Here is a 57,472-nt window from a genome sequence, read left to right as displayed (position 1 = left end):
GGCACCCTCATGCCGGTCCTGGATCGAGACCTCCTTCGGCAGCAGCTTCTTGCCCCAGGTCAGGATGCCGAAGCCGATGCCGAGCAGGGCCACGCCGAGGGTGACGCCGAGGAGCGGCGTGTACCACTTGTCGCCGCCGCTGCCCGGGGAGTACTCCCACGGCCACCAGATGTAGATGACCAGGAACGCGGTCGCCGCCAGGCCGGTCAGCAGGAAGAACGACGCGACCGTACGGGTCAGCCGGCGCTCGGCCTTGCTGCCCGGGGCGACCTGCGGCTCGTAGTGGACGATCTCGATGTCGTCCCGGCGCGCGCCCTCGCGGACGATGTCGAACTGGCTGAGCCCGGGGGTGTTCACGTCGAGCGGCTCCCGGCCCTGCTGGGCCTGGTGCTCGGTGTGCGTGGTCATGCCGTCACCTCGCTACGGGCGGTGCCGCGCTGCGGCACCACGGCACTGAATCGGATGAGCCGCCCGGTCACGACTTGCCCGCAATCCACAGGCTCGCGAAGACGAGCGCGACGATGCCCACCAGGAAGATCGCCAGGCCCTCGGTGGACGGCCCGTACCGACCGAGGTTGAAGCCGCCCGGGTCCTGGTCGTGCTTCAGGGTCTCCTGGATGTAGGCGATGAGGTCCGCCTTCTGGTCCGGGGAGATCTGGTTGTCGCCGAAGACCGGCATGTTCTGCGGGCCGCTCAGCATGGCGGCGTAGATCTGCCGGTCGGTGGCCGGGCGCAGGCTCGGCGCGTACTTGCCGGAGGACAGGGCGCCGCCACCACCGCCGAAGGCGTGGCACTGCGCGCAGTTGATCCGGAACAGCTCGCCGCCGGCGGCGACGTTCCCGTCGGCGTGCAGGTTGTCACCGTCGGGCACCACCGGGCCGCCGCCGAGTTCCTGGACGTACTGGGCGAGCTGGCGGGTCTCCTCGTCGGTGAAGAGCTCAGGCTTGCGCTGGGCCTGGGCCTCCTGCCGGGCCATCGGCATGCGGCCGGAGCCGACCTGGAACTCGACCGAGGCCGCGCCGACGCCGATCAGGCTCGGCCCGCGCCCCTCGACGCCCTGCGCGTTGCGACCGTGACAGGTCACACAGCTCACGTCGAACAGCGCCTTGCCCTCCGCGGCGGCACCGGTGAGCGGGGTGTCCTGCGCCTGCACGCCGGGGGCGAAGACGGTGTAGGCGCCGCCGGCCAGCATCAGCGCGGCGAACAGCCGGACCGCGGCACCCAGCCGGCGGCGGCCCCTGCTGCGCGCCGCGGGCCGCTCGCGCAGCCGCGCGAGCAGACCGCGTCGGCGGTCGTTGTCAGAAGTCATGACCTGTGTCCTTAACCGGTTGGACCTTGTCTCAGGGGACGGAGCAGCGGCGCGGTTCGTGACGCGCCAAGATCACTGAAGCCAGTAGATCATGGCGTAGAGCCCGATCCACACGACGTCGACGAAGTGCCAGTAGTAGGACACGACGATCGCCGACGTGGCCTGCGCCGGTGTGAACCGGCCCATGGTGGTGCGGATCATGAAGATGACGAAGGCGACCAGACCGCCGGCCACGTGCAGTCCGTGGAAGCCGGTGGTCAGGTAGAACATCGACCCGTAACCGTCTTCGTTGATCTTGATGCCCGCGTGCACCAGCTCGCGGTACTCGTTGAGCTGGCCGAGGACGAAGATCAGGCCCATCACGAAGGTGATCGTGAACCAGCGCCGCAGCGCGTGCACGTCACCCTTCTCCGCGGCGAAGACACCGAGCTGGCAGGTCACCGACGACAACACCAGGATCACCGTGAAGGTGGTCGCGTAGGGGATGTTGAGGTGCGTGGTGTGTTCCGCCCACTGCTCCGGCGCCGCCGCGCGGATGGAGAAGTACATCGCGAACAGCGCCGCGAAGAACATGAGTTCGCTGGAGAGCCACACGATCGTCCCGACACTGACCATGTTGGGTCGGGTCAGGGAGTGGATCCGGCTCTTGTCAATGGCTGGGGCCGCAGTCACGCGGTCATTATTGCCCTTGACCGGGGCCGCCGATCAGCGGGGGGCCAAACCCGTGGCATCCACAGCCCGATCGGGGCAGTCCGGTTCGCCTGACCTAGGCTGAAAAGCGTGCTGCACGCCGATCCGATCTCCGCCGCAGCCGCCGTCGCCGCGCCGGCGGCGAGCGCGGCCACCCCGCCACCGTTCACCGTGACCTCGGTGTTCACCGAGACGAAGCTGGACAGCTGGCTCGCCGTCGGCCTGGTGCTGGCCGCCGGCGTCTACCTCTACGGGGTGCACCGGCTGCGGATCCGGGGCGACCGGTGGCCGGTCGCCCGGACGGTCTTCTTCCTCGGCCCCGGCCTCGGCGGCATCGCGGCGGTCACCGTCAGCGGCCTGCACGCGTACGACACGGCACTGCTGTCGGTGCACATGGTCCAGCACATGGTGCTCTCCATGATCTCGCCGATCTTCCTCGCGCTGGGCGCGCCGGTGACGCTGGCCCTGCGCACCCTGCCGCCGCGACCGCGCAAGCGGCTGCTGGCGGTCGTGCACAGCCGGATCGCCCGGATCTACAGCTTCCCCCTGGTGGCGTTCGCCATCTTCGTGGTGAACCCGTTCGCGCTCTACTTCACCGACCTGTACCGCTACACCCTCGAACACGTGTGGGCGCACGAGGTCGTGCACGCGCACTTCATCATGACCGGCTGCGTGTTCTTCTGGCCGCTGCTCGGCCTCGACCCGCTGCCGGGCCGCTGGCCGTACCCGGCCCGGGCGCTGCTGATGCTGCTCTCCGTGCCGTTCCACACCGTGCTCGGCCTCACCATCATGCAGAGCAGCACGCTCTTCGGCGGCGACTGGTACCCGTCGCTCGGGCTCACCTGGTCCGACCCGTGGCAGGACCAGGTGGTCGCCGGCGGCATCCTCTGGGCCGGCGGCGAGTTCGTCAGCGTGACCATGCTGGCCGTGCTGGTCGTGCAGTGGATGCGGCACGCCGAGCGGGAGGCCCGCCGCGTCGACCGCGACCTGGACCGCCAGGAGGCCCGTCAGCGCGCCGCGGAGTCCACGGCCTGAGCCCGGCCGGCCGGTACGCCCCGGCGCCGCCGCCGGGCGGACGTCGCACACCGCACACCGACCGGTACGATCAGCGGGCGGCCACGAGGTGGGAGCCAGTCCGACCGACGAGCGCGCAGCGAACGAATCATCAAGCTCAGTGTGATGGTGCCGCACGACGGCACGGAGCGAAGCGGAGTGCCGGCATGAGCGATCGTCTTTGCACCGTCCTGCTCTACAGCGACGACCCGGAGGTCCGCGACCGGATGCGGCTCGCCGTCGGGCCGCGCCCCGCGCCCGGCCTGCGGGTCGAGTTCGTCGAGGCGTCCGACTACGCCGAGTGCGTCCGGCTCGTCGACGACTACGAGATCGACCTGCTGGTGCTCGACGGCGAGGCGAGCCCGGGCGGCGGCATCGGCATCGCCCGGCAGATCAAGGACGACCGGGCCGACGCCCCCCCGACCTGCGTGGTGATCGCCCGCGCCGCCGACCGGTGGCTCGCGGCGTACGCCGAGGTCGACGCCACCCTGGTGCACCCGCTCGACCCGGTGACCACCGGCACCACGGTGGCCGAGCTGCTGCGGACGCACGCACCCGCCTGACGTCCCCGCTCCGGCCCGCCACGGCGCCGGGCCGACCGGTGCCGGTTCCATCCCACCCGCATCTCGCACGCTCGGGAGGCCCGCCTTGGGCGATCGGACCTGGCCGCACCTGCTCAACGCGCTGCTGCGCGGCGAGGAACTCGCCACCGCCGACACCGCCTGGGCGATGGGCGAGATCATGGCCGGCTCGGCCGCCCCGGCGCAGATGGCGGGCTTCGTCGTCGCGCTGCGCGCCAAGGGTGAGACCTCGACCGAGCTGGCCGGTCTGGTGGAGGCGATGCTCGGCCGGGCGGTCCCGGTCGAGCTGCCCGACGAGCTGCGCGCCACCGCCCTCGACGTGGTCGGCACCGGCGGTGACCTCGCGCACACCGTCAACATCTCGACCATGGCCTCGCTGGTGGTGGCCGGCGCCGGTGTCCGGGTGGTCAAGCACGGCAACCGGGCGGCCTCCTCCTCCTGCGGCACCGCCGACGTGCTGGAGTTCCTCGGCGTGCCGCTCGACCTGGGCCCCGAGGGGGTGGCCCGGTGCGTCGCCGAGGCCGGCATGGGCTTCTGCTTCGCGGCCCGGTTCCACCCCGGGATGCGGCACACCGGCCCGGTACGCCGGGAGCTGGGTGTGCCCACGGTGTTCAACTTCCTCGGCCCGCTGACCAACCCGGCGCGGCCCCGCGCCGGAGCGGTCGGCTGCTTCGACGCCCGGATGGCCCCGGTGATGGCCGGCGTCTTCGCCGCCCGGGGCGACTCCGTGCTGGTGATGCGCGGCGAGGACGGGCTGGACGAGTTCACCACCGCCGCGCCGACCCGCGTCTGGGCGGCCCAGGGCGGCGTCGTCAGGGAGTCGCTGCTGGACGCCGCCGACCTCGGCGTACCCCGGGCCACCCTGGCCGACCTGCGCGGCGGTGACGCCGCCTTCAACGCGGACGTGGTCCGTCGGCTGCTGGCCGGCGAGACCGGCCCGGTGCGCGACGCGGTCCTGGTCAACGCGGCGGCGGCGCTGGCCACGCAGGGCCCGCTCGACGGCGACCTCACCGTGGCCCTGCGGGCCGGGATCGACCGGGCCGCCGAGTCCGTCGACTCCGGGGCCGCCGCCCGCGTCCTCGACCGCTGGATCGAGGTCGCGCGCGCCCTCTGAGCCCCGGGCCTCGCCGAAGGTTGTCGGACCCCCGTGGGAAACTACAGCTGAGTAGTTCCCACATCCGTCCTGCGCCGTCGAGCGCGGCGATCCCCGTCGGGCATGTGCGACGCACCCCGGGGGACCGGAGCGAGAGGAGACGCCCGTGTCGGAGCGCGAGCTCTACTGCGACACCTGTGAGGGCGTCGAGCCGTTCGAGGCGCCGCCGTGCGCCGACGGCCACGGCGCCGACTGCCCCGAACTGGTCTGCACTGGCTGCGGCGCGGCCGTGCTCGTCCCCACCTTCACACTCCGCCTGGCGCGCCCGAGCGGCCGGCACCGCCCGGCGAGCCGCCGCCGCGCCGCCTGAAACCACCGTCACCGCTGAGCGGGCGTCGATCCCCGCACGGTGACCGCTCAGCGCCGCCCCACACGTCCCGCGCCCGCGCCACCCGTTCCACGCCGAAGGCCCGCCTCCCCGGGAGGCGGGCCTTCGGGACGTTCGTGGGCGACCGACCGATCAGTGCTCGGCGGTGCGCCGGGTGCCGCTGTAGTACTCGAACAGCAGGCCGCAGACGGAGAACGTGACCGCCACCATGCCGAGGCCGAGCAGCCAGAACTGCCAGAACGCGAGGCCGAAGCCGGCCATCCCGACGGCGATCGCCAGGCCGAACGGCCAGTAGCTGCCCGGGCTGAAGAAGCCGATCTCGCCCGCGCCGTCGGCGATCTCGCCGTCCGGCCGGTCCTCCGGCCGAAGGTCGATCCGGCGGGAGACGAACCAGAAGAAGCCGCCGCACATCGTGCAGAGCAGGAAGCTCAGCAGCAGGGCGACCGTGCCGACCCACTCGACCTGGCCGCCGGAGTCGGCGGCGGTCCACCCGCCGTAGAGGAAGGTGGCGAAGAGCAGGAACCCGGCGATGACCAGGAAGATGCGCCACTCGGTCTTCATGCCCGATCCCTCAGCTTCCCGCGCCGGCCGGCGCGTCGTCCGGGTTGAAGTTGGCCTCGGTGCGACGGGTCTCGAACGGCTTCGTGGTCTTCGCGTACGGGTCCTCGCCGATGGCCGTCAGCGCCTCCTGCGTGGACCTGCCGTCCCGCTTGGCCGCCAGGAACTGCTCGTACTTCTCCGGGGAGACGACCCGCAGCTCGAAGTTCATGAAGGCGTGGTAACTGCCGCACAGCTCGGCGCAGCGGCCGACGTAGGCGCCCTCGGACTCCAGCTTCGAGACCTCGAAGACGTTGCGGATCTTGCCCGGCATGACGTCGCGCTTGAACAGCAGCTCTGGCACCCAGAACGAGTGGATGACGTCGCGGCTGGTCTCCTCGAACCGGATGGACCGGTCGGTCGGCAGCACCAGGATCGGGATGACCTCGCTGGTGCCGAGCACGGAGGCGACCGTGTTGGCGTCCTGGCCCTGACCGTCGCGGTAGTTGAACTGCCAGTTCCACTTGAACGCGACCACCTCGACCGTGACGTCGGGGTTCTTGGTCGTCCGCACCACGTCGGTCTGCACGACCGCCGTGTAGTAGAACAGCACGGAGACGATCAGGATCGGCGCGATGGTGTAGAGGAACTCCATCGGCATGTTGTAACGGGTCTGCACCGGCAGCTCGTTGCCCCGCTTGCGGTAGCGCACGACGCACCAGAAGATCAGGCCCCACACGAAGACGCCGACCGCGAGCGCCGCGATGCACGAGGCGATCCACAGGTCGTACATCCGGTGCGACTCGGGCGTGATGCCGCCCTGCGGCCAGCCGAAGCCGCCGAACGCCGCGCCGACGTCGCAGCCCGTGAGCAGGACCAGCAGCGCCGCTCCGCCGAGACCGAGCCCGGCGATCCGACCGGCACCACGTCCCCGGCGCCCACCGGCTCCTGGGGAAGCGCTGTGCCGTACGGCCGACGGCCGTACCTCCGAACTCCTTGCGACCACCTGGTCCTGCCTCCCTAGCGCGCCGCGGTGTCTTGTCCCTGCCCTCCGCCTGCGGAGCGACAGCACCAGCGGCAAAGGCGTCACCGACGGTCGCAGATTACTCGACCATGACGGGCTGGACCGTGTTGGGGTCGCTGTCGGCCCCCATCGGGGGGATCTTGGGCATACCGGCGCGATACGTTGGCGTGCGTGAGCGCATCCCCGGTCTACCTGGACGCGGCCACCGCCGCGCCGCTGCATCCGGTCGCCCGGCAGGCGCTGCTGGCCGCCCTCGACGACGGCTGGGCCGACCCCGGCCGGCTCTACACCCAGGCCCGCCGCGCCCGCCAACTCCTCGACGCCGCCCGCGAGGCCTGCGCGCAGACGCTCGGCGTCCGCGCCGACGAGCTGTCCTTCACCCCCAGCGGTACGACGGCCGCGCACTCCGCCGTGCTGGGGGGCCTGACCGGCCGGCGTCGGGTGGGCACCGACCTGGTGCACTCCGCGATCGAGCACTCGGCGGTGCTGCACGCCGCCGAGAAGCACGTCGCGGCGGGCGGCACGGCCACGTCCGTGCCGGTGGACCGGCTCGGCCGGCTCGACCTGGACCGCTGGGCGGCTGCGGTCCGGGCGCCGGGGGTGGCGCTGGCCGCGCTGATCGCCGCCAGCCACGAGGTCGGCACCTGCCAGCCGGTGGCCGGGGCCGCGCGGGAGTGCGCCGAGGCCGGGGTGCCGCTGTACGTGGACGCCGCCCAGGTGGTGGGCCGGGCCCCGGTGCCGGCGGGCTGGTCGGTGCTGACCGCCAGCGCGCACAAGTGGGGCGGGCCGCCCGGGGTGGGGCTGCTCGTCGTGCGCAAGGGCACCCGCTGGGAGTCGCCCTGGCCGGCCGACGAGCGGGAGGCCGGGCGTACGCCGGGCACGCTCAACCTGCCGGCGGTGGTGGCGGCGGCGGCGAGCCTGCGCGCGGCGGCGGCCGACGCGGCGGCCGAGGCGGCCCGGCTGGCGCCGCTGGTGGCCCGGATCCGGGACCGGGTGGCGGCGGAGGTGCCCGACGTGGAGGTGGTGGGTGATCCCGACCACCGCCTGCCGCACCTGGTGACCTTCTCCTGCCTCTACGTCGACGGCGAGGCCCTGCTGCACGCGCTCGACCGGCGCGGCTTCGCCGTCTCCTCGGGCTCCTCGTGCACGTCGTCGACGCTGCGGCCCTCGCACGTGCTGGAGGCGATGGGGGTGCTCTCGCACGGCAACGTCCGGGTCTCGCTGCACCGGGAGACGACGGAGGCCGACGTCGAGAGGTTCCTCGCCGAACTGCCCGGCGTCGTGGCGGGGCTGCGCGCCGAGGCCGGGGTGGTGGGGCTGTGACGGCGCCGGCGGAGATCCTCGACTGCCGCGGTCAGCGCTGCCCGCTGCCGGTGATCGCGGCGGCCCGGCGGCTGCCCGAGCTGCCCGTCGGCACGGTGGTGCGGGTGCTCGCCGACGACCCGGCCGCGGCGGTGGACATCCCGGCGTGGTGCCGGATGCGCGGCCACGAGTTCCTCGGCACGATCACCGGCCCGGACGGCCCCGCCTTCGACGTCCGCCGCCGCCACTGACCCCGCCTGCCGTGATGGATGGGAAGGGCACCTTGTTGACGGCTGAGGTATAGGAAGGGGCCCTTCCTGACAACCGAGGCGGCTGAGCACGGTCGGGCCGCCGGGGGTGGTCTCCCACTCCCGGCGGCCCGGCCGACGCGACCCGTGCCGGCGTCACGGCACGAGGTGCGGGCGGACGTCCTCGGCGGCGGCGTCGCCGTACGACTCGGCCAGGCGCTTGACGAACAGGTCGCGGCGGACCTCGTACTCCTGGGTGCCGACGGTCTCCAGCACCAGCGTGGCGAGCAGGGAGCCGACCTGGGCGGCCCGCTCCAGCCCGAGCCCCCACGAGAGAGCGGTGAAGAAGCCGGCCCGGAACCCGTCGCCGACGCCGGTCGGGTCGACCGCCTGGGTCTCCCGCGCGATCGGCACGTGGATCGGGTCGAAGTCCCGCCCGGCGATCTCCACCCCGTCCTTGCCCAGCGTCGTGACCCGCACCTTGACCCGGTCGAGCAGCTGCGCGTCGGTCAGCCCGGCCTTGCTCTGCAGCAGCGACTTCTCGTAGTCGTTGGTCATCAGGTACTCGGCGCCCTCGATCAGCCCGACGACGTCCTCGCCGTCCATGCGGGCGAGCTGCTGGGACGGGTCGGCGGCGAACCGGTAGCCGCGCTCCCGGCACTCGGCGGAGTGCCGCAGCATCGCCTCCGGGTCGTTCGCGCCGACCAGGACCAGGTCCAGCCCGTCGAGGCGGCGGGCCACCGGCGCCAGCTCGATGTTGCGCGCCTCGCTCATCGCCCCGGCGTAGAACGAGGCGATCTGGCACATGTCGGTGTCCGTGGTGCAGACGAACCGGGCGGTGTGCGCCACCTCGCTGACGTGCACCGAGTCGCAGTCGACGCCGTGGCGCTCCAGCCAGGAGCGGTAGTCGGCGAAGTCCGCGCCGACCGCGCCGACCAGGACGGGGCGCAGGCCGAGCTGCCCCATGCCGAAGGCGATGTTGGCCGCCACCCCGCCACGCCGCAGCACCAGGTCGTCCACCAGGAAGGAGAGCGAGACCTTGTGCAACTGATCGGCGATGAACTGGTCGGCGAAGCGACCGGGGAAGCTCATCAGATGGTCGGTGGCGATCGAGCCGGTCACGGCGATCTTCATGTCAACCCTCGGGGTCGGGAGCAGGGCGCCGGTCAGCCTACCGGCCCGGCCCCCTCAGGATGACCGGTCGGTCGGCCCCGGGTCATCTTCCCGACGGCTCGTTCCCGACCGGAAGACGACGGCGGGGCCGCCCCGGAGGACGGCCCCGCCGTGGTCAGCGGAGGTCTGGCTCAGCTGAACGAGTCACCGCAGGCGCAGGAGTTGCCCGCGTTGGGGTTGTCGATGGTGAAGCCCTGGGCGTCGATGCGGTCGGCGAAGTCGATGGTCGCGCCGGCCAGGTAGGGGGCGCTCATCCGGTCGACGACGACCTCGACACCGTCGTAGTCGGTGACGACGTCACCGTCGAGCGAGCGCTCGTCGAAGAAGAGCTGGTACCGCAGGCCGGAGCAGCCACCCGGCTGCACGGCGACCCGGAGCCGCAGGTCGTCGCGGCCCTCCTGCTCGATCAGGGCCTTGACCTTCTGCGCCGCGACGTCGGTGAGGACGACGGACGTGGGGGCCTTGGCCTCGGTCGACTCGGTCTGCGCTGGCGTGGTCACGTGAAATCTCCCTGCGCGGTTGGGTCCGGACGCACTGGCCAACATCTCCTGTCGCCCAGCCATTCCCGGTGTGGTCCAGATCCGATCGTACGCCGCCGCGGCCGGCCCCACCCGTCCGGCGTGACCAGGGCCGCCGCCCGGCGCGCTCCCGCACCGGCCGTGGTCAGCGGCTCCACTGCCGGGCGAGCCGGGTGCCGAGCGCCCGCAGCCCCTCGGCCGGGCGCTCCATCGCGGCGGCCAGCCCGCCGCGTTCCTCGCCCCCGAAGTGCTCCACCAGGCTGTACGCGTCGGTCACCCCGGCCGCCCCGGCCTCCCGCCGCCCGGTGCTCACCCGGCCCGCGACCACCACGCAGGGCACGCCCCGGTCCCGGGCGGCGCCGGCCACCCCGGCCACCACCTTGCCGCGCAGCGACTGGTGGTCGAACGAGCCCTCCCCGGTGATCACCAGGTCGACCTCGTCGAGGGTGACGTCCAGCCCGATCGCCCGGGTGACCAGGCCGATGCCCGACTCGCAGTGCCCGCCCAGCGCCAGAACGGCCGCGCCCAGCCCGCCGGCCGCGCCGCCGCCGGGCAGCGCGCCCAGCCGTTCGGGGCAGCCGGGCAGGTCCCGCTCCAGCACGGCGGCGAAGCGCTCCAGCGCGGCGTCGAGCAGCAGCACGTCGGCCCGGTCGGCGCCCTTCTGGGGGCCGAACACGCTGCTGGCCCCGTGCAGCCCGAGCAGCGGGTTGTCCACGTCGGTGGCGGCCACCAGGCGGGCGTCGCGCAGCCGGGGCGCGCCGTCGAGGGCGTCCGTCGCACCGAGCGCGCCCCCGCCGTACGGCAGTGCCTGGCCGGTGGCGTCCAGCGGGGTCACGCCGAGCGCGGTGAGCATGCCCGCGCCGCCGTCGTTGGTGCCGGAGCCGCCCAGCCCGATCACGACCGTCCGGGCGCCGGCCTCCACGGCGGCGGCCACCAGCACCCCCAGCCCGTACGAGGAGGTGGTCTTCGGGTCCCGTTCGGCCGCGTCGAGCAGGTGCAGCCCGCACGCCTGGGCGCTCTCCAGCCAGGCGGTCGCACCGTCGTCGGTGAGCAGGATCTCACCGGCCGTCGGGCGGCCCAGCGGGTCGACGGTCGGCACCGGGTGCCGGCGCCCGCCGAGGGCGTCGGAGAGCACGTCGATGAAGCCCGGCCCACCGTCCGACAGGGGCCGCACGAGCAGGTCGTCGCCGGGCGCGACCTCCCGCCAGCCGGTGGCCACGGCGTCGGCGACCTGCGGGGCCGGCAGGGTGCCGGCGAACTTGTCCGGACAGAGCAGCACGCGCATGTCGAGCAGTGTGGCAGCACACACCGCTGGAGGCTGCGCCGAGGCCGCACTGTGGGACCATGGGGCACGTGACTTCGACCTGGGTGGAACCCTCCAACACCGCGACGGCACTGCTGCTGCTCGGCCGGGGCAGCGACCCCGCCACGGAGCGCGGCGTCGAGTGTCCGGGTGACCTGCCGGCGCCCAGCGACCCGGACCTGGTGGCCCGGGCGACGGCGGCGAAGGCGGCGCTGGGCAGCAAGGTCTTCGTGTTGGGGCACCACTACCAGCGCGACGAGGTGATCCAGTTCGCCGACGTGACCGGTGACTCGTTCAAGCTGGCCCGCGAGGCGGCGGCCCGGCCCGACGCGGAGTACGTCGTCTTCTGCGGCGTGCACTTCATGGCCGAGAGCGCCGACATCCTCACCTCGGACGCGCAGAAGGTGATCCTGCCCGACCTGGCCGCCGGCTGCTCGATGGCGGACATGGCGGTGCTGTCGCAGGTCGAGACCGCCTGGGACGTGCTCACCGAACTGGGCATCGCGGCGGAGACCGTCCCGGTGACGTACATGAACTCCTCGGCGGACATCAAGGGCTTCGTCGGCCGCAACGGCGGCGTGGTCTGCACCTCGTCGAACGCGAAGCGGGCGCTGGAGTGGGCGTACGAGCAGGGGTCGAAGGTCTTCTTCTTCCCCGACCAGCACCTGGGCCGCAACACGGCGGTGCTGGAGATGGGCTTCTCGCTGGACGACTGCGTCCTCTACGACCCGCACAAGCCCAACGGCGGACTCACCCCGCAGCAGCTGCGTGACGCGCGAATGATCCTGTGGCGCGGGCACTGCTCGGTGCACGGTCGCTTCACGCTGGACAGCATCGACGACGTACGGGAGCGGGTGCCGGGGGTGAACGTGCTGGTCCACCCGGAGTGCCGGCACGAGGTGGTCACCGCCGCCGACCACGTCGGTTCGACGGAATACATCATCAAGGTCATCGAGGCGGCCCCGGCCGGCTCGGCCTGGGCGGTCGGCACCGAGCTGAACCTGGTCCGCCGGCTCGCGCTGGCCCACCCCGACAAGCAGATCATGTTCCTGGACAAGGCCGTCTGCTACTGCTCGACCATGAACCGGATCGACCTGCCCCACCTGGTCTGGGCGCTGGAGGAGCTGGTGGCCGGCCGGCTGGTCAACCAGATCACCGTCGACCCGGACACCGCGCACCACGCCCGGGTGGCGCTGGAGAAGATGCTGGCCCTGCCCGCGGCCGACACCCCGCCGTCCGCAGCGAGCTGATCACCCTCCGTAGCGGTATTGGCACGGAAAAGGGTCGGATCACCGATTAGTACCCTCAGGGACGATGTGACCGGGTCCATGATCGTCACCGAGGGCTATGCTGCCGGTGCGACGACTCACGCGGGCCGTTTCGACATGGCCGCATTCTGGGTAGCGATGACTATCGCGTGCCCCACCATCAACACGGCAGCACCGACGCGCTGGAGGTTGCGTTGACCGACGACGTCCTGGTCGTACACGGAGGTACTCCGCTCGAAGGGCGGATCCGCGTGCGCGGCGCGAAGAACCTGGTCTCGAAGGCGATGGTCGCCGCCCTGCTGGGTGACAGCCCGAGCCGGCTGTTCGACGTACCGAAGATCCGCGACGTCGAGGTGGTCCGGGGCCTGCTCGGCCTGCACGGGGTCAAGGTCACCGACGGCGGGGAGGACGGCGAGCTCGTCTTCGACCCGGCGAACGTGGAGAGCGCCAGCACGGACCAGATCAACGTGCACGCGGGCTCCAGCCGGATCCCGATCCTCTTCTGCGGGCCGCTGCTGCACCGCCTCGGCCACGCCTTCATCCCCGACCTGGGGGGCTGCCACATCGGGCCGCGCCCGATCGACTTCCACCTCCAGGCGCTGCGGGAGTTCGGTGCGACGGTCGAGAAGACCCCGGAGGGGCTGCACCTGTCGGCGCCCAACGGGCTGCACGGCACCAAGTTCGCCCTGCCGTACCCGAGCGTCGGCGCGACCGAACAGGTGCTGCTGACGGCCGTGATGGCCGAGGGTGTCACCGAGCTGCGCAACGCCGCGGTGGAGCCGGAGATCATCGACCTGATCTGCATCCTGCAGAAGATGGGCGCGATCATCAAGGTGCACACCGACCGGGTCATCGAGATCCAGGGTGTGCCGAAGCTGCACGGCTACACGCACCGGCCGATCCCGGACCGGATCGAGGCGGCGAGCTGGGCGGCGGCGGCGCTGGCCACCCGCGGCCACGTCGAGGTGCTCGGCGCGCAGCAGGCCGACATGATGACCTTCCTGAACATCTTCCGCTCCGTCGGCGGCGAGTACGAGGTCACCGACGCCCGGCCGCCGAAGCTGGGCGACCCGGGCCAGGAGGGCGGGATCCGGTTCTGGCACCCGGGCGGCGAGCTGCACGCCGTGGCGCTGGAGACCGACGTGCACCCGGGCTTCATGACCGACTGGCAGCAGCCGCTGGTGGTGGCGCTCACCCAGGCCCGGGGCCTGTCCATCGTCCACGAGACGGTCTACGAGCAGCGGCTGGGCTACACCGAGGCGCTCAACTCGATGGGCGCCAACATCCAGGTCTACCGGGACTGCCTGGGCGGCACGCCGTGCCGCTTCGGCCGGCGCAACTTCAAGCACTCGGCGGTGATCGCGGGGCCGAGCAAGTTGCACGCCGCCGACCTGGTCATCCCCGACCTGCGGGCCGGTTTCAGCCACCTGATCGCCGCGCTGGCCGCCGAGGGCACCTCCCGCGTCTACGGCGTGGACCTGATCAACCGGGGCTACGAGGACTTCGAGGCGAAGCTGGCCGACCTGGGCGCGCACGTCGAGCGCCCGTAACGTCGACCACTCCCGTACGCGCCCGGTGCACCGCGATGTGCACCGGGCGCCGTCGTTTGGCTACCCTTTCCGCGTGCCGTCGCTGTTTCGCCGCAAGTCCTCCGACCTCGTCGACGAGGCCGTCACCCCGGTGACCCCCGACGAGGAGTCCTCGCCCGCCCAGCCCCGGGGCTACACCCCGAGCAAGAAGGAGCTGGGCAAGGCCACCCCGAAGCGGCCGACCGCCGGCCGCCGGCCGGCCGCGGCCACCAAGCCGTTGACCAAGGAGGAGCAGCGGGAGCGCAAGCGCCAGCTGCGCGCCGAGGCGGCGGAGGAGTTCCGTCGGGAGGGCGGCCCCCGCGACCGCGGCCCGGAGCGGCTGCTGGCCCGCAACGTGGTCGACTCCCGGCGTACGGTCGGCACCTGGTTCTTCGGTGGGGCGCTGATCGTGCTGATCGGCTCGAACGCCGCGATGCCGCCGGTCGTCCGCCTGGTCTCCAACATCCTCTGGGGCGCGCTCGCCCTGGGTGTGGTGGTCGACTCGCTCCTGATCTCGCGCAAGATCCGCAAGCTGGTCAGGGAGCGTTTCCCGAACACCGGGCAGCGGATGGGCTCGCTCTACCTCTACGCCATCATGCGGTCGATCACGTTCCGCCGGATGCGCGCCCCCGCGCCCCGGGTGAACATCGGCGACCCGGTCTGAGCCTGCCGCACCGACGGCCCCTACCGCGGCGCGGTACGGGGCCGTCGCCGTCACCGCCCCGGCGGCTGGCCTGGCGGCGGCGTCAGCGGCTGCCGTAGAGCCGGGCCACCACGTCCTCGATGTCCGGCTCGACGATCGAGACGTCCCGCAGCGCGCCCAGCCCGGCCAGGGCCGCCACCACCTCGGCCACCCCCGCCGACTCCAACGCGAAGACCAGCCGGTGCCCGTCGGCCTCCTGCCGGTGCAGCGGCGCGCCGGGCAGCACCGGCGGCTCAGCCAGCGGGGCGTCCAGGTCGGCGACGAGCAGCCGGCGCGAGCCGTACCGCTCGTGCAGCGCGGCGATCGACCCGTCGTGCACCACCCGCCCGTGGTCGACCACCACCAGGCGCCGGCAGAGCCGCTCGATGTCGGCCAGGTCGTGCGTGGTGAGCACCAGCGTCGTGTCCCCGGTGCGGCCCAGCTCGCCGAGGAAGCCGCGGACCGCCTGCTTGCTGACCACGTCGAGGCCGATGGTGGGCTCGTCGAGGAAGAGCACCTCCGGGCCGTGCAGCAGCGCGGCGGTCAACTCGCCGCGCATCCGCTGCCCGAGGGAGAGCTGCCGGACCGGGGTGTCCAGGAACGGATCCAGGTCGAGCAGGCTCCGGCAGCGGCGCAGCCGGGCGGCGTGCGCGGCGGCCGGCACCCGGTAGACGTGCCGCAGCAGCGCGAACGAGTCGCCCAGCGGCAGGTCCCACCAGAGCTGCGAGCGCTGGCCGAAGACCACGCCGACGCGCAGCGCGAGCCGGGTCCGCTCGGCCACCGGGCGCAGGCCGCACACGCGTACCTCGCCGGCGGAGGGCGTCAGCACGCCCGTGAACATCTTGAGCGTCGTCGACTTGCCGGCGCCGTTGGGCCCGATGTAGCCGAGCATCTCGCCCCGGGCCACCCGCAGGTCGATCCCGTCCACGGCGGTGACCCGCCGCTTCTCCCGCCGCAGCCGGCCGGTGCGCACCCGGACGGTGAACTCCTTGCGCAGCCCGTCGGCCACGATCACGTCGTCGCTCACGACCCCGTACTCCGGTAGTGGCGGACCCCGGTGCGCCAGGCCGCCGCCGCCCCGACGGCCGCGACCAGCGCGACGGCCGGCGCGGTCCAGCCGACCCACGCCGGCAGGCCGAGCGGGTCGGCGCGGCCGAGCAGCGCCAGCGCCGGGTGGTAGCTGACGAAGGCGAAGCCCAGGCCGTACGCGAACACCGCGCGGAACCAGCCCTCGAAGACGGTGACCGGGTACGAGGTGAAGTCACGCCCGCCGTAGGTGACCGAGTTGGCCAGCTCACCCGAGTCGACCCACCAGAACGAGACGGTGGCGGTGGCCACGAAGACCGACCCGAAGAAGACCACCCCGGCCAGCGGGGCGAGGACCACCAGCAGCGCCCGCGCCGGGGTCCACTCGACGCCGGCGGAGCCGACGGCGACGACCAGCACGGCCAGGCCGAAGACCGCCCGGGACACCTTGCGCAGTGGCAGGTCCATCAGCAGCAGCTGGGGCAGGGCGCCGAGCGGGCGGACCAGCACGGCGTCGAAGAGCCCGGTGCGCACGTACCGGGGCAGCCGCTCGATGTTGCCCATCAGCAGGTCGGCGACGGCGAACGCGCACGTCGAGAGGCCGACGACCACCAGCGTCTCGCGCAGCGTGAAGCCGCCCAGCTCCCGGGTGACCCCGAAGATCACCAGCACGGTCAGCACGTCGAAGACGGTGGACCCGACGTTGCCGACCACGTCGATGACGAACGAGGTCCGGTACGCCGTCTGCGCCCGTGCCTGCGCGCCGAGCAGCGCCCGGTACGCGGCCAGCGCCCCGCCCGACGCCTCAGCCACCCTGCACCACCAGGCGGCGTTCCGCGCGCCGCTGCACCAGCCGGCAGGCGGCCAGGATCAGCACCGCCCAGGCGAGCTGGAGGCCGACCAGCCCGACCTGCGTGCCGGTCGGGTCGCGCTCGACCAGCACGTCGAGCGGGGTCTGGAGCAGGCTCGGGAAGGGGGTTCCCAGCCAGAGGACGAGCTGGAGCCACTCCGGCAGGAAGCGCAGCGGGAAGTAGAGCCCGGCGAGCACGCCCGACGCGAGGGTCCAGAGGATCACCGGCCCCCGGACGTCCTGCAACCAGTACGCGGTCGCGTTGACCAGGAACCGGCAACCGAAGCAGAGGACCACGGCGACGACGGCGGAGAACGCGAAGATCGGCAGGGTGACCCAGCGGCGGGGCACGTGGACCTCGAAGAAGAGCGGCCCGACCAGCACCGGCGGCAGGAACCGGACCAGCGCGGCGTGGCCGGCGCGGCCCAGGTCGGCGGCGAGGTGGCTGGTCACGGGGTGCACGGGCCGCAGCAGGTCGCTGGCGACGTCGCCGGTGCGGATCCGGTCGGCAAGCTCGGTCCAGCCCCAGAGCAGGACGACCGCCAGCAGGCCCTGGCCCACCCAGACGAAGGTGGCGAGCTGTCCCCGGTCGTACCCGGCCACCGTGCCGGCCGCGCCGACCGCCGCGAGCAGGACGTAGCACCGCAGGAAGCCGAAGACCGTGTTGGTCAAGACGCCCGCCACCGACGCCTGCCGGTACGTGGCGTAACGTCGGAAGCCTGATCCGGTTATAGCCTTAAATGTCCGGAACCATAGGATAACGTTTGGGGCGGTGGGCGGTGCCACAGTGGCGGTGAGCGAGCCCACGCCGCTACCCTCCTTCCGCAGCCACGCCGTACCGGAGGGGCGACTCTACCGGCACGTGGAGCGCCCAGCGCGACAATTTCCAACGAGGTGACATCGCCGTGAGCGAGCGGACGCGGACCGGCCACCGGGGCGCCGCCGTGAGCGGACGGACGCCAGCCGGGCACCCGGGCGCGCCCGCCTGCCGGCGGCTGACTCAGGGCGTTCCGCCTACCCTCCGTGGCGACAGGGCGACCGGATGAGCCGCTACTCCGACCACTGGCACGACTCCGGTGAACCGGCCTGGATGATCGAGCCCACCACCGAGTGGCACCCGCAGTTCCCCGGCCAGCGCTACGCGGGCGACATCGGCGTCGAACACGTGCCGGCCGCGCCCCGGGGCCGCTCCGCCGTGGGCCGGGCCGAGGTGCCCCCGCTCGCGCCCACCCGGCCGGACGGGACCTACATCGGCCGGTCGTGGGACGACCTGCCCGACGGGCGGCCCGGTCGGCAGGACGCGTGGCACGGCCAACCGGACGGCCCCGACGCGCGTCGGTACGGCGACGAGTCGTACCGCCGCCCGCCCGCCGAGCCGCGCCGGCCGGACGACCGGCCGTGGCCGCCCCGGCAGGAGCCGCCGCACCGCAACGACCGGGGTCAGTTCGACGCCCCCGGCCGGCCCGTCGACTCCCCCCGACAGCGCGACCACGCCGGTCCCGACCGCTACGACAGCCGCACCCCCCGGTACGAGCCAGCCGGGCGGGACCGTCCCGTCTCCCCCGCCGGCCGACCCGCTCCGGGCTGGCTCCCGGAGCCCGACGAGGACGCGCCGCCCCGCCGCCCCGCGGCGTACGAGCGTCCGGACACCGGCTACGACCGCCGGCCGGACGTGGGCCACGACCACCGACCCGGGCGCGTCCACGACCGTCCGGTCGCGTCCGGCCACGACCGCCGGGCGGAGACCGTCGACGACCGCCAGTCGGACGCTGACGGGCGCCGCTACCAGTGGGCGGCCCCTGCCCCGGAGCCCCGCCCCTCCGACGGGCAGCGGGAGCGTCCAGTCGACAGCCAGCGTGAGCGTCCAGTGGACGGTCAGCGGGAGCGTCCTTCTGATGGGCAGCGGGAGCGTCCTTCCGGCTCTCAGTGGGGGCGTTCGGCCGCCGCGCAGCCGGAGCGCTCCGTCGGCTCGCAGTGGGACCGTGGCCCCGGCGGACGGGGCCGCGAGGCCGGCGTACCCGCCGACGGGTGGCCGCGCCCCGACCGGGCACCCGCCGGGCAGCAGGCGCCTCCGGACGGCCAGCGGCGGCAGCCGGAGCCGGACGAGCGCTGGCGGGCGCACGAGGCGGCGCGTGCCGAGACGTACCCGGAGCGGGGACCGCGCGGGGTCGCCCGGCCCGACGCCCCTCGCCAGGCCGAGGCGTACCGGGGACACCCGCAGCAGGACGGCGGCCTGCCCTGGCCACCGCCCGGCCCCCTGCGCCCCGGTCCCGACCGGGACGCGGCGCGGCGCGCCGAACCCCGCCCCGAGCACCGGCGACCGGCCGACCGCCCCCAGGACGCCGCGACCCCGCCGCTCCCGCCCGGGTACGACCAACGGCCGCAATCCCCCACCCACGGTGCCCCGGCGACGTCCGGGCCGCAGGCCCCCGGACCGGCGGGCTTCCGGGCCCCGGCCGCGGACGTTCCGTCCCCGGGCCGCCCCGTCTCCCCCGCGCCGGCCCGCGACCTGCCACGCTCCGACCGGCCCGACCCGGCCGCACCGGTCCACGGTCGGCCGGTGTCGCCCGCCGGGTCCCCGTCCGGGCCTGTCTCGCCTGCCGGTCCGGTCTCACCCGCCGTGCCCCTCTCCGGCCGGACGTCGCCGGCGGGTCCCGCCCCGGCCCCGGTGTCGCCGGCGGGCCCGACCATCAACCGCCCGGTCTCGCCGGCGGGCCCGGACGTCCGCCACCCGGTATCGCCGGCAGGCCCGGAATTCCGCCGCCCCGTATCGCCGGCAGGCCCGACCATCAGCCACCCGGTATCGCCGGCAGGTCCGGACGTCCGCCACCCGGTATCGCCGGCAGGTCCGACCGTCGGCCGCCCGGTGTCGCCGGCAGGCCCGGTGGATCAGGTGGTCGGGCGGCCGTTGCCGCCAGCGGGTCCGGCCACCGGCCACACGCCCCGCCCGGCCCCGGAGGACGACGCCACGCCGATCTCGGCGCCTCCCACCGCCCGACCGCCCCTGGAGTTCCTGCCGGCACCGGAGGCGACCGCCAGCAGGGTGTCCGGTCCGGCCCGCCAGGCGACCGCCGACGCGGCCCGGCAGGCGACCACCAGCGCGGTGCCCGGTCCGGCCCGCCAGGCGACCGCCAGCACGGTGCCCGGTCCGGCCCCGGCACACTCAGGACCGGCCCGGCCGGACGCACCGACGCCGCACCCGGGCACCGGGCACGGCGAGGCCCGGTCCGTGACCCAGCCCCCGGCCCCCACGCCGTCCGGGCAGCCGTCCGCCACCCGTCCGACCGCACCGCACCGTTCGCCGGAAGACCCGGGAGCCGCGGGCACGGCCAGGCAGGACATCCCGGCACCGCAGGCGCCCATCGCGCCCGACAGGCCCAGGCGGTACGTCCCCCCACCGCCGAGCGGCCCGCCCACGCCGGCCGCCCCGCCGCCTCCCCAGGCACCCACCCCGAGCGGACCGGACGCCTGGTTCCGACCGTCCCGGCCCGTGGCACCTGCCCCGGTCACGCCGGACGGGGCTCGGCCCTCCGGCCAGGCTGACCCGCCCCAGACCGCCACGCCGCCCCCGACCGCCGCTCCGCCCCTGGCTGGCACGGCGACTCCGAGTGGCCCGGCGACGCAGAGCGGCCCGACGCGAAACGGCGTGCCGGCGCAGAGCGGCACGGCGGCACCGAACGGCACGGCGGCACCGAGCGGCACGGCCGCATCGAGTGGCGCGGCCGCATCGAGTGGCGCGGCGGTATCCAGCGAGGCACCAGCCCCGAGCGGTACGGCACCAAACGGCACGGCACCAAACGGCACGGTGGCTGCAAGCGGCGTGTCGAGTCCCCACAGCGTGTCAGGCGTGGACGCCGTGCCGAACCGGGGCCTCGACGGGTGGATCCCGAATCCTCCCGACGGCGGTGTCGCCTCGCCCGAACCTGCCACCTCGTCGTCAGCGAGATCCACGTCACCGTCTCACGACCACCCTGAACTGCCGACCGAGGTAGCCCCGGCGGAATCGGCCCCGGCCTCGCCGGCCGTCCCTCCGGCATCCGGCCAAAGGGTCGTACCGGCCACAGCGCCGGCACCGCCCGCGTCCTCCCTTTCCGAGCAGGTGTCCGGTCCGCCCGCTGGGCTGGCATCGCCCGCGCCGGTACACGGTTCGCCCGCTGAGCCGGCGCCTTCCGCGCCCGACCCGGTGTCCGACCCGGCCCCCGCGCCTGCCTCGACGTCCCCTGCGCCTGCCGTCCCAACGCCGCCAACCGTCCAGGAACCGACGTCGGCGAACCCGACGCCGGTCGCGGTCCCGCCGGAGCAGCCGGTCTCCGCAGCACCCGCACCGTCCACGCCGCCCGCGCCCGCACCGTCCACACCGCCCGTCTCCGCACTGCCCACGCCCGCACCGTCCACACTGCCTGTCTCCGCACCGCCCGCGCCCGCACCGTCCACACTGCCTGTCTCCGCACCGCCCGCGCCCGCACCGTCCGCGCCGCTGGTGCGGAAGAACTCCGCAGCGTCCGTCTCCGCGCCTCCCGGGCAGACCAACTCCGCGTCGCCCGCGCCGCACCCGGGCTCCGCAACTCCTGCCCGGCCCGTGTCGGCACCACCGTCCGGCCCGCAGGTTGCGGCGCCGGTCGTACGACCGATGCCGGAAGCACCGACGGCGGCAGCCCAGGCACAGCCGGCCGGGCCCGATCCCGTTGTGGCGAATGGAACCGCCCCGGAGGCAGCAGCACAGTACGAACCAGCGCCGCTGCCCCACCCGAGCCCGGCGGACGCAGCGGCCCCGCGCGTGGACGGGCACGCCACCACTCCCACGCTCGAACCGGTCGAGCGGATGCCGACCGACCCGGCTTCGTCCACCGGTGGAACACCATGGTTGTCACCGAAGGCTTTTGACACCCATGGTGTTCCACCCACCGCGGCCGATCCGCGTCCCGTGTCCGCTCCGCCCGTCGGCGCTGCGACAACGGTGTCCACACCGCCGGTCTCCCCCGCCGCCGGCCCTCCGGCCGAGCCCACGGAGGTCTCCCGGGTCGGTTCGGTCGTCGGGCCGACGGCTGGGACGAGTGAGTCGGGCCCGGCCGCACCGGCCCCGCGTCCCCTCTCCGCGCCACCGGCCCAGCCCATCGATTCGCCACCGGCCCAGCAGGTCTCCGCTCCGCCAGCCCAGCCCATCGCCGCCCCGCCGGCACCGCCTGTTTCCGGGCCACCCGTCGCGTCAGATCCGTACGGGCCTGCGCAGGACGCGTCCGCCACTGCCGCGCCACAGGCCGACGCGGTCTCGGCCTCGCCGGGCGAGCCGGTCTCCGCTCCACCCGCCGCGTCGGCGCCGCCCCCGCCCGTCGTCCCTGGCGCGTCGTCGCAGGCACCCCAGCCTGTCTCCGCACCCGCCGCAGACCTCGTGCCGGCCCGGCCCGTTTCCGCGCCGCCGACCGCCTCGGCACCGCCCACGGACGCCTCGCCGGTACCGCCCGCCGCCGAGCCGTCGACGCAGCCGGTGTCCGTGCCGCCTGCGGAACGGACCTCCGCGCCCCGCGCCGCCGAGCCAGCCATCGCCGCGACGAACACCACCGAACCCCACGCCGTCGAACCAGACTTCACCGAGCCGCGGGCCACCAGAGCGAGCACCACCGAGCCACGGACCACCCGGCCGAGCACCGCCGAACCACCGGCCACCGAATCGAGCACCACCGAACCACGGACCACCCAACCGAACACGGCCGGACCACGGGCCGACGGACCACGGGCCGACGGACCACGGGACGCAGACGTGGGCAGCGGCGGAACACGGGCCGCCGGGATGCCCGTCGGGGCGCGGGACGCCGGGCACCAGAGCGCGGCGCAGGGCGATCCGGAGCAGGTGCTGGCGAGCTACCGGTGGCGGCTCGATCCGGCCACCCTGCGGGAGATCGTGGCGGAGCCGGACGAGTTCCGGACGATCCGGCGGCGGCTGACCGAGAAGCTGGGCGCGGCCGTGGACAACAAGTCGCGCGCCCGGCTGCTCAGCCTGCGGGCGGTGGTGTCCCGGATTCTCGGCGAACTGGACGACGCCCTGGCGGACGGTCGGCTCGCGCTCACCTACGCCGAGGCAACCGGGGAGCTGCGGCGTACGGCGGTGGCCCAGGCTCGACTGGCGCACGTGTTGCGCTGGCGCGGCGAGTTCGTCGAGGCCGACCGGCTCTTCGCCGAGGCGAACTCCACGGAGTTGCCACAGCGGCTGCGCGCGGTGCTGCACGAGCACGCCGGGCGGTCCTGCTACGACCAGGGTCGGCTGATGGAGGCCTGTCACCACTTCGAGCGCGCCCTGGACCTGCGTGGCACCGAGGACCCCGAGTTGCAGGCCCGGATCCGGCTGAGCCTGGACGCGGTGGCGGAGCGGGTCGCGGAGACGGGCTTCGGGCCGTACCCGCGCAGCCGCGAGGAGGTGCTGGAGCGTGACCGGCCCCCGATGCCGGCCCGCGACGGCGACCTGTGGGGTTTCTCCGACCCGGACGGCGACCTGGTCATCGCGGCCGAGTACGCGGAGGCGCAGCCGTTCCGCGACGGGCTGGCCTGGGTGCGGCGCCCCGAGACCGAGCGGTGGTCGCTCATCGACCGCGCCGGCGCCACGGTGCTCGAACCGTCGTACCCGGTGGTCCGCTCGTTCTCCGACGGGCTGGCCTGGGTGTCCGACGGCGGCGACGCCGGCTGGGTGGCGATCGACGCCACCGGCGAGGTGGTCGTGCCGCACGGCTTCGCGGACGTACGCCCGTTCCAACGCGGCGTGGCCGTGGTCCGCCGCGACGGCTGGGGTGCGGTCGACCGCAACGGCCGGATCGTGGTGCCCACCCGGCACCACGGGTTCGCCACCGTCCTGGCCGACGGCCGGTACGTCGACGGCTTCACCGAGGAGGGGCTGGCCGTGGTGGAGGTGGCCGGCCGGCGCGGCGTGGTGAACCGGGCCGGGAAGGTGCTGGTGGCGCCCAGCTATCCGGCGCTGGTCGTCCACCCGGTCGCGTTCCTGGTCGGCGACGGCACGGGCCGCTGGGGCGCGCTCGACCGGCGGGGCGAGCCGCTCATCGAGCCGGTGCACCGCGACCGCGACGAGGTCGTGGCCGAGATCGAGCGGCTGCTCGTCGACACCAGCCCCGTGCTCTGAGCGACACGGGGGCCCGCCACGAAGGGTGGGCATGATCGGAACGGGCTAGGGTCGACTCATGGAATTCCGTCACCTGGGCCGTTCCGGCCTGATGGTCAGCGAGATCTCGTACGGTAACTGGATCACCCACGGCTCGCAGGTCGAGGAGGACGCGGCGTTCGCCTGCGTCCGGGCCGCCCTGGACGCCGGCATCACCACCTTCGACACGGCCGACGTGTACGCGGGCACCCGCGCCGAGGACGTGCTGGGCCGCGCGCTGGAGGGCGAGCGGCGCGAGGGGCTGGAGATCTTCACCAAGGTGTACTGGCCCACCGGGCCGGGCCGCAACGACCGGGGCCTGTCCCGCAAGCACATCATGGAGTCGATCAACGGCTCGCTGCGCCGGCTGCGCACCGACTACGTGGACCTCTACCAGGCCCACCGGTACGACCACAGCACGCCGCTGGAGGAGACGATGGAGGCGTTCGCCGACGTCGTGCACTCCGGCAAGGCGCTCTACATCGGCGTCTCCGAGTGGAAGGCGTCGGAGATCCGGGCGGCCCACCAGCTCGCCCGTGAGCTGCACATCCCGCTGGTCTCCAACCAGCCGCAGTACTCGATGCTCTGGCGGGTCATCGAGTCCGAGGTCGTCCCCACCAGCGAGGAGCTGGGCATCGGGCAGATCGTCTGGTCGCCGATCGCGCAGGGCGTCCTGTCCGGCAAGTACCTGCCGGGCCAGCCGCCGCCGGCCGGCTCCCGGGCCACCGACGAGAAGTCGGGCGCGGGCTTCATCTCCCGGTTCATGACCGACGAGGTCCTGACCCGGGTGCAGCGGCTCAAGCCGCTGGCCGAGCAGGCCGGGCTGAGCATGGCGCAGCTCGCCGTCGCCTGGGTGTTGCAGAACCCGAACGTCTCCTCGGCGATCGTCGGCGCCTCCCGCCCGGAGCAGGTGCACGACAACGTCAAGGCGGCCGGCGTGAAGCTCGACGCCGAGCTGCTCAAGGCGATCGACGAGATCGTCGACCCGATCGTCGAGCGCGACCCGGCAAAGACCGAGAGCCCGGCCGAGCGTCCTTGAGGCCGTGTCGGGTCGGCGCGGCCTACGCGCCGGCCCGGCGCCCCTCGGAGGGGTACGCGGCACGCCGGGGAACCGCCGGACGGCGGTTCCCCGGCGTCGTCAGCCCCGCCGGCGGTGCGCGCCGGCCAGCCCCGCCGGGCGGGTGGTCAGCCCTGCCAGAAGCGGATCAGGTCCAGGCCGAGGGCGTAGAGCCACGGGGGCAGGCCGAGGAAGTCGCCGACGGCGAAGACCGCGTCGAAGAACCAGCCGCCGATCCGAGGGTTCCACAGCAGCGCGAACAGCAGGATGAAGCCGAACGGGGCGAACAGGTCGTACATCCGGCGCCACTGCGGGTTCAGCCACGGCTGGATCATGTTGCCGCCGTCCAGGCCGGGCACCGGGAGCAGGTTGAGCACGCTCGCGGTGAGCTGGAGGAACGCCAGCAGCGCCACGGCCGCCCAGAACTCGACGGGCCCGCCGCCGACCGCCCCGAGGCGTACGGCGAGCACCAGCACCAGCGTGAACAGCACGTTGGTGGCCGGGCCGGCCAGGCTGACCAGGGTGTGCCGCAGCCGCCCCGGGATGGCGTGCCGGTCCACCCACACCGCCCCGCCGGGCAGGCCGATGCCGCCGAGCAGCACGACCACCACGGGCAGCGCGATCGACAGCAGCGGGTGGCTGTACTTCAGCGGGTTGAGCGTCAGGTAGCCCCGGTGGGCGACGCTGCGGTCGCCGGCCCGGTAGGCGACGACGGCGTGGGCGTACTCGTGCAGACAGAGCGAGACCAGCCAGCCGGACACGACGAAGAGGAACACGTCGAGCCGGACGTTGCCGAACCCGTTCCAGGTGAGCACCCCGCTGGTCACGAAGAGCGCGACCAGGGCGAGGAAGACGGGGCTGGGCCGGAACGCCGCCCGGGGCACGCCGAGCACCAACGGCTCGTCCCCCGGGCGGTCGCCGGCCATCACTCCGCCGGAGGCAGCAGGCTCATGCGGTAGTCCACCCGGTCATCCTCCACGAGCGCGACCGAGGTGACGCCGGACGCCGCGAGCTCCCGCCAGGCCTGACCGATCCAGGACTCGGCGTCCGCCTGGCTGCTGAACGACTCCGCCGGACCCTCGACCGACTCGCCGTTCGCGCCCTCGTACCGCCAGCTCCACGCCATGCCGCGTCTCCCCTCGCCGCTGATGTCCCGTGGGACGAACCCCCGCCAGCGTAGTCGGCCGGGCGCGGGGCGGCCCGACATCCGTACGCCGGGCGGGCGGCGCAGGGTTCCCGGGCCCCTGTCCGGGTATGGGCCTTCCGACGCGCGACGGGGCGGTCGCCGACCGCCGACGGGCCTGGAGGAGGCGACGATGGACGAACCGCTGCACGACAAGGACACCGAGGTGCTGCGGGCGATGGCGGTGCGCGGCGGCATCGTGGGGGCCGCGCACATGGAACGGGAGGACCTGCTGGACGCCCTCGTCGCCCGCCCCGGGGAGGGCGCCTGGCAGGAGGACCCGAAGCCGGCGGCGGTCAACCCCAACGACTTCCAGTACCAGACGCCCCGGTAGCCCGCCGCCGGGCGGCCAGCCCCGCTCCGCCGGGCCGGTACGGTGTCGCGGTGCTTACTCGGGGAGTGGTGCTCAGCGACCGGTACCGGCTGGACGACCGGGTGGCGATCGGCGGCATGGGCGCGGTCTGGCGGTGCACCGACCTCATGCTGGAACGTACGGTGGCGGTGAAGGCGCTGCTGCCGGCGTTGAGCGCGGATCCCGAGTTCACGGCCCGGTTCCGGGCGGAGGCGCGGATGCTGGCGGCGCTGCGCCACCCGGGCGTGGTCGCCGTGCACGACGTCGGCCGGTCCGTCCTCGACGACGGCAGCCAGGTCGACTACCTGGTGATGGAGTACGTCGACGGCCAGCCGCTGAGTTCCTGGCTGCGGCGCGCGGGGCGGCTCGACCCGGCGTCGACCATGTCGGTGGTGGCGCAGGCCGCCGGGGCGCTGCACACCGCCCACCTCGCCGGCATCGTGCACCGGGACGTCAAGCCGGGAAACCTACTGGTGAAGGCCGACGGCCGGGTGGTGCTGGTCGACTTCGGCATCGCCCGCTCCGGCACCACGGCGGGCATCACCGCCGCCAACGTGATGCTCGGTACCGCCTCGTACATGTCGCCGGAGCAGGCCGCGAACCAGCCGGTCTCCCCGGCGACGGACGTCTACGCGCTCGGCGCGGTGGCGTACTTCTGCCTGACCGGCCAGCCGCCGTTCGACGGGGACAACCCGCTCCAGGTGGCGTTGCGGCACCTCCAGGAGGAGCCGCCGCCGCTGCCGCCCGACATCCCGGCGGCGGTGGCCGCGCTGGTGCGGCGGGCGATGGCGAAGCGCCCCGGCGACCGGTTCGGCGACGCGGCGACGCTGGCCGACGCCGCGGCCGAGGCCCGCGACGCGACCCTGGCCGTGGTCCCGACGTCCGCCCGTCCGCCGTGGGCCGTCGCCGGCCCGACCTCGGCGGCGCCCGCCGCCGCGCAACCGGAGCAGGGCAGTACCCCGGCGGCCGGTGACGCCGTCGCGCCGGCCCCCGCCGGGCCGGTCGCCCCGCCGGATCCGTGGGCGCCGCTGCCGCCCGTCGCCGCCCGGCCGCACCCGGGACCGGCGACGGAAAGCGACGCCCGGGGACCGGTCCCGCCCACCCGGGAGGACCCGGTCGAGCCGCGGCCGGCACGGCGGCGCCGCGCCGCCCTGCTCGGCGCGACGGCCACCGGGCTCGTCGTGCTGGTCGGGGTGGCCGCGCTCGCCCTGGCCCCCGACGACGGCCCGGCCGGCGGAGACGTCCCGGCGGCGCTGACCGGCGGGTCCGCGGCGGCGGGCCCGTCCGGCGCGGCGGCCGACGACGGTACGGGCCGGTTGCGCGTCGAGCCCACGCCGGGTGCCACGCGCGCGACGGCGTCGCCGGCGGCGTCCCGCAGTCCGTCGGCGTCGCCGCCCGGGCGCTCCCCGGTCCCGACGGCGGGCGGCGGCGAGCCGACCGCGACCGCTCCCGGCGGACCCGGCCCCGGACCGACGACCGGCCAGCCGGCGAAGCCGAACCCGTACACGCCGGTCGAGGCGTGCGGCAGCGGGTACCGGGTGATCGACTCGGCCCCGCTGACCGCCTCGGGCAGCCGGAAGGGCAGGGTCTACCTGCTCTACCACGCCGGCAGCGGCAACAACTGCGTGGTCACGATGAAGGAGACCGCAGTGGGCACGGCGACGGCCGCCTCGGCGTGGCTGGAGGTGCGGGGCCGGGCCCGCAGCACCGACAGCGGGTCGTTCTCGTACTACGCGGGGCCGGTGCGGGCCAGGGCCGCCGGGGTGTGCGTGAAGTGGGGCGGGTCCACCGGCGGGGCCAGCTACGGCAGCGGTTTCGAGCACTGCGGCTGAGCGCGGCCCGGGGGTGCCCCTGCCCGTGGCGGTGACCGGCCGGCCGCCGCGGGGGTCCGGGCCGGTCGTACCCCGCACCTCCGGGGGGCCGCGCGCGGGCGCTGGCTCTAAAGTACGGGCATGTCCGTTGACGGGTGGAACACGGTCCTGGTGCTCGGCGGTATCCGGTCCGGAAAGTCCGAGTTCGCCGAGTCCCTGGTCGCCGACGCGCCGACGGTCCGCTACGTGGCCACGGCCGCCGACGCGCCCGCCGACGACGCGGAGTGGGCGGCCCGGCTGGCGGCGCACCGCGAGCGCCGACCGGAGACCTGGACCACCGAGGAGACCACGGCCGACCCGCGCCGCCTCGCGGACGTGCTCGCCTCCGCCGGGCCCAACGAGACGCTGCTCGTCGACGACCTCGGCGGCTGGGTGACCGTGCTGCTCGACCCGGCGCACCAGCCGGCGGACGACACCGCCACCATCGCCGAGCTGGCGGCGGCGGTGCGCTCCTGCGCGGCCCGGCTGGTGCTGGTCAGCCCCGAGGTCGGGCTCTCCCTGGTGCCCACCACCCCGCTCGGGCGGGCCTTCACCGACGCGCTGGGCGCGGCCAACCGGGCGGTCGCCGACGCCTGCGACGCGGTCGTCCTCGTGGTCGCCGGCCAGGCCGCCTGGCTCAAGCCGGGCGCCCCGCACCCGGCCACCGTGCCCGCGCAGGCCGGCCCCGCGCAGGCCGGCCCCGCGCAGGCCGGCCCCGCGCAGGCCGGCCCCGCGCAGGCCGGTGCCCCGGGCGTTCCCGGCGGCGCTAGCGGGTCGGTGGCCGCGTCGGGGCACTCCCCGGACGTGTTCACCCCCACGCCGCCGGCCGCCCCGGACGCGGTGCCCGGCGCCGAGCCGACCGGCACCGCCTGGGCCGCCCCGACCATGGCGCTGCCGATGGTCGCCACGGGCCTGGTCATCCAGCCCGGCATGGAACTGCCCATGCCCGACGAGTACGCCGGCCCGCAGGCGGTCGAGCGGCTCGCCACCCTGGACGTGCCCGGGTCGGGGCTGGGCGTGCTGGAGCGGGCCGTCGGGTTCGCCGCCGCCACCCAGGGCACCGTCACCCCGACCCCGTGGGGCCGGGTGCGGGTGCTGCTGCTGCACGGCGACCACCTCGGCGACGCCGCCGCCGGCACCGTGGAGGGCGAGTCGGCGCGCCGCGCCCGGCAGGCCCGCGCCGGGCAGGGGGCACTGGCCCGGCTGGCCGCCGAGAGCGGCGCCGAACTCCAGGTGGTGGAGGTCCCGGCGTCCGCGCCGATGGAGACCGAGCCCACGCTGACCGGCGAGCAGGTCGAGGTCGCCCTGCGCTACGGCTGGCGGCTCGCCGAGGAGGCCGCCGACGCGGGCGTACGACTGCTGGTGCTCGGGGCGTGCGGCGCCGGCACCGAGGCCGCCGCGGCGGCGGTGCTGGTCGCGACGGCGGGCGCCGAGGCACCGGCGGTGCTCAGGCGGGTCGTCACCGACTCGGGCGAGATCGACGACGCGGCCTGGATGCGGCGGTGCGCGGCGGTACGGGACGCGCTGCACCGCACCCGGAACTCGCCGCGCAGCGCCAAGGACGTGCTGGCCGAACTGGGCGGCGGGGACATCGCCGTGGCCACCGGCGTGCTGCTCGGCGCCACCGCCCGCCGGCTGCCGGTGATGCTCGACGGTCCGGTCGGGGTGGCCGCCGCCATGGTCACCCGCGACCTGGCCGGGCAGGCCCGGCACTGGTGCCTGCTGGCCGACCACGGCGGGCACCCCGCCGTGCAACTCGGCGCCGACGTGCTCGGCCTGACCCCGCTGCTCGACCTGCGGCTCGACCTGGGCGAGGGCGCGAACGCGCTGGCCGCGCTGCCGCTGCTGCGCTCGGTGCTGGCGCTGGCCGCCGCGCTGCCGGCCCACCCGTCGCTCGGCGGCGGCGAGGACGACGAGCCGGACACCGCGCCGGACACCGACGAGCCCGACTTCCGCGAGCCGGAGCCCGCCGGCCCCGGACCGACCAGCACCGAACCCGACTTCCGCGAGCCGGAACCCGCCAGCCCCGGACCGACCAGCACCGAGGCCGTCCTCCGCGAGCCCGGCGGCGCCGGACCGGACACGGAGGCGGTGGACCCGTCCGGCCGGCGTGCCGGCTGAGTCGCGGCTCGCCGACGGGGCGCGGCTGGCGCTGACCACCTTCACCACCCTGCCGGTCCGCGCCGGCCGCGTCGACCGGTCGGTGGCGGGCACGGCGATGGCGCTCGCCCCGGCGGTCGGCGCGCTGCTCGGCGTCGTCCTCGCCGGCGTCCTGCTGCTCCCCGGTGCGCTCGCGCCCCCGCTGGTGGCGGCGGCGGTGACCGTCGGCGCCGGGGCGCTGCTCACCCGGGGGCTGCACCTCGACGGGCTGGCCGACACCGTGGACGCGCTGGGGTCGTACCGGCGCGGGGACGCCGCGCTGGAGATCATGAAGAAGCCGGACGTGGGGCCGTTCGGGGTGGTCGCGCTGGTGGTCGTACTCCTGGTGCAGGCGGCGGCCCTCGCGGAGCTGGCGGGACGGTCCTGGCCGGTGGCGCTCGCGGCGGTGGTCACGGCGACCGCCGCGGGCCGGCTCGGGGTGGCGGTGGCCTGCCGGCGCGGGGTGCCGGCCGCCCGCCCGGAAGGGCTCGGCGCGCTGGTCGCGGGCACCGTCGGGCCGGTCGCCCTGGCCGCCGGGGCGGTCGCCGTCGCGCTGCCGGCGCTCGCGGCCGTGCCGGGCCGCCCGTGGCAGGGGCCGCTCGCCGTCGCCGTGGCCCTCGCCGTCGCGGTGGGGCTGCTGCGACACGTGGTACGCCGGCTCGGCGGCGTCACCGGCGACGTGCTCGGCGCGACCGTGGAGGTCGTCACCACGCTGGTCTACCTGGGAGTGGTGCTGTCCGGCTGAACGGGGCGCACCGCGCCGGGTAGCGTTCTCCCACGACAGCACCGGCGCGGCCAACCGGGGGACGACATGCTCATCACGGACGACTTCCTGCCCGTACCGGTTCCGGAGTCGCTGAGCGCGACCTACCTGGTGCCCATGACGGGGCTGCCGAAGGTGAGCGCGAAGACGGCGGTGGCGCGGCTCACCGGCCGGCTGGCGGAGCCGGTGCACGGGCTGGCGCGACACATGCTCGACAGCCCGTTGATGAGCGTCGACACCCGGCCGATCGCCGAGTTCCCCGAGCTGCCGCCGGACCTGCTCACCGCGTTCGGCGCCACCGAGGCGCAGCTGGCCCGGCTGGCCGCCGCGAGCCACCTGGTCGTGGTGCAGGCCGAGTACCGGCCCGGCTGGCCGCCGGCCCACGAGTGGGCGGCCCGGGCGGTGGCCGCCGCCGTCGCCGAGTCCGTCGACGGCGACGTGGTGGACGTGTTCGGCCTCCAGTTCCTCGACCCGGCGACGGCGCTGCGCTCGCTGCCCGACGACCAGGGCCGGATCCGGCTGGTCGACTGGGTGCTGGTGCCCTACTCCTCCGACGCCGAGGGGCTCTGGTTCACCACGAAGGGGCTGCGCCGCTTCGGGCTGCTGGAGTTGCAGACCCAGGGCGTGCCGGACCACCTGACCCGGGCCTGGGGCGCGGTGATGACCGGGGCCGCCCGGCGGCTGCTGCGGGACTGGACCGACGGGCTCTCCGGGGAGGAGGTGCCCGCGTTCGTGCAGCTGCCGGTGCTGGCCACGGTGACCGGGCACGACATCGCGGTGGCGTACGGCAATCCGGAACAGCACGGCGCGACGGCGCCGGTGCTGCTGCGCCTGGAGCTGGACCCGGCCACCGACCCCGACGCCGACTCGTTCCTCAGCCTGCGCCCGCCCGCCGGGCACCCGGGGCCGGACGGCCGCTACTACGCCGCCGCCTGCGCCACCCTCTTCGCCGGCATCCAGCCGGACGTGCGTTACGCCCGCTCAGGCGACGCGATGAGCAGGGCGGTCGCCACCGCCCGGGCCGGGCTGGGCGACATCCGGGCCCGGTTCCTCGCCGGCCAGCTCCCGCCGGAGACGCAGCTCGTGATCAAGTACGGCCTGCCCGGCGACGACGGCCCCGAGCTCGTCTGGGCCGGGGTGACCTCGTGGGACACCCCGGAGCGGATCGTGGCCGCCAGCGCCTGCGACGCCGACACCGACCCGACCGTGCGCATCGGCTCACCGGTCGTCGTGGAGGCCACCGACGTCGTCGACTGGGCCGTCCTGGACGGCACCGGCGTCATCGAGGGCGGCTGGACCCAGGCCGTCCTCGACGCCGGCGAACGCCCCCGCCCCCCACTCTGACCCCACCTGCCTCCTCCCCCCACCCTCCCCCCTCCCGCGTTGATCATGAAGTTGTTGCCGAGACACGCCGGTCCGGGTGACAACAACTTCATGATCAACGGTCGGGGAAGGGGGTGGGAGGGGGCCGGGCGGGGGCGGGGGCAGGGGGCGCGGTCAGCGCACCGAGGGGGTTACGAACGGGGGGCGGGTGACGCGCATCTGGGCGCGGCGGCCGCGGATGTCGACCTCGACCAGGTCGCCGTCGGTCAGCTTCGCGGCGGTGTCGAGGAGGGCGAGGGCGACGCCCTGCTTCTTGGTGGGCGAGAACGTGCCGCTGGTGATCGTGCCGACCTCCGCGTCGCCGACGTGCACCGTCATGCCGGGGCGCGGGATCGCCCGGTCGACCGCCTCCAGGCCGCGCAGCGTACGCCTGGGGCCGGCGGCCTTCTCCGCGAGCAGCGCGTCGCGGCCCCAGAAGGCCGGCTTGTCCCAGCCGACCGCCCAGCCGGAGCGGCCCTGCACCGGGGTGATCTCCGGCGACAGGTCCTGGCCGTGCAGCGGGTAGCCCATCTCGGTGCGCAGGGTGTCCCGGGCGGCCAGCCCGCAGGCGCGCAGCTCGGCGTCCGCCGCGAAGAGCGCATCCCAGACCGCGACCGCGTCGGCCGCCGGCACCACCAGCTCGTAGCCCAGCTCCCCGGTGTAGCCGGTGCGGCACACCGTCAGCTCCACCCCGTCGAGCGTCGCGGTGGAGAAGCTCATGTAGTCGTGCCCGGTCGGCAGGCCCAGCGCGCCGAGCAGCTCGGCCGAGCGCGGGCCCTGCACGGCGAGGACGGCGTACGCCTCGTGCTCGTCGGTGACCGTGACCGACGCCGGGGCGGCGGCGCGCAGCCGGCGCACCACCTCGGCGGTGTTCGCGGCGTTCGGGATGAGGAAGACGTGGTCGTCGGCGTGCAGGTAGGCGATGACGTCGTCCACCACGCCACCGGTGGCGTCGTCGCAGCAGAGGGTGTACTGCGCCCGGCCCGGCCCGATCCGGCCCAGGTCGTTGCTGAGGCAGGCGTTGACGAACTCCGCCGCGCCCGGCCCGGTGACCCGCGCCTTGCCCAGGTGGGAGACGTCGAACACGCCCACCCCGGTCCGCACCGAGGTGTGTTCCTTCAGCACCCCGCCCCCGGCGTACTCCAGCGGCATCTCCCAGCCACCGAACGGGGCGAACTTGGCGCCGCGAGCGGTGTGCCGCTCGTGCAGCGGGGAACGGCGCAGCCGGGTCGCGGCGGCGTCGGAGGTCACGTCGGTCATGGGTGGGAACTTACCGGGAGCTGGGCGGCTGGTTAGCATCGGCGGGACCCGTCGGAGCCGTCGACGGGACAGCCCCGACCTCCGACGGGTACGTTCCGCCGGAGACCTCCATCGCCGGTACGCGACGACGCGACCGGCCCGGCCCGCCCGGAGTAGCTTCAGTGACATCGCCCAGCACCACCCTGAGCCTGGTCGACACCGACCCCGCCGAGCTCGCCGTCGACGCGATCGTGATCGGCCTGCACAGCCAGACCGGCGAGCAGGACGCCACCACCGGCCTGGCCGGAACCCTGCTGCTGGCCAGCGGCGCGGAGAGCATCGCCGCCGCCTTCGACGGCAAGCTGACCGAGACGCTGGCCCTGCTCGGCGCGACCGGCGCCCCCGGCGAGGTGATCAAGCTGGCCACGCTGGGCACCGTGACCGCCCCGGTGGTCGCCGCCGTCGGGCTCGGCCCGGAGCCGACCGGCGCCGCCCCGGCCCCGGAGACCCTGCGCCGGGCCGCCGGCGGGGCCGTACGGGCGCTCGCGGGCGCGCCGCGGGTGGCGCTCGCGCTGCCGCTGCCCGACGACGCCGACGCGCCCGCGGCGCTGCGCGCGGTGGCGGAGGGCGCGCTGCTCGGCGGCTACCGCTTCGCCGGCTACAAGACCCGGCCGCAGCCGTCCCGGCGGGAGCCGGTGGCCGAGGTGCTCATCGCCGTACCGGACGCCGGTGACGCCGGCGCCCAGGCCGAGATCGCCCGCGCCCAGGTGGTGTGCGGCGCGGTCCGGCGCAGCCGGGACTGGGTCAACACCGCCCCGAACGAGCTGCGCCCGCCGTCGTTCGCCGACTCGGTGGCGGACTCCGCCCGGGAGGCCGGCCTGACGGTCGAGGTCCTCGACGAGGCGGCCCTGGCCGCCGGCGGCTACGGCGGCATCATCGCCGTCGGGCAGGGCTCGGAGGCCCCGCCGCGGCTGGTGAAGCTGACCTACACCCCGGCCGGGGGCGGCAACGGCAAGCGGGTGGCGCTCGTCGGCAAGGGCATCACCTTCGACACCGGCGGCATCTCGATCAAGCCGGCGCAGGGCATGTGGGAGATGAAGTCCGACATGGGAGGCGCCGCCGCGGTGGCCGCCACCATGCTGGCGGTCGCCGCGCTCAAGCCGTCGGTGGCCGTGACGGCCTACCTGCCGATGGCGGAGAACATGCCGTCCGGGCGGTCGTACCGGCCGGGTGACGTGATCAGCATGTACAACGGCAAGAAGGTGGAGGTGCTCAACACCGACGCCGAGGGCCGGATGATCCTGGGCGACGCGATGGCGCGGGCCTGCGAGGACGGCTGCGACTACCTCTTCGAGACCTCCACCCTCACCGGCGGGCAGGTCGTCGCGCTGGGCAAGCGGATCGCCGGCGTGATGGGCAGCCCCGAGCTGTGCGAGCGGGTCCGCATCGCCGGCGACGCGGTCGGCGAGCCGGCCTGGCCGATGCCGCTGCCGGACGACGTGCGCAAGGGCATGGACTCCGACGTCGCCGACATCTCCCAGGTCAACGCCGGCATGGACCGGGCGGGCCACATGCTCCAGGGCGGGGTGTTCCTGCGGGAGTTCGTCAGCGCCGACGTCGACTGGGCCCACATCGACATCGCGGGCCCGAGCTACCACTCGGGCGAGGCGACCGGCTACTGGACCAAGGGCGGCACGGGCGTGCCGGTCCGCACGCTCGTCCAGCTGGTGGAGGACGTCGCCGCCAACGGCTGACGTACGCGAAGGAGGGCCCCTCGTCGACGAGGGGCCCTCCTTGCGTTCCACCCGGCGGGTGCGGTCCGGCTCAGAACAGCTCGGGGCGGCGCTTGCGGCGCTCGTTGTAGTCGCGCATCCGCTGCGGGTAGCCCATCAGCCGCACGTCGTAGACGGGGATGCCCATCCGGTACGCGAAGCGGCGGGCGCCGTCGGGGCCGTCGATGCGACGGCGGGTCCACTCCCCGTCGTCGGCGATCAGCATGACCGTGGTCTCGGTGACGGTGGTCCGCGGCTCGATGTAGGCCTCGACCCCGCGCCGGCTGCGGACGAAGCCCTCCAGGTGCTCCAGATCGGCGCGGTCGGCGGCCCGGTCGAGGCTGACCGCCCGCGTCTTCTTGCGTCGCCGGAACAGTCCCACCGAGCGTCTCCCCCTCAGTCCGTCATCGAAGCCAGTGCCAAGCGTACGTGTCACGGACGTGTCGTTGGGCACCTCACTACGCGGGCGGCGGGCGGTGGTGACAAGATGACCGAGGTGGGGTGTGCCCGTGTTGCCCCGCCGTGACCCCCGAAGCAGTGACGCGACCTGGGAGTTGAACGTGAGCGAGCCGAACGACGCAACCTTCGACATCGTCATCCTCGGAGGTGGCAGCGGCGGCTACGCGACCGCCCTGCGCGCCGTCCAGCTGGGCCTGAAGGTCGCGCTGGTCGAGAAGGGCAAGCTCGGCGGCACCTGCCTGCACAACGGTTGCATCCCGACCAAGGCGCTGCTGCACGCGGCCGAGATCGCCGACCAGACCCGCGAGTCGGAGCAGTTCGGCGTGAAGGCCGAGCTGGTCGGCATCGACATGGCGGGGGTCAACGCCTACAAGGACGGCGTGATCTCCCGGCTCTACAAGGGCCTGCAGGGCATGCTCAAGGGCAACAAGTCGATCACCATCGTCGAGGGCCACGGCAAGCTGGTCGGCAAGAACGTCGTCGAGGTCGACGGCAAGCGCTACACCGGCCGCAACATCGTGCTGGCCTCCGGTTCGTACGCCAAGAGCCTGCCCGGCCTGGAGGTCGACGGCGAGCGGGTCATCACCAGCGACCACGCGCTCACCCTCGACCGGGTCCCGGCCTCGGCGATCGTGCTCGGTGGTGGCGTGATCGGCGTCGAGTTCGCCAGCGTGTGGAAGTCCTTCGGGGTGGACGTCACGATCGTCGAGGCGCTCCCCCGGCTGGTCGCGGCCGAGGACGAGGAGTCCTCGAAGGCGCTGGAGCGGGCGTTCCGCAAGCGCAAGATCAACTTCAAGGTCGGCAAGCCGTTCGAGAAGGTCGAGAAGACCGACAAGGGCGTCAAGGTCACCATCGCCGGCGGTGACACCGTCGAGGCCGAGCTGCTGCTGGTCGCCGTCGGCCGCGGCCCGAACACCGCCGACCTCGGCTACGAGGAGCAGGGCGTCAAGATGGACCGCGGCTACGTGCTGACCGACGAGCGGCTGCGCACCAGCGTGCCGAACGTCTACGCCGTCGGCGACATCGTGCCCGGCCTCCAGCTCGCCCATCGGGGCTTCCAGCAGGGCATCTTCGTCGCCGAGGAGATCGCCGGGCAGAACCCGGCCGTCATCGACGAGGTCGGCATCCCCCGCGTCACCTACTCCGACCCGGAGCTGGCGTCGGTCGGCCTGACCGAGGCGAAGGCCAAGGAGCAGTACGGCGCCGACAAGGTCAAGACCTACAACTACAACCTGGGCGGCAACGGCAAGAGCCAGATCCTCAAGACGGCCGGCTTCGTCAAGCTCGTCCGGGTGGAGGACGGCCCCGTCGTCGGCGTGCACATGGTCGGCGCCCGGGTCGGTGAGATGGTCGGCGAGGCGCAGCTCATCTACAACTGGGAGGCGTACCCGGCCGAGGTGGCGCAGCTCGTGCACGCCCACCCGACGCAGAACGAGGCCCTGGGCGAGGCGCACCTGGCGCTCGCCGGCAAGCCGCTGCACGCACACGCCTGATCACGACAACCGCGGCGTCCGGCGACGGGCGATGATCCCACCAGGGGAATGAAGGAGTCTTTGAAGATGCCGGTATCGGTCACCATGCCCCGGCTCGGTGAGAGCGTCACCGAGGGCACCGTCACGCGCTGGCTCAAGCAGGAGGGCGACACCGTCGAGGTCGACGAGCCCCTGCTCGAGGTGTCGACCGACAAGGTCGACACCGAGATCCCGTCCCCGGCGGCGGGCGTGCTGAGCCGGATCGTGGTCGGCGAGGACGAGACCGCCGAGGTCGGCAGCGAGCTGGCCGTGATCGCGGGCGAGGGCGAGTCCACCGGCGGCGGCGAGACCGCCCCGCAGCAGGAGGAGCCGGCCGAGGAGGCCGCCGAGGCCGCCGAGGAGCCGCAGGCCGAGGCGGAGCAGCCGGCCGTCGAGGAGCCGGAGACCCAGGCGCAGGCTGCGCCGGCGCCGTCGGGCGAGGGCACCCCGGTCAAGATGCCGGCCCTGGGCGAGAGCGTCACCGAGGGCACCGTCACCCGCTGGCTCAAGCAGGTCGGCGACACCGTCGAGGTGGACGAGCCGCTGCTGGAGGTCTCCACCGACAAGGTCGACACCGAGATCCCGTCGCCGGTGGCCGGCACGGTCCTGGAGATCAAGGTTCCCGAGGACGAGACCGCCGCGGTCGGCGCCGACCTGGCCGTGATCGGTGCCGCCGGCGCCGCCCCGGCCGAGGCGAAGCCCGAGCCGAAGGCGGAGCCCAAGGCAGAGGCCAAGCCCGAGCCGAAGCCCGAGCCGAAGGCCGAGGCCAAGCCGGAGCCCAAGGTCGAGGAGCCGACCCCGGGCATGTCGTACAACGAGCCGTCGGCGGAGGCCGAGACCTCGGCGCAGCCCGCGCAGGCCGAGCAGAAGGCCGTGCCGTCGGCCCCGGCCCCGCAGCGCCCGTCGGCGCCCGCCCAGGGCGGCGGCGAGGAGGCCGCCGGCTACGTGACCCCGCTGGTGCGCAAGCTGGCCAGCGAGCACGGCGTCGACCTCTCCTCGGTCAACGGCACCGGCGTCGGCGGCCGGATCCGCAAGCAGGACGTGCTGGAGGCGGCGGAGAAGGCGAAGGCGGCCAAGGCCGCGCCGGCTCCGGCGCAGCAGCCCGCCGCGGCGGCCCCGGCCAAGCCGGCCGCCAAGCCGCAGCCGAGCGCCAAGCGTGGCAGCACCGAGAAGCTTCCCCGGATCCGCGCGACGATCGCCAAGCGGATGCAGCAGTCGCTGCACGAGATGGCGCAGCTGACCACGGTGGTCGAGGTGGACGTCACCAAGGTCGCCAAGCTGCGGGCGCAGGCCAAGGAGTCGTTCCAGCAGCGGCACGGCGTAAAGCTGTCGTTCCTGCCGTTCTTCGCCCTCGCGGCGGTCGAGGCGCTGCAGGCGTACCCGATCGTCAACGCCAGCATGGACCTCGACGCCGGCACGATCACCTACCCGGACTCGGAGAACCTCGGCATCGCCGTGGACACCGAGCGGGGCCTGATGGTGCCGGTGATCCACGGCGCGGGCGACCTGAACCTGGGTGGCATCGCCAAGCGGATCGCCGACCTGGCCGAGCGCACCCGGACCAACAAGATCAGCCCGGACGAGATCGCCGGGGCGACCTTCACGCTGACCAACACCGGCAGCCGGGGTGCCCTCTTCGACACCCCGATCGTGCCGTCGCCGCAGTCGGCGATGCTCGGCACGGGTGCCGTGGTCAAGCGTCCGGTCGTCGTCAACGACCCGGAGCTGGGCGAGGTCATCGCCGTCCGTTCGATGGTCTACCTGGCCCTGTCGTACGACCACCGGCTGATCGACGGCGCGGACGCCGCCCGCTTCCTGGTCGCCGTCAAGGAGCGGCTGGAGTCGGGCAACTTCGAGGCCGAGCTCGGCCTGTAGTTCCCGCCTGGACCACCCGACGGGCGCCCCGGTCACCGACCGGGGCGCCCGTCGCCGTTCGGGCCGCCCCGTCCACCGCCGCCCTATGGCCCTCGGCAGGCTCACGCGATTCCGGCCCGGCGGCGACAGGGCACTGCCAGAGTGGATGAGGTGGGCGGCATCCGGTGGCGCGAGCGGCTGGGACCGGCCGTCTCGATCGCCCCCGGCGCCCGGGTCGACCGGTTCGAGGTCTTCTTCGACCTGGTCTTCGTCTTCTCGTTCTTCATCATCACGCGGGCCACCGCCGCCCACATCTCCGGCTATCAGCTCGCACACGCCCTGCTCGTGCTCGCCGTGCTCTGGTGGTGCTGGGTCGTCCACTGCGTGGTCGCCACGCGGGTACGGCTCGGCGAGGGCTTCGTACCGGTGCTGATGGTCGTCGGCATGGCGGCGCTGTTCTGCTTCGCGCTGTCGCTCCCCCAGGCCTTCAGCGACGCGACCGACGTGGCCGCCGGACCGATGGTGGTCGCGCTGAGCTACGTGGTGATCCGGGGCGTGCACCTGGCGCTGTACTGGCACGTCGCGCAGGAGAGACCCGGGGAGCGGCGGCTGCTGCTGAAGTACTCCCCAGAGGTTACGGTCAGCACCCTGCTGCTCACGGCCGCCGCGCTGATCCCGCCGCAGATCGAGGACCCGGGCCTGGCGGCGATGCTGCGCGACGGCCTCTGGGTCAGCGTCGTCCTGCTCCAGTACGGCATGGGCCTGGTCGCCGGTGCCTGGGGCTGGACGGTGACCTCCGCCGAGCACTGGACCGAGCGCTACGACCTGATCCTGATCATCGCCCTGGGCGAGTCCGTCATCTCCGTCGGCGTCGGCAGCAACCTGCTCGGCCAGCCCCCGACCTGGCCGGCGGTCGCCGCGGCGGTGCTCGGCATCTTCTTCACGGCCGCGCTGTGGTGGGCGCACTACGACGTGATCGCACCGGCCGCCCGGATAGCCCTGCACGCGGCCGAGGGCCGGCCCCGGGTCTCGATGGCCCGCGACGCGTACGCCTACATGTACCTGCCGATGATCGCCGGGATCATCCTGTTCGCCCTCGGCGCCGAGGAGATCGTGCACCAGGTCGCCGATCCGGGCACGCCCGTCGGGGACCCCACGCAGGGCCCCGGCGTCCTGCTGCTGTTCGGCGGGGTCGCCTGCTACCTGTGCGCGAACATGCTGTTCCAGTGGCGCACCCTGCGCACCGTCTCGTGGACCAGGGTCGGTGCCGTGCTGCTGTTGGCCGCCACCCTTCCCGTCGGCCAACGGCTGCCGGGGTTGGCCGCCCTCACCCTGCTCACCGCGATCTGCGTCGGCCTGGTGGCCGTCGAGGCGGTGGTCATGGCGGATTCCCGACGTGCCCTGCGCGAAATGGTCTTCGAGGAGAAGAGCACCCACGAGGCGCACGAGGCCGCCTGGCGCGCCCGCTGGCGCGAGCCCGCCCCGGATGAGCCGTCGACCTGACACTCGGGCCCGGAGCACACCGCTCCCCCGCCAGGTCGTAGCACTCCGTAGCACCCTGGACTAGGATCGTGTCGTGGCAGAGCACGCCCACCGGGAGATAACGCAGCGGGAACTGCGCAACGACTCGGGCGCGATCATGCGGCACGTCGAGTCCGGCGAGTCCTTCGTCATCACGCGCAACGGCACCCCCGTCGGAAAGCTCATCCCGCTGCGCCGGCGCACGTTCGTCCCCCGGGCTGAGGTGCTCGCCGCCTTCGCGACGGCCCCCGTACTCGACGACGAGAGGTTCCGCGCGGACATCGATTCGTCGGTCGAGCAGGACCCGTTCAGCCGTGAGTGGTGAGGCGCCGGTCCGTGGCCTGATCGACACGAACGTCGTGATCCATCTCGGCGCCCTCGGCCCGGAGGACCTGCCCGAGCAGATGGTGATCAGCGCGGTGACGCTCGCGGAGCTCTCCGCCGGCCCGCACCACACCGACGACCGCGCCGAGCGGGCCCGGCGGACCAGCGTCCTCCAGCATGCCGAGGCCGTGTTCGAGCCGCTGCCCTTCGACGCCGAGGCCGCGCGGGCCTTCGGCCTGGTCACCAGTGCGGTCCTGGCCACGGGCCGCACCACCCGCCGCCGGCTGGCGGACCTGATGATCGCCTCCATCGCGTACGCGAACGGGCTGTCGCTCTACACCACCAACCCGACCGACTTCGTCGGGCTGGAGGAGTTGGTCTCCGTCCGGCCGGTCCGCCGGCCCCGAGGGCGGCACCGGGCCTCCTTCCCGCCGCAGCACGGGTAGGTCTGCCGGTAGCAGAATCGCCCCCGTCGGGCTTTGCCGGCGGGCTCGGGCCCGGCAGGGTGGGTCCATGGCTACCTTCACCCTCCAGGCGATCCCGTCCGACGGCCCGAGCTGGCTGGAGCTGGCCCGGCGGGTCGAGGCGGCCGGCTTCGACGCCCTGTTCACCGCCGACCATCCGGGTTCGGCGGCGTCCCCCTTCGTCTCGCTGGCCGCCGCGGCGGCGGTGACCTCGACGATCGGCCTGGGCTCGTACGTCTCGAACGCCGGCGTCCGCGAGCCGATGCTGCTCGCCTCGGACGTGGCCTCCCTCGACCTGCTCTCCGGCGGGCGGGCCCGGTTCGGCCTCGGCGCCGGCCACACCCCCGCCGAGTGGCGCGCGGTCGGCCGGGAGCGCCCCGACGTCGCCGGTCGGGTACGCCGCTGCCTGGCCGTGGCGGACGCCGTCCTGGCCCTGCTCGACGGCGAGGAGGTCACCGTCGACTCCCCCGACCTGGTGCTGCGGGGCGCGCGGCTGGAGACCCCGCGCCCGGTGCAGCGGCGGATCCCGTTCACCCTCGGCACGGCGAACTCGGCGATGCTGCGCTGGGCCGGCGCGCACGCCGATGTGGTCGGGCTGTCCGGCCTGGGGCGCACGCTGCCCGACGGCCACCGGCACGACGTGCGCTGGCGCGAGGCGGACATCGAGGCACAACTGGCCTGCGTCGCCGCCGGAGCGCGGGGGCGGGCCGAGCCGCCGGTGCTGGAGGCGCTCGTGCAGCACGTCGTCGTCACCGACGACGCCGAGGCCGCCGCCGCGCCGACCGCCGAGCGGATCGGCCTGACCGTCGCCGAGCTGCTCGCGACGCCATTCGTGCTGATCGGCACGGAGGACGAGATCGTCGCGGCGGTCGCCGAACACCGGCGCCGCTGGGGCGTCACCCGCTTCGTCGTACGCGAGGACGCGCTCGACCCGCTCACGCCGGTGCTGGCCCGCCTCGCCGCCTGAGCGACGCATCGACGGCACTTCGGGGCGGGGACGCTTCCGGTCATCGAAACTTTCTGACATCATCCGGCAGATAGATCGAAGGTTATGATCGTGGAGGTTCGGATGCGTACCCGCCTGACGAGTTCCCTCAGCGTCGCCGTGCTGGCGACCGCCGCGTTCCTGGTGCCGGCGTCGCCCGCCGCCGCCGCGCCGTCGTTCCGCACGCCGTTCCCGTGCAACCAGACGTGGTCCGGCCAGACCCGCACCGCCCACAGCCCGCAGTACGCGATCGACTTCAACCGGACCAACGACCACGGCGATCCGGTCAAGGCCAGCGCCCCGGGCACGGTGGACGTCGTCGCCAACCTCGGCGACACCAGCTACGGCCGGTACGTGCGGATCAACCACGGCAACGGGTACACCACCTACTACGCCCACCTCAGCGGGTTCAACGTCTCGGTCGGCCAGTCCGTCGGCTACAGCACCACCATCGGCTACGTGGGCAACAGCGGCGGCTCCTCCGGCTCCCACCTGCACTACGAGCAGCGCCTCAACGGCAGCGACATCAAGGTGCGCTTCAGCGGCAACCTGGCCCTCTACTTCGGGACGCGGAACTACACGCGTACCGCCGGCTGCTGATCCGGCGCGACGCCGCCGGCCGGCCGGCGGCGTCGCGCCCGGTGCGGTGCGCGCCCGCCACAGCGCATCCGATCCGCCGTCCGTACCCGAAGATGGGAGCATGCGGATCCTCATGGCCGGCGCGTCCGGCTTCCTCGGCACCCGGCTGGTCGACCGGCTCACGGCGGACGGCCACCAGGTCACCCGGCTGGTCCGCCGGCCGCCGCGCACCGCCGACGAGCGGCAGTGGAACCCGTCCGCCGCGCAGCTCGACCCGGCGGTGGTGGCGGAGGCGGACGCGGTCGTCAACCTGGCCGGCGCGGGCGTGGGCGACAAGCGGTGGAACGACGAGTACCGGCAGCTGATCCGGTCCAGCCGGGTCGACACCACCACCACGCTGGCGATCACCGTCGCCGGCCTGCCCGAGGCCGACCGGCCGAGGACACTGCTCAACTCCTCGGCGGTCGGCTGGTACGGCAACACCGGCGACCGGGCGGTCGAGGAGGACGCCCCGGCGGGCGAGGGCTTCCTGGCCGACGTCTGCCGGGTCTGGGAGGCCGCGACCCGGCCGGCCGAGGACGCGGGCGTACGCGTCGTACGGCTGCGCATCGGCCTGCCGCTGCACCGCGACGGCGGGCTGCTCAAGCCGCAGCTGCTGCCGTTCCGGCTGGGTATCGCCGGGCGGCTCGGCAGCGGCCGGCAGTGGCTGCCGTGGATCTCCATGGCGGACTGGCTGGACGCCGCGCGGTTCGTGCTGGACCGCGACGACCTGGTGGGGCCGGTCAACCTGGTCGGGCCGGCCCCGGTGACCAACGCCGAGTTCACCCGGGAGCTGGCCCGGCAGCTGCGCCGGCCGGCGATCGTCCCGATCCCGGCGCTGGCGTTGAAGGTGGTGCTGGGCGGCTTCGCGCACGAGGCGCTGACCAGCACCCGCGTCCTCCCGGGCGTGCTCACCGGGGCCGGCTTCACCTACCGCCACCCCACCCTGGCCGCCGCGTTGCACGCGGCCCTCACCGCCCCCTGATCCGGTCGAGCATGACGTTGTCGTCACGCCGCGCGGGGCGGGGTGACGACAACGTCATGATCGACGCGCCGGGAGCGGGATCAGCAGCCGATCACCCAGTGGTTGGGGCCGGTCTGCTTGAGGGTGCTGGTGTAGAAGGTGTTGTAGAGGCCCATCCGCTGGTTCGAGCCGTTGGCGTAGGCGTAGCCGCCGGACTGGTAGGCGCGCCCGGCGGCGACGTGCGCGTAGTTGCTGGCCGTGACGCAGGTCGGCGCCGTGGTCGGGCTGGCGGTCGGGGAGGCCGTGGGGCTCGCGGTCGGGGACGCGGTGGGGCTCGCCGTCGGCGTCGGGGTGGGGTTCGTCCCGCCGTTCAGGCCGAAGAAGACCGCGTCGTGGTACGCCGAGCAGATGGTGTCGAGCAGGTACGCGGCGGCGGTGCCGCACTGCTCGGCGCCCGGGCCCGGGTCGACCGGGGTGCCGTGACCCATGCCGGAGACCCGGTAGACGCGGACGTCGTTGTTGCCGTACACCTCCAGGCTGGTGTTGGCGGGCAGCGACGCGGTGCTGGTGGGGGTCTGCGGGACGCCCCGGACGTTGGTCCACTGGTCGCGCAGTTCGGTGGCGTTGGCCGGCACGACGGTGGAGTCCGACGTGCCGTGCCAGATGGCGACCCGGGGGCGCGGGCCGGTGTGCCCGGGGTACGCGGCCCGGACCAGGTCACCCCACTGCTGCGGGGTCTTGTTCACGCCGCTGTACTGGCAGGTGCTGGTGGAGGCGGGCGGGGAGCAGCGGTACGGCAGGCCGGCGACGACCGAGCCGGCGGCGAACACGTCCGGGTAGGTGGCCAGCATGACCGCGCTCATCCCCCCGCCGGCGGAGAGGCCGCTGACGAACACCCGGCGGGCGTCGGTGCCGTAGTTGTTCCTGGCGTGGTCGACCATCTGCCTGATCGACAGGGCCTCGCCGGAGCCTCGGGTGATGTCCTGCTCGACGAACCAGTTGAAGCAGCTCAGCGGCTGGTTGGCGCTGGACTGCTGCGGCACGATCAGGGTGAACTTCCACTGGTCGGCGAACTTCTGCCAGCCGGAGTTGGCGAAGTAGCCGGCCGCGTTCTGGGTGCAGCCGTGCAGCAGCACGACGGCCGGGGCTCCCGCCGGCAGGTTGTCCGGCCGGTACGCGTACATGGCGAGGTTGCCGGGGTTGGAGCCGAAGTTGGTGACCTGGGTGAGGGTGGCGGCCTGGGCAGGGGCGGCGACGGTCGCCACCGCGGCGGCGGCGAGGACCATCCCGGCGACCGCGCCGGTCAGCCGGGAGAACAGGGACGGGTAGCGGCGCACGGGGCCTCCTGGGGACGGGGTGTGAACTGGGTCACCCGCGAATTGCCGCGACGTTACGTCGATGCGTCGATGGTGTGACATGGGGCACGGTCACACATTCCGCGCCCGGAGGATGTGCGTCCTGACCGGCGTGCCCCGGTGCGGTTGGTAACGTCCGCTGCGTGCCGACCTCCCCGTCCCTGGCGCCTTCGCCGGCCTCGCCGCCCCGCGTCGTCCGCCACCGGCGGGCCGACCTGATCGTGGCGCTGGTCGCGCTGGCGCTCGCCGTCTGGGTGACCAGCGGGCTGTGGCTGGACCCGAACGGCCGCGCCATCACGGTCAACTCCAGCGACCAGGCGCTATTCGAGTGGCTGTTGGCCTTCGGCGGCCACGCGGTGACTCACGGCGACAACCCGCTCTTCACGTACCTGGTCAACGTCCCCGACGGGGTGAACCTCGCGGTCAACACCTCGATCACCGTGTACGCGGTGGTCTTCGCGCCGCTGACGTACCTGATCGGGCCCCCCGCCACGTTCCTGGTGATCCTCACCCTCAACCTGGCCGCCACCGCGTTCGCCTGGTACTGGCTGCTCTCCCGGCACCTGGTCCGCAGCCCGCTCGCCGCCGCCGTCGGTGGGCTGTTCATCGGCTTCTCCCCCGGCATGGTCTCGCACGCCAACGCCCACCTGAACTGGACGGCGGGCTGGCTGGTGCCGCTGCTGATCTGGCGGACCTTCGCGCTCCGCCGCTCCCGGCACCCGCTGCGCGACGGCGCGATCCTCGGCGTGCTCGTCGCCGTCGCCTTCTCCATCGCCGCCGAGGGGCTCTTCTTCACCGCGCTGGCGCTCGGCGTCTTCGTCGCGGTCTGGGCGCTGCACCCGGCCCACCGCGCCGAGGCCCGCGCGGTGCTGCCGACCTTCCTGCGCGGCCTCGGCGTCACCGCCGTCGTCGCGGGGGTGCTGCTGGCGTACCCGCTGTGGCTGCACTTCGCCGGCCCGCAGCGCTTCCACGGCACCGGCTTCGACGCGGTCATCCACTCCGAGGACGTCGTCGCCTACGGGGCGTACCCGCGCCGGTCGCTCGCCGGAGAGGCGGGGCTGGGCACCCAACTGGCGCCGAACCCGACCGAGGAGAACTCCTTCTTCGGCATTCCCCTGCTGCTGCTCGCCGTCGCCTGCTTCGTGCTGCTGTGGCGCCGCGCCGACGCGGGCCGCCGGGCCACGCTCTGGGCGCTGGGCGTGACCGCCGCCGTCTTCACGGTGCTCTCGTTCGGCCCCGTGGCCAAGCTCGACGGGCGGCGCGTCGACCTGCCGATGCCGTTCGACCTGCTCGGGCACCTGCCGGTGGTGAACGCCGCCCTGCCCGCCCGGCTGGCGCTGATCGTGGCACCGGTGATCGGGGTGCTGCTCGCGTACGCCGTCGACCAGCTCCGCGCCGACCCGCCCCGGCACCGCCGGACGCGGCTGGCCTGGTGGGCGGGGTTCGCACTGGCGCTGCTGCCGCTGGCGCCGACCCCGCTGCTGACCATCGAGCGCGAGCCGATCCCGCGCTTCATCACTGCCGGGACCTGGCGGGAGTACGTCTCCCCCGGCGGGGTGCTGACCCCGGTACCGCTGACCCTCGACGTCTACCCCGACGGCCAGCGCTGGCAGGCGTACGCCCTGGCACACCGGCAGGGCGAGTTCGCGATCCCCTCCGGCTTCTTCCTCGGCCCCGGTGGCCCCGACGGCCGGGGGCGGATCGGCCCGGTGCCGCGCCCGTTCGGCGCACTGGTGGACCAGGCCGGCCGGGACGGGCTGGTCCCGATCATCACCGAGGGCAGCATCGAGGAGGTCCGCGCTGACCTGCGGCACTGGCGCGTCGAGACGGTCGTGCTGGCCGACGAGGTGCACGGGGCGAAGTGGCCGGTCGACGAGGAGGCGATCCTGCGTACCGTGACCGCGCTGCTCGGCCCGCCCGAGCGGGTGGACGACGTGTGGCTGTGGCGGGTCCCGCAGGGCTGAGCCGCCGCCCCGGCCGATCGCGGGCGGCCGGCCCCGCCGCCGGGTCCCGTCGTGAGCCGCGTCACCGCTGGTGACCGACCGGTACGGGTCTAGGCTTGGCGGCGTGACCACGACGACCCCCGGCCTCACGGCCGTCCGCGCCGGTGTCCTCGACTACCAGGCCGCCTGGGACGAGCAGCGCCGGCTGCACGAGTCGGTGGTGGCCGGCGAGCAGGGCGACACCGTGCTGCTGCTGGAGCACCCCAGCGTCTACACCGCCGGCAAGCGCACGGAGCCGTGGGACCGCCCCATGGACGGCACCCCGGTCGTCGACGTGGACCGGGGCGGCAAGATCACCTGGCACGGCCCGGGGCAGCTGGTCGGCTACCCCATCGTGCGGTTGCCCGACCCGGTCGACGTGGTCGCCTACGTCCGCCGCACCGAGCAGCTGCTGATCGACGTCTGCGCCGAGTTCGGGCTGACCGCCGGCCGGGTGGAGGGGCGCAGCGGGGTCTGGGTGCCCGAGGACGACCGGGGCCCGGCGCGCAAGGTGGCGGCCATCGGCATCCGGGTCGCCCGCGGGGTGACCCTGCACGGCTTCTCCATCAACTGCGACTGCGACCTCGGCCACTTCGACCGGATCGTGCCCTGCGGCATCCGCGACGCCGGGGTCACCTCGCTCACCGCCGAGCTGGGCCGCCCGGTGCCCGTGGCCGACGTACTGCCGGTCGTGGAGCGCCACCTGCCCACCCTCGTCACGACCTGATTCCCGCCCGGCCCCCTATCTGGTGACGTCGCCCGGCACCGAGGCCGCCGGTGCGGTGCCGACGAGGGGACGGGGTCGACCGACGGCTTCACTGACCTCGACGGGCACGCCCGCGCCGTACCGTTCGGGGAATTCGGCGCGGGCCCGGGCGACGTCACCGAGGACCGCGACGGGCAGCGTGCGACCGGTGTAGTCGTAGCTGACCGAGACGATCTCGATGTTCCGTCCCGCCCAGTACGCCCGGTCAGCCATGACCTGATCCGCCCGGGAGCTGATCTCCACCGCCGAGTACGCGGCGTCGCGGACCTCCACGCACTCGTCGGCGAACTCGCGGAGCACCCAGCGGTCGAACGCCGGCGATGGCTTGCGGAACACCTCGACCCGGTCGCGCGGCGACGCGAGGCGCATTCCCGCGTACACCTTCCGGAACCTCCTCTTCGCCTCCGGCTCCAGGCGTGCGTGGACGTCCATGAGCCTCGGCTGATTGGCCGGCAGGCCATGCTCGTCCGGGTTGGCCGCCCCTGGATCGGCCGTCGCGCAGCCGGCCGTAAGCACGACCGGCCCAGTCGGATCGGGCGACGGCGGCGGGGCGGGTGACGACGACCCGGAGGCCGGCGGTGGCGGCGCCGTGCCGGTCGGGAACGGCGTCGGCTCGACGCTGGAGGGGGCGGGCGCGGCGGACCGCGTATCCGCTGGGCGCTGCGCGGCGGCCAGCGGGAGCGTGAGCGCGGCCACGGCCACCGCGGCCCCTGCTGACGCGGCGAACCGGCGGCGGATCCGGGCGCGCCGCCCGCGCGCAACGACGCCCGCAGCCTCGAACCGGTTTGGCGGTTCGCTGCCCAGTGCCGTCGAGAGCAGTCGCCGGATGTCCTGATCGTCCATGCCCATCACACTTCCTCCGACTCCCTCAGGTCCGCCTCCCGCAGGTGGCCCCGGAGCGTGTGCAGGCCGCGGGAGGTGTGACTCTTGACGGCACCGACGCTGCATCCGAGCACGGCCGCGGTCTGTTCGACCGACAGGTCCTGCCAGAAACGGAGCACCAACGCGGCGCGTTGCCGACCGGGCAGGCGGGCCAGCGCGTCGAGCACCGCCCGCTGCTGGTCCACCTGTCCCGTCGGGTCGTCGGCCGCCCGGTCTGGCACCAGGTCGACCGACCGTTCCCGCCGCCGCCACGGCCGACGCCACTCGTCGGTCACCGAACGGACCAGCACACGCCAGGCATATCCGTCGATGTCGTCCCGCCGGGTCAGGCGGGGCCACGCCAGGTAGAGCTTTGTCAGGGCGGTCTGCGCGGCGTCGTCGGCGGCGTGCCAGTCACCGCAGATCAGGAAGGCCGTACGCCGCAACGCTGGCGCCCGCGCCTCGACCCAGCAGGTGAACTGCCGCTCATCGTCCGCTCGCATCGGCTGCGTGTCCTCTCCGTCGGGTTCTACACGCGCCGGAGGGGCCAGCAGGTTTACCGACCCTCTGACCAATCGGAGCCGACAAGAGGATCGGCCACCACTGACGAGTCGGGCCCACGACCCCGGGAGGGGTCAGGGCCCGGCTCCCACGCGTCAGGGGGTCAGGCGGTGGAGGTCCCGGGGGAAGGCGGTCACCTCCCGGACGTTGGCCGCGCCCGTGAGGCGGGCCACGAAGCGTTCCAGGCCGATGGCGAAGCCGCCGTGCGGGGGCATGCCGTGCCGGAACGCGTCGACGTAACCGGCGTACGGCTCGACGGGCTCGCCCCGGGCGGCGAGCGCCGCCAGGTAGTCGGCGTGCCGGTGCAGCCGCTGCCCGCCCGTCACCAGCTCCAGGCCACGGAAGAGCAGGTCGAACCCGTTGGAGTACGCGGGCCGCGCCGGGTCCGGGTGGGTGTAGAAGGGCCGCTTCGCCATCGGGTACCCGGTGACGAAGAGGAACTCCGACCCGTGCTCCCGCCGCGCCCACTCGCCCAGCGCCCGCTCGTGCGCCGGGGCGAGGTCCGGCTCGTCGGCCGGCGCGCCCGCGATCCTGAGCGCCTCGGTGAAGTGCACGGCGGGGATCTCGGCCGGCACGTCCGGAGCCGACACCCCGAGGGTCGCGAGCGCACCCCCGGCCCGCTCGCGTACCGCGTCGAGCATGCCGGCCACGGTGTGCCGCAGCACGGCCATGACGTCCCGGTGGTCGGCGACGAAGCCCAGCTCGGCGTCGAGCGAGGTGTACTGCGCCAGGTGCCGGACGGTGTCGTGCGGCTCGGCCCGGAACACCGGCCCCACCTCGTAGACGCGCTCGAAGACGCCGACCATGAGCTGCTTGTAGAACTGCGGCGACTGCGCCAGGTACGCGGGCCGGCCGAACCAGTCCAGCGCGAAGACGTTCGCCCCGCTCTCGGTGGACGAGCCCACCACCTTCGGGGTGTGGATCTCCACGAACTCGCGGGCCTCGAGCGTGGCCCGGAACCCCGCCACCGCCGCCGCCGAGACGCGCAGCGCCGCCGCCCGGGTCGGGTGGCGCAGCGCGACCGGCGCGTGGTCGAGCTGGGTGGGCAGGCTCGCGGTGAGTGCCGGCCGGTACAGGTCGAACGGCGGCGGTACGGCGGGCGGGCCGAGTGGTCGTACCGTCGGCGCGGTCAGCTCGACCCCGGCGGGCGCGGTCGGGTTCGCGACCACCGTGCCGGTGACCTCGACGACCGTCTCCTCGGTGAGTGCCTCCACCTCGGCACGGACGGCCGGGTCGGTGACCACCACCTGGGTCAGGCCGGCGGCGTCCCGGACGATCAGGAAGGCCACCGACTTGAGCAGCCGGCGGCGGTGCACCCAGCCGGCGATCCGGACGGGTACGCCGACATGGGCGGAGAGTTGGCGGGACAGGACACGTTGCATGGCAGGGCTGCCTCTCGGTCGATCGCGACGCCTGCCAGCTCCGGTGGCGGGCGTCGCCCCAACCCCGTCAGGTGTGGGCGAGCGGGAAACCTCGCGGTGCCACCACACCTTCGCCCCCGCGAAACGGGGGCCTCGTTCGTCGCCTTTTCACCGGGGCCAGCCGGGCGGGCTCTACTGGGCGGTGCGGCCTGCCCGCGCAGGCGCGCGGCGCGCCGGCCATCCGCCGTTCTTCCCGCAGCTCGGGAGGGTCTTCGCGGGCCCGGTGCCAGACCGCCTCGCAGCAACCGGCGGCTCTCTTCAACTGGCGGGTCGGGGCGCTACTCGGCTCCGTCACAGCTCTGGCGGGCACGCTAGCACCCCCGCCGAGGCTCCTGTGACTGGTTTTTCCCGACCCCGGTGTCCGGCGTCACAAGACTCCCGGGGTGACGCCGGTCGCCCGAGCTACATCGACGGCGGCCGTCGGGCGTAGGCTCGGTTTTGTGACGATCGAGCACTCCGCGCCGACGACCGGCCAGGCAGCGCGCACGACGACGCCCGCCCCCGAGGGGCGGCGTCTCCTGCGGATCGAGGCGCGCAACGCCGAGACACCGATCGAGCGCAAACCGCCGTGGATCAAGGTCAAGGCCAAGATGGGGCCGGAGTACACCCAGCTGCGCGGGCTCGTCTCGCGCGAAGGGCTGCACACCGTCTGCCAGGAGGCCGGCTGCCCCAACATCTACGAGTGCTGGGAGGACCGGGAGGCCACCTTCCTCATCGGTGGCGACCAGTGCACCCGGCGCTGCGACTTCTGCCAGATCGACACCGGCAAGCCGGCCGAGTTCGACGCCGACGAGCCGCGCCGCGTCGCCGAGTCGGTGGTCTCGATGGGCCTGCGCTACGCGACCATCACCGGCGTGGCCCGCGACGACCTGCCCGACGGCGGCGCGTGGCTCTACGCCGAGACCGTCCGGCAGATCCACGCCCTCCAGCCGGGCTGCGGCGTCGAGCTGCTGATCCCCGACTTCAACGCGGTCCCCGAGCAGCTCGCCGAGGTCTTCGGCGCCCGGCCGGAGGTGCTCGCCCACAACGTGGAGACCGTGCCGAGGATCTTCAAGCGGATCCGGCCGGCCTTCCGCTACGAGCGGTCGCTGGACGTGATCCGGCAGGCCCGCGCCGACGGGCTGGTCACCAAGTCCAACCTGATCCTGGGCATGGGCGAGGAGCGCGCCGAGGTCTCCCAGGCGCTGCGCGACCTGCACGAGGCCGGCTGCGAGCTGATCACCATCACGCAGTACCTGCGCCCCACCCCCCGGCACCACCCGGTCACCCGCTGGGTCAAGCCGGAGGAGTTCGTCGAGCTGCGCGAGGAGGCCGAGGAGATCGGCTTCGCGGGCGTGATGAGCGGGCCGCTGGTGCGCTCGTCGTACCGGGCCGGGCAGCTCTACCGGCAGGCGCTCGAGGCCCGCGAGGGCCTTCCGGTCACCGCCGGCTGACCACCCCGGCGACGCGCCGGCACCGTTCGACCACGGGCCGGCGGCAAACTGCCATGATCGGCTCATGACGGTCGGCGTACGCCAGCGGTGGCGTGACTCGCGTCCCGCGCTCCCGCCCGACCGGCGGCCCGTACTGCCGACCGTCCTCGCCGTGCTCGCCGTCGTGGCCGGGACCGGCTACCGCCTCGGGCTGCTGCTGCACGACGCGCCGCCGACCAACAGCGACGAGGCCACCATGGGCCTGGCCGCGCTGCACATCTCCCGCGGGCAGGAGTTCCCCGTCTGGTTCTACGGCCAGGCGTACATGGGCACGCTGGAGGCCTACCTGGCCGCGCCGGTGTTCGCGCTGGTCGGCCCGTCGACGCTCGGGCTGCGCCTGCCCACCCTCGCCCTGTACGCGGTCTTCGTCGTGCTCGCCTGGCGACTGACGCTGCGGCTGACCGGGGACCACTGGTTCGCCCTGCTCGTCGTGGCGCTGCTGGCGCTCGGCTCGGACCGGGTGGTGAAGAACCAGCTCATCGCCGGGGGCGGCTACCCGGAGATGAACGCGGCCGGGGTGGCGCTGGCCGTGCTGGCGTACGACCTGGCGGCCGGCCGCCCGGGACGCCGGCTGCCGCGCTGGGCGGGGTGGGGCTTCCTGGCCGGGCTGATGCTCTGGGTGGACCCGCTGGTGCTGCCGTACGTGGCGGCGACCGGCGCGGTGCTTCTCGCGTACGGCTGGCGGGAACTGCGCGGCCGCGCCGGCGTGCTGCTCGGTGCCGCCGCGCTCGTCGGGGCCGCGCCGCTGCTGGTGCACAGCCTGGCGACGGGGCGCAATCCGGTCGCGGCGGTGCTCGTCGCCGGCGGCTCCGGGCAGCCCGCCGGCTGGGCGGACCGGCTGCACGGCGGGCTGGTGCTCGGCCCGCCGCTGGGCATGGGCTTCTGCTCCCCGAGCCACTGCACGCCCGGCCAGTCGTGGTGGGCGGTCGCCCTCCCGCTGCTGCTCCTCGCGGCGGCCTTCTCGGCCTGGCGCGCGCTGCGCCCACCCGTCGCAGATCTTGGACAGTTGCCGTTCAGGACTGACGGCAACTGTCCAAGATCCAGCGCGGCGGCGAGCGGTGCGGTGCGGCTCGGTCTCGTGGGCGCGGCCGTCTTGACGCTCGCCCTGTACACGGCCAGCAGTGCTGCGGGGCGCACGCCGGTGGAAAGCTCCCGGTACCTGTCCTGCCTGCTCATCTCCGTTCCGGCCCTGCTCTGGCCGCTCTGGTCGGCCGCCCGCCGGGGCGTGACGGGTGTCGCGGCGGTGCTGGTGCTCGCGGCGACGCTGGGCACCGCAGCCGTGGCCACCGCCGGCGCGGTCGACGCCGCGCCGGCCGCCCGCGCCGCCGAGGCCCGGCACGCCGGACTGGTCGCCGCGCTGCGCCAGCGGGGCGTCCGGCACGTGTACGGCGGCTACTGGACCTGCAACCGGCTCACCTTCGCCACCCGCGAGGACGTGCTCTGCGCGGTCGTCAACGACGACCTGCGCCCGGGGCACGACCGGTACCTGCCGTACCGCCGGGCGGTGCGCCAGTCGACGGCACCGGCCTGGGTCGCGCCGGCCGGCTCGCCGCTGGCGGCCCGCCTGGACGAGCGCCGTCGCACCGACCCGGCCGCGCTCGACCTGGTCACCGTCCCCGGCTGGCGGATCTACCTGCCCCGCCCCTGACCGAAGCTTCCGCCCAGACCAGGGCGCGGTCCACCAGTTCCTGAGCGGTGGGGTGGGCCCGACCGAGCCGCAGCCCGGCGCGGAGCTGGAACCGGCGCGGCCGGGCGCGGAGCTGGAGGCGGCGCGGGCCGGACACGGACGGCAGGTTGGTTCGGGGCCGCCCGATCCACCGTCCTGCTCCCGGCCCCGGCGGCGGTACAGCGGCGTACGGTGCTCAGCCCGGCCGCGGACAACGCGACGTGCGGCGACCACTAGACTCTGCGGCATGGCAAAGCCCCAGGAGAAGGTCTCGTTCGGCCAGCGGCTGAAGCAGATCGGGATGGTGTTCAAGTTCACCGCCAAGCAGGACCGGTGGTTCGCGCCGTTGGCCGCCGGCGCGGTGCTGATCCCGCTCGCGCTCACCGTGGTCGCGGTCCTGCTCTGGGGCTGGATCTGGCTGCCGCTGGGCATCCTGTTCGCCCTGCTCTGCCTGCTGATCGTGCTCAACCTGCGGTCCAACCGGGCGATGATGAACGCCGCCGAGGGGCAGCCCGGCGCGGCGGCCCAGATCATGGAGAGCATGCGGGGCGACTGGCGGGTCACCCCGGCGGTCAGCTCCACCACGCAGATGGACATGGTCCACCTGGTCATCGGCCGGCCCGGGGTGATCCTGCTGGCGGAGGGCAACCCGCAGCGGGTACGCGGGCTGCTCGGCCAGGAGAAGCGGCGGCTGGCGAAGGTGATCGGCTCCGCCCCGCTCTTCGACTACGTGATCGGGCAGGAGGAGGGCGAGCTGCCGATCCGCAAGCTGCGCATGACGCTGATGCGGCTGCCGCGCAACCTCAGCGGCAAGGACGTCAACTCGCTGGACAAGCGGCTCAAGGCGCTCACCGCCCGCCCGCAGATGCCCAAGGGCGCGATCCCGAAGAACATGCGACCCGCGCGGGGCGCGTTCCGCCAGACGCGCGGTCGCTGACCTTCCGACGCGTACGCGAAAGAGCCGGGCCTGCTCGCGGGGCCCGGCTCTTCGTGCGTCTCAGGGGCGGGGGGCGTCGGTGACGACGGAGCCCGCCAGGCGGTCGTGCAGGCCGCGACGGTGGCCGTCCATCAGCAGGGCCGGAACGACCAGGGCGAGCAGCAGGCCGCGCAGCAGGGCCCGGGCCACCCCGATGCGACCGCCATCGGCCCAGGCGACACAGCGGACCTTCGTGATGAACATGCCCGGCGTCTGCGCGAAGAGCCCGAGGAAGAAGCCGTACTCGACGATCAGCACCAGCACGGGCGCCCACCCGTCGCGGACCGGGTCGGCGAAGCCCCCGGCGACGAGCAGGCAGAGCACCCAGTCGATCACCAGCGCGCCGAACCGGCGCCCCAGGCTGGGCGGCGTGAAGGCGGGATCCGACGCGGGCGGTACGGGGCGATCATGCGGCTTGGTCACAACGGTCAAGGGTATCCAGGGGGTATGGACGGATCGGGGACGGTAGCCCGCACCCGGGCAACAAAAAGGGGCGAAAGCGAGCAAGTGTCAATAGAATGGCACAGCCGGTGGTGTCCCGTCGCCCGGTCCGGCCCGCCCGAGCGGCGCGGATGACGCTCCGCGAGGGACGTAACACGGCAGAAACACTCAAGACATGGCCGGGCAACCGCGCGGCCATAGCGTCGCCAAGAGCCTAGCCACCCGTGGACGTGCCAGGAGGACGTGTGTTCGCCAATCCCGAGGAACTCCTGCGATACCTCAAGAACGAGGACGTGAGGTTCGTCGACGTACGATTCTGTGACCTGCCCGGCGTGATGCAGCACTTCAACCTGCCGGTCGAGTCCGTCGACGATGCCTTCTTCACCGAGGGCCTGGCCTTCGACGGGTCGTCGATCCGCGGTTTCCAGGCGATCCACGAGTCGGACATGCTCCTGCTCCCGGACGTCGCCACCGCCTTCATCGACCCCTTCCGGGCGCAGAAGACCCTCGCGCTCAACTTCTTCATCCACGACCCGTTCACCCGCGAGGCCTACAGCCGGGACCCGCGCAACGTGGCGAAGAAGGCCGAGGCCTACCTGGCCGCCAGCGGCATCGCCGACACCGCGTACTTCGGGGCGGAGGCGGAGTTCTACATCTTCGACTCCATCCGCCACGAGACCTCGGCGCACCAGTCGTTCTACTACATCGACTCGATCGAGGGCGCCTGGAACACCGGCCGCGAGGAGCCGGGCGGCAACCGCGGCTACAAGACCGCGTACAAGGGCGGCTACTTCCCGGTGCCGCCGGTCGACCACCTCGCCGACCTGCGCGACAGCATCGTGCGCCGGCTGGTCGACAGCGGATTCACCGTGGAGCGCTCGCACCACGAGGTGGGCACCGCCGGCCAGTCCGAGATCAACTACCGGTTCTCGACGCTGCTGCACGCGGCCGACCAGCTCCAGCTCTTCAAGTACATCGTGAAGAACGAGACCTGGGCCAACGGCAAGACCGCGACCTTCATGCCGAAGCCGCTCTTCGGCGACAACGGCTCCGGCATGCACACCCACCAGAGCCTGTGGCTCAACGGCGAGCCGCTGTTCTACGACGAGACCGGCTACGCCGGCCTGTCCGACATGGCCCGCTGGTACATCGGCGGCCTGCTGCACCACGCCCCGTCGCTGCTCGCCTTCACCAACCCGACGGTCAACTCGTACCGCCGGCTGGTGCCGGGCTTCGAGGCACCGGTCAACCTGGTCTACTCGCAGCGCAACCGTTCCGCCTGCACCCGCATCCCGGTGACGGGCAGCAACCCGAAGGCCAAGCGCGTCGAGTTCCGCGTGCCGGACCCGTCGGCCAACGTCTACCTGGCCTTCTCGGCGATGATGATGGCCGGCCTCGACGGCATCAAGAGCAAGATCGAGCCGCCGGCGCCGATCGACAAGGACCTCTACGACCTGCCGCCGGAGGAGTGGGGCGACGTCAAGCAGGTGCCGGGCTCGCTGTCGGCGGTGCTCGACTCCCTCGAAGCCGACCACGACTACCTGCTCGACGGCGGGGTGTTCACCCCCGACCTGATCTCGACCTGGATTGAGTGGAAGCGCACCAACGAGGTCGACCCGGTGCGCCTGCGCCCGACCCCGCACGAGTTCGCCATGTACTTCGACTGCTGACGCAGCAGAACACCCCAGGAAGGCCCCGGGTCCGGCGGTTTCAAGGGGTCGTTGCAACGCGTTGGCTAGTCGGTGACGGCTAGGAGCTTAGCGAGGCGCTCGGCTGGGGTGTCCCAGCCGAGCGTTT

General features: G+C 74.0%; 51 protein-coding genes and 1 pseudogene (1 of these 52 cut by a window edge). 31 read left to right on the top strand and 21 right to left on the bottom strand.

Going from position 1 to position 57,472, the window contains the following annotated elements; translation table 11 throughout:
- The 3 genes from qcrA to ctaE form a co-directional block, all read right to left on the bottom strand.
- A protein-coding gene (gene qcrA, locus EV374_RS16100) for a cytochrome bc1 complex Rieske iron-sulfur subunit (RefSeq protein WP_132236147.1) crosses the window boundary here: on the bottom strand, positions 1 to 408 show its beginning. It extends 681 nt beyond the left edge of the window; the window shows 408 of its 1,089 coding nt (coding positions 1-408); it begins with the start codon at positions 406 to 408; its stop codon lies beyond the left edge, outside the window.
- A gap of 67 nt (positions 409 to 475) precedes the next feature.
- Positions 476 to 1,309, bottom strand: a complete 834-nt coding sequence (gene qcrC / locus EV374_RS16095) for a cytochrome bc1 complex diheme cytochrome c subunit (RefSeq protein ID WP_132236145.1) — start codon at positions 1,307 to 1,309, stop codon at positions 476 to 478.
- A gap of 72 nt (positions 1,310 to 1,381) precedes the next feature.
- Positions 1,382 to 1,981: an aa3-type cytochrome oxidase subunit III gene (gene ctaE / locus EV374_RS16090; protein WP_132236143.1), complete on the bottom strand. Its 600-nt coding sequence runs from the start codon at positions 1,979 to 1,981 to the stop codon at positions 1,382 to 1,384.
- A 108-nt stretch (positions 1,982 to 2,089) separates the two neighbouring features.
- Between ctaE and EV374_RS16085 the strand changes: the two genes are divergently transcribed.
- The 4 genes from EV374_RS16085 to EV374_RS16070 all read left to right on the top strand — a co-directional run bounded on the left by EV374_RS16085 (position 2,090) and on the right by EV374_RS16070 (position 5,096).
- Entirely contained in the window at positions 2,090 to 3,034 is a 945-nt protein-coding gene (locus tag EV374_RS16085) for a cytochrome c oxidase assembly protein (protein WP_132236141.1), read from the top strand.
- 185 nt (positions 3,035 to 3,219) lie between these two features.
- On the top strand, positions 3,220 to 3,615 hold the full coding sequence (locus EV374_RS16080) for a response regulator (protein ID WP_132236139.1): 396 nt from the start codon (positions 3,220 to 3,222) through the stop codon (positions 3,613 to 3,615).
- Positions 3,616 to 3,700: 85 nt separating this feature from the next.
- Complete coding sequence (gene trpD / locus EV374_RS16075) at positions 3,701 to 4,747, top strand: anthranilate phosphoribosyltransferase (protein WP_132236137.1); 1,047 nt, start codon at positions 3,701 to 3,703, stop codon at positions 4,745 to 4,747.
- 145 nt (positions 4,748 to 4,892) lie between these two features.
- Complete coding sequence (locus EV374_RS16070) at positions 4,893 to 5,096, top strand: hypothetical protein (protein ID WP_132236135.1); 204 nt, start codon at positions 4,893 to 4,895, stop codon at positions 5,094 to 5,096.
- 150 nt (positions 5,097 to 5,246) lie between these two features.
- On the opposite strand, the gene EV374_RS16065 is transcribed toward EV374_RS16070, so the two are convergent.
- The gene (locus tag EV374_RS16065) at positions 5,247 to 5,675 is read right to left on the bottom strand and encodes a cytochrome c oxidase subunit 4 (RefSeq protein WP_132236133.1); all 429 of its coding nucleotides are present in this window, start codon (positions 5,673 to 5,675) and stop codon (positions 5,247 to 5,249) included.
- A gap of 10 nt (positions 5,676 to 5,685) precedes the next feature.
- Positions 5,686 to 6,657, bottom strand: coding sequence for an aa3-type cytochrome oxidase subunit II (gene ctaC, locus EV374_RS16060; protein WP_132236131.1), 972 nt, complete (start codon positions 6,655 to 6,657; stop codon positions 5,686 to 5,688).
- A 189-nt stretch (positions 6,658 to 6,846) separates the two neighbouring features.
- Here ctaC and EV374_RS16055 point away from each other — a divergent pair, with 189 nt between their 5' ends.
- Complete coding sequence (locus EV374_RS16055) at positions 6,847 to 7,998, top strand: aminotransferase class V-fold PLP-dependent enzyme (RefSeq protein WP_132236129.1); 1,152 nt, start codon at positions 6,847 to 6,849, stop codon at positions 7,996 to 7,998.
- Positions 7,995 to 8,228: a sulfurtransferase TusA family protein gene (locus EV374_RS16050; protein ID WP_132236127.1), complete on the top strand. Its 234-nt coding sequence runs from the start codon at positions 7,995 to 7,997 to the stop codon at positions 8,226 to 8,228. Before EV374_RS16055 ends, EV374_RS16050 begins: the two co-directional genes overlap by 4 nt.
- A 153-nt stretch (positions 8,229 to 8,381) precedes the next feature.
- Here EV374_RS16050 and EV374_RS16045 read toward each other — a convergent pair whose 3' ends face one another.
- The 3 genes from EV374_RS16045 to EV374_RS16035 all read right to left on the bottom strand — a co-directional run bounded on the left by EV374_RS16045 (position 8,382) and on the right by EV374_RS16035 (position 11,201).
- The gene (locus EV374_RS16045) at positions 8,382 to 9,359 is read right to left on the bottom strand and encodes a carbohydrate kinase family protein (RefSeq protein ID WP_132236125.1); all 978 of its coding nucleotides are present in this window, start codon (positions 9,357 to 9,359) and stop codon (positions 8,382 to 8,384) included.
- A 170-nt stretch (positions 9,360 to 9,529) separates the two neighbouring features.
- Positions 9,530 to 9,898 carry an iron-sulfur cluster insertion protein ErpA gene (gene erpA / locus EV374_RS16040; RefSeq protein ID WP_013735179.1) on the bottom strand — a complete coding sequence of 123 codons (369 nt, stop codon included), beginning with the start codon at positions 9,896 to 9,898 and terminating at the stop codon, positions 9,530 to 9,532.
- A gap of 163 nt (positions 9,899 to 10,061) precedes the next feature.
- Complete coding sequence (locus tag EV374_RS16035) at positions 10,062 to 11,201, bottom strand: glycerate kinase family protein (protein WP_132236483.1); 1,140 nt, start codon at positions 11,199 to 11,201, stop codon at positions 10,062 to 10,064.
- A 68-nt stretch (positions 11,202 to 11,269) separates the two neighbouring features.
- Here EV374_RS16035 and nadA point away from each other — a divergent pair, with 68 nt between their 5' ends.
- From nadA to EV374_RS16020, 3 genes are all read left to right on the top strand, one after another.
- On the top strand, positions 11,270 to 12,469 hold the full coding sequence (nadA, locus tag EV374_RS16030; RefSeq protein WP_132236123.1) for a quinolinate synthase NadA: 1,200 nt from the start codon (positions 11,270 to 11,272) through the stop codon (positions 12,467 to 12,469).
- A gap of 167 nt (positions 12,470 to 12,636) precedes the next feature.
- Complete coding sequence (gene murA / locus EV374_RS16025) at positions 12,637 to 14,037, top strand: UDP-N-acetylglucosamine 1-carboxyvinyltransferase (RefSeq protein WP_486485792.1); 1,401 nt, start codon at positions 12,637 to 12,639, stop codon at positions 14,035 to 14,037.
- Positions 14,038 to 14,110: 73 nt separating this feature from the next.
- Entirely contained in the window at positions 14,111 to 14,719 is a 609-nt protein-coding gene (locus EV374_RS16020) for a DUF3043 domain-containing protein (RefSeq protein ID WP_132236121.1), read from the top strand.
- Between the two features lie 82 nt (positions 14,720 to 14,801).
- Here the strand turns inward: EV374_RS16020 and EV374_RS16015 are convergent, their stop codons facing one another.
- The 4 genes from EV374_RS16015 to EV374_RS15995 form a co-directional block, all read right to left on the bottom strand.
- Entirely contained in the window at positions 14,802 to 15,764 is a 963-nt protein-coding gene (locus EV374_RS16015) for an ABC transporter ATP-binding protein (RefSeq protein WP_486485791.1), read from the bottom strand.
- The gene (locus tag EV374_RS16010; protein ID WP_486485790.1) at positions 15,761 to 16,576 is read right to left on the bottom strand and encodes an ABC transporter permease; all 816 of its coding nucleotides are present in this window, start codon (positions 16,574 to 16,576) and stop codon (positions 15,761 to 15,763) included. Before EV374_RS16010 ends, EV374_RS16015 begins: the two co-directional genes overlap by 4 nt.
- Positions 16,569 to 17,420 carry an ABC-2 family transporter protein gene (locus EV374_RS16005; RefSeq protein ID WP_132236119.1) on the bottom strand — a complete coding sequence of 284 codons (852 nt, stop codon included), beginning with the start codon at positions 17,418 to 17,420 and terminating at the stop codon, positions 16,569 to 16,571. Before EV374_RS16005 ends, EV374_RS16010 begins: the two co-directional genes overlap by 8 nt.
- A 2,082-nt stretch (positions 17,421 to 19,502) precedes the next feature.
- A complete protein-coding gene (locus tag EV374_RS15995) occupies positions 19,503 to 19,751 on the bottom strand; it encodes a hypothetical protein (RefSeq protein ID WP_132236117.1) in 249 nt (82 codons plus the stop codon).
- A gap of 1,684 nt (positions 19,752 to 21,435) precedes the next feature.
- Between EV374_RS15995 and EV374_RS15990 the strand changes: the two genes are divergently transcribed.
- Positions 21,436 to 23,739 carry a WG repeat-containing protein gene (locus tag EV374_RS15990; protein ID WP_132236475.1) on the top strand — a complete coding sequence of 768 codons (2,304 nt, stop codon included), beginning with the start codon at positions 21,436 to 21,438 and terminating at the stop codon, positions 23,737 to 23,739.
- A gap of 58 nt (positions 23,740 to 23,797) precedes the next feature.
- Entirely contained in the window at positions 23,798 to 24,796 is a 999-nt protein-coding gene (locus EV374_RS15985; protein ID WP_132236115.1) for an aldo/keto reductase family protein, read from the top strand.
- Between the two features lie 146 nt (positions 24,797 to 24,942).
- On the opposite strand, the gene EV374_RS15980 is transcribed toward EV374_RS15985, so the two are convergent.
- Both EV374_RS15980 and EV374_RS15975 read right to left on the bottom strand, forming a co-directional pair.
- Complete coding sequence (locus EV374_RS15980) at positions 24,943 to 25,740, bottom strand: site-2 protease family protein (RefSeq protein ID WP_132236113.1); 798 nt, start codon at positions 25,738 to 25,740, stop codon at positions 24,943 to 24,945.
- Positions 25,740 to 25,940: a hypothetical protein gene (locus EV374_RS15975; protein WP_132236111.1), complete on the bottom strand. Its 201-nt coding sequence runs from the start codon at positions 25,938 to 25,940 to the stop codon at positions 25,740 to 25,742. The genes EV374_RS15980 and EV374_RS15975 overlap by 1 nt, the downstream gene beginning before the upstream one ends.
- A gap of 190 nt (positions 25,941 to 26,130) precedes the next feature.
- Here EV374_RS15975 and EV374_RS15970 point away from each other — a divergent pair, with 190 nt between their 5' ends.
- The 5 genes and pseudogenes from EV374_RS15970 (at position 26,131) to EV374_RS15950 (ending at position 32,445) form a co-directional block, all read left to right on the top strand.
- Positions 26,131 to 26,331 (top strand): hypothetical protein, encoded by a 201-nt coding sequence (locus EV374_RS15970; protein ID WP_132236109.1) that lies wholly within the window; start codon positions 26,131 to 26,133, stop codon positions 26,329 to 26,331.
- Between the two features lie 50 nt (positions 26,332 to 26,381).
- Positions 26,382 to 27,293: pseudogene (locus tag EV374_RS33460) on the top strand (serine/threonine-protein kinase); the annotation flags it as partial.
- A gap of 1,008 nt (positions 27,294 to 28,301) precedes the next feature.
- On the top strand, positions 28,302 to 30,320 hold the full coding sequence (locus EV374_RS15960) for a bifunctional adenosylcobinamide kinase/adenosylcobinamide-phosphate guanylyltransferase (protein ID WP_132236105.1): 2,019 nt from the start codon (positions 28,302 to 28,304) through the stop codon (positions 30,318 to 30,320).
- A complete protein-coding gene (gene cobS, locus EV374_RS15955; protein WP_132236103.1) occupies positions 30,310 to 31,083 on the top strand; it encodes an adenosylcobinamide-GDP ribazoletransferase in 774 nt (257 codons plus the stop codon). The genes EV374_RS15960 and cobS overlap by 11 nt, the downstream gene beginning before the upstream one ends.
- A gap of 66 nt (positions 31,084 to 31,149) precedes the next feature.
- A complete protein-coding gene (locus tag EV374_RS15950; protein WP_132236101.1) occupies positions 31,150 to 32,445 on the top strand; it encodes a DUF2314 domain-containing protein in 1,296 nt (431 codons plus the stop codon).
- 153 nt (positions 32,446 to 32,598) lie between these two features.
- On the opposite strand, the gene gcvT is transcribed toward EV374_RS15950, so the two are convergent.
- Entirely contained in the window at positions 32,599 to 33,723 is a 1,125-nt protein-coding gene (gene gcvT, locus EV374_RS15945) for a glycine cleavage system aminomethyltransferase GcvT (protein WP_132236099.1), read from the bottom strand.
- A gap of 161 nt (positions 33,724 to 33,884) precedes the next feature.
- Here gcvT and EV374_RS15940 point away from each other — a divergent pair, with 161 nt between their 5' ends.
- A complete protein-coding gene (locus EV374_RS15940) occupies positions 33,885 to 35,456 on the top strand; it encodes a leucyl aminopeptidase (RefSeq protein ID WP_132236097.1) in 1,572 nt (523 codons plus the stop codon).
- A gap of 70 nt (positions 35,457 to 35,526) precedes the next feature.
- Here the strand turns inward: EV374_RS15940 and EV374_RS15935 are convergent, their stop codons facing one another.
- Positions 35,527 to 35,856, bottom strand: coding sequence for a hypothetical protein (locus EV374_RS15935; RefSeq protein ID WP_121400443.1), 330 nt, complete (start codon positions 35,854 to 35,856; stop codon positions 35,527 to 35,529).
- Positions 35,857 to 36,034: 178 nt separating this feature from the next.
- On the opposite strand from EV374_RS15935, the gene lpdA reads away from it, so the two are divergent.
- From lpdA to EV374_RS15895, 8 genes are all read left to right on the top strand, one after another.
- On the top strand, positions 36,035 to 37,426 hold the full coding sequence (lpdA, locus tag EV374_RS15930) for a dihydrolipoyl dehydrogenase (protein WP_132236095.1): 1,392 nt from the start codon (positions 36,035 to 36,037) through the stop codon (positions 37,424 to 37,426).
- Positions 37,427 to 37,492: 66 nt separating this feature from the next.
- Positions 37,493 to 39,319: a 2-oxoglutarate dehydrogenase, E2 component, dihydrolipoamide succinyltransferase gene (sucB, locus tag EV374_RS15925; protein ID WP_132236093.1), complete on the top strand. Its 1,827-nt coding sequence runs from the start codon at positions 37,493 to 37,495 to the stop codon at positions 39,317 to 39,319.
- Positions 39,320 to 39,469: 150 nt separating this feature from the next.
- Positions 39,470 to 40,801: a low temperature requirement protein A gene (locus EV374_RS15920; RefSeq protein WP_132236091.1), complete on the top strand. Its 1,332-nt coding sequence runs from the start codon at positions 39,470 to 39,472 to the stop codon at positions 40,799 to 40,801.
- A gap of 73 nt (positions 40,802 to 40,874) precedes the next feature.
- Entirely contained in the window at positions 40,875 to 41,144 is a 270-nt protein-coding gene (locus tag EV374_RS15915) for a type II toxin-antitoxin system Phd/YefM family antitoxin (RefSeq protein ID WP_132236089.1), read from the top strand.
- Positions 41,134 to 41,589 (top strand): type II toxin-antitoxin system VapC family toxin, encoded by a 456-nt coding sequence (locus EV374_RS15910; protein WP_132236087.1) that lies wholly within the window; start codon positions 41,134 to 41,136, stop codon positions 41,587 to 41,589. The genes EV374_RS15915 and EV374_RS15910 overlap by 11 nt, the downstream gene beginning before the upstream one ends.
- A gap of 67 nt (positions 41,590 to 41,656) precedes the next feature.
- Entirely contained in the window at positions 41,657 to 42,574 is a 918-nt protein-coding gene (locus EV374_RS15905; protein WP_132236085.1) for an LLM class flavin-dependent oxidoreductase, read from the top strand.
- A gap of 102 nt (positions 42,575 to 42,676) precedes the next feature.
- Positions 42,677 to 43,192 (top strand): M23 family metallopeptidase, encoded by a 516-nt coding sequence (locus tag EV374_RS15900; protein WP_132236083.1) that lies wholly within the window; start codon positions 42,677 to 42,679, stop codon positions 43,190 to 43,192.
- A gap of 100 nt (positions 43,193 to 43,292) precedes the next feature.
- A complete protein-coding gene (locus EV374_RS15895) occupies positions 43,293 to 44,195 on the top strand; it encodes a TIGR01777 family oxidoreductase (RefSeq protein WP_132236081.1) in 903 nt (300 codons plus the stop codon).
- A gap of 80 nt (positions 44,196 to 44,275) precedes the next feature.
- Here EV374_RS15895 and EV374_RS15890 read toward each other — a convergent pair whose 3' ends face one another.
- On the bottom strand, positions 44,276 to 45,511 hold the full coding sequence (locus EV374_RS15890; protein WP_132236079.1) for an extracellular catalytic domain type 1 short-chain-length polyhydroxyalkanoate depolymerase: 1,236 nt from the start codon (positions 45,509 to 45,511) through the stop codon (positions 44,276 to 44,278).
- A gap of 161 nt (positions 45,512 to 45,672) precedes the next feature.
- On the opposite strand from EV374_RS15890, the gene EV374_RS15885 reads away from it, so the two are divergent.
- Entirely contained in the window at positions 45,673 to 47,493 is a 1,821-nt protein-coding gene (locus tag EV374_RS15885; protein WP_132236077.1) for a DUF6311 domain-containing protein, read from the top strand.
- Between the two features lie 103 nt (positions 47,494 to 47,596).
- Complete coding sequence (gene lipB, locus EV374_RS15880; RefSeq protein WP_132236075.1) at positions 47,597 to 48,238, top strand: lipoyl(octanoyl) transferase LipB; 642 nt, start codon at positions 47,597 to 47,599, stop codon at positions 48,236 to 48,238.
- A 15-nt stretch (positions 48,239 to 48,253) separates the two neighbouring features.
- Here the strand turns inward: lipB and EV374_RS15875 are convergent, their stop codons facing one another.
- From EV374_RS15875 to aspS, 3 genes are all read right to left on the bottom strand, one after another.
- On the bottom strand, positions 48,254 to 48,709 hold the full coding sequence (locus EV374_RS15875; RefSeq protein WP_132236073.1) for a hypothetical protein: 456 nt from the start codon (positions 48,707 to 48,709) through the stop codon (positions 48,254 to 48,256).
- A 416-nt stretch (positions 48,710 to 49,125) separates the two neighbouring features.
- Positions 49,126 to 49,641: a SigE family RNA polymerase sigma factor gene (locus tag EV374_RS15870; RefSeq protein WP_132236071.1), complete on the bottom strand. Its 516-nt coding sequence runs from the start codon at positions 49,639 to 49,641 to the stop codon at positions 49,126 to 49,128.
- 153 nt (positions 49,642 to 49,794) lie between these two features.
- Entirely contained in the window at positions 49,795 to 51,081 is a 1,287-nt protein-coding gene (gene aspS, locus EV374_RS15865) for an aspartate--tRNA(Asn) ligase (RefSeq protein WP_132236069.1), read from the bottom strand.
- A gap of 422 nt (positions 51,082 to 51,503) precedes the next feature.
- On the opposite strand from aspS, the gene lipA reads away from it, so the two are divergent.
- From lipA to EV374_RS15850, 3 genes are all read left to right on the top strand, one after another.
- Positions 51,504 to 52,553, top strand: a complete 1,050-nt coding sequence (lipA, locus tag EV374_RS15860) for a lipoyl synthase (protein WP_165947805.1) — start codon at positions 51,504 to 51,506, stop codon at positions 52,551 to 52,553.
- Between the two features lie 64 nt (positions 52,554 to 52,617).
- Positions 52,618 to 54,240: a hypothetical protein gene (locus EV374_RS15855; protein WP_132236065.1), complete on the top strand. Its 1,623-nt coding sequence runs from the start codon at positions 52,618 to 52,620 to the stop codon at positions 54,238 to 54,240.
- A 265-nt stretch (positions 54,241 to 54,505) separates the two neighbouring features.
- Positions 54,506 to 55,195, top strand: a complete 690-nt coding sequence (locus tag EV374_RS15850; protein ID WP_132236063.1) for a DUF4191 domain-containing protein — start codon at positions 54,506 to 54,508, stop codon at positions 55,193 to 55,195.
- A gap of 60 nt (positions 55,196 to 55,255) precedes the next feature.
- Here EV374_RS15850 and EV374_RS15845 read toward each other — a convergent pair whose 3' ends face one another.
- The gene (locus tag EV374_RS15845) at positions 55,256 to 55,657 is read right to left on the bottom strand and encodes an RDD family protein (protein ID WP_132236061.1); all 402 of its coding nucleotides are present in this window, start codon (positions 55,655 to 55,657) and stop codon (positions 55,256 to 55,258) included.
- Positions 55,658 to 55,920: 263 nt separating this feature from the next.
- Here EV374_RS15845 and glnA point away from each other — a divergent pair, with 263 nt between their 5' ends.
- Positions 55,921 to 57,345 carry a type I glutamate--ammonia ligase gene (glnA, locus tag EV374_RS15840; RefSeq protein ID WP_132236059.1) on the top strand — a complete coding sequence of 475 codons (1,425 nt, stop codon included), beginning with the start codon at positions 55,921 to 55,923 and terminating at the stop codon, positions 57,343 to 57,345.
- Positions 57,346 to 57,472: the final 127 nt, after the last annotated feature.

It is taken from the genome of Micromonospora sp. CNZ303 (genome assembly GCF_004345505.1).
This window is presented reverse-complemented; position numbering and strand designations above follow the sequence as displayed.

Coding starts and splice junctions, on each gene's coding strand:
- aspS (WP_132236069.1), bottom strand. CDS start 51,081: ATGCAACGTGTCCTGTCCCGCCAACTCTCCGCCCATGTCGGCGTACCC.
- sucB (WP_132236093.1), top strand. CDS start 37,493: ATGCCGGTATCGGTCACCATGCCCCGGCTCGGTGAGAGCGTCACCGAG.
- EV374_RS15950 (WP_132236101.1), top strand. CDS start 31,150: ATGCTCATCACGGACGACTTCCTGCCCGTACCGGTTCCGGAGTCGCTG.
- EV374_RS15985 (WP_132236115.1), top strand. CDS start 23,798: ATGGAATTCCGTCACCTGGGCCGTTCCGGCCTGATGGTCAGCGAGATC.
- EV374_RS15875 (WP_132236073.1), bottom strand. CDS start 48,709: ATGGACGTCCACGCACGCCTGGAGCCGGAGGCGAAGAGGAGGTTCCGG.
- gcvT (WP_132236099.1), bottom strand. CDS start 33,723: ATGACCGACGTGACCTCCGACGCCGCCGCGACCCGGCTGCGCCGTTCC.
- EV374_RS15970 (WP_132236109.1), top strand. CDS start 26,131: ATGGACGAACCGCTGCACGACAAGGACACCGAGGTGCTGCGGGCGATG.
- EV374_RS15980 (WP_132236113.1), bottom strand. CDS start 25,740: ATGGCCGGCGACCGCCCGGGGGACGAGCCGTTGGTGCTCGGCGTGCCC.
- EV374_RS15900 (WP_132236083.1), top strand. CDS start 42,677: ATGCGTACCCGCCTGACGAGTTCCCTCAGCGTCGCCGTGCTGGCGACC.
- EV374_RS16045 (WP_132236125.1), bottom strand. CDS start 9,359: ATGAAGATCGCCGTGACCGGCTCGATCGCCACCGACCATCTGATGAGC.
- EV374_RS15855 (WP_132236065.1), top strand. CDS start 52,618: ATGACGGTCGGCGTACGCCAGCGGTGGCGTGACTCGCGTCCCGCGCTC.
- qcrC (WP_132236145.1), bottom strand. CDS start 1,309: ATGACTTCTGACAACGACCGCCGACGCGGTCTGCTCGCGCGGCTGCGC.
- EV374_RS16035 (WP_132236483.1), bottom strand. CDS start 11,201: ATGCGCGTGCTGCTCTGTCCGGACAAGTTCGCCGGCACCCTGCCGGCC.
- EV374_RS15870 (WP_132236071.1), bottom strand. CDS start 49,641: ATGCGAGCGGACGATGAGCGGCAGTTCACCTGCTGGGTCGAGGCGCGG.
- EV374_RS15905 (WP_132236085.1), top strand. CDS start 41,657: ATGGCTACCTTCACCCTCCAGGCGATCCCGTCCGACGGCCCGAGCTGG.
- EV374_RS16080 (WP_132236139.1), top strand. CDS start 3,220: ATGAGCGATCGTCTTTGCACCGTCCTGCTCTACAGCGACGACCCGGAG.
- EV374_RS15895 (WP_132236081.1), top strand. CDS start 43,293: ATGCGGATCCTCATGGCCGGCGCGTCCGGCTTCCTCGGCACCCGGCTG.
- EV374_RS15960 (WP_132236105.1), top strand. CDS start 28,302: ATGTCCGTTGACGGGTGGAACACGGTCCTGGTGCTCGGCGGTATCCGG.
- EV374_RS16065 (WP_132236133.1), bottom strand. CDS start 5,675: ATGAAGACCGAGTGGCGCATCTTCCTGGTCATCGCCGGGTTCCTGCTC.
- EV374_RS15975 (WP_132236111.1), bottom strand. CDS start 25,940: ATGGCGTGGAGCTGGCGGTACGAGGGCGCGAACGGCGAGTCGGTCGAG.
- EV374_RS15990 (WP_132236475.1), top strand. CDS start 21,436: ATGCCGACCGACCCGGCTTCGTCCACCGGTGGAACACCATGGTTGTCA.
- EV374_RS15850 (WP_132236063.1), top strand. CDS start 54,506: ATGGCAAAGCCCCAGGAGAAGGTCTCGTTCGGCCAGCGGCTGAAGCAG.